Source organism: Streptomyces sp. NPDC058646 (assembly GCF_042716875.1).
GTDB lineage: Bacteria > Actinomycetota > Actinomycetes > Streptomycetales > Streptomycetaceae > Streptomyces.
Window position 1 is genome coordinate 53,617 of record NZ_JBHXRK010000018.1, and the last position, 55,861, is coordinate 109,477.

Below are 55,861 nucleotides of genomic sequence, written 5' to 3' on the forward strand. Positions count from 1 at the left end.
CGCCCCGTGCGCCCGGCGAGGCGGTCCACGTCGCCCTCGGCGCTGGACGGGACGTGGTTCCAGACGTGGTCCCAGACCGGCATCTGCGCCGGTCTCCGCCCCCATCGACGTCCGAGGCATGGGGGCCCGTACGGGCGGAAAGACGTTTCACCATGGGGACACCGGAATCGCGGCGGCCGGTCACCGAGGGCCGGTTCCGTCATCGCGGGGCCGAGCTCGTGTACGACGACACCGGCACGGGACCCCTGGCGGTGTACGCGCACGGCGGCTTCGTCAGCCAGGCCGTCGAGCAGCGCATGGGCCTGTTCGACTGGGCGCCTGTCCTGCGGGCGGGTCGTCGGCTGGTCCGCTACGACGCACGCGCGCACGGCCGCTCCACCGGCCGGCCCGTGGACGCGGACTACACCTACGCATCGCTTGCCGACGACCTGCTGAGCCTACTCGACCACCTGGACACCACGGATCCCGTCGACGGGATCGGGGCATCGATGGGCTGCGGTACGTGCCTCCACGCCGCCGCCCGGGCGCCGGACCGTTTCTCCCGGCTGGTGCTGCTCCTTCCGCCGACCGCATGGGGGACCAGGGAGGCGTACGCCCGGGCCAACCGCGCTGCTGCCGCCACCATCGAACGGGAGGGGGCCGGGACCTGGCTCGCCGCCCGGGGTGACCCGCACCGGCCGGCGGTCGTCGCCGACGTCCCTGCGTTCCCGCCCACGCCCCCGGAGTCCGTCCTGCCGTCCGTCCTGCACGGCCTGGCCCGCTCCGACCTGCCCCCACCTGCCGCACTCGCCGCGCTGCGGTGCCCGACCCTGATCCTGACCTGGGTGGACGACCCGGGCCACCCGGTGTCGACCGCGGAAGCTCTGGCCGACTGCCTGCCCGAGGCCGAACTCCACCTCTCCCGTACCCGCGCCGACGTGCGGACCTGGGGAGTGCGTATCGCGGACTTCCTCACGGCCCCCCGCCTCCGGCCCCGCCACGACCTCTGACGCAGGCCGGTCGCCGCAGCGCGGGGTGACCCGTCCGGCCAGGTTCGAGGACGGGTGGCCGGGTGGCCTCCTCAGACGGGCAGTGGTGCGCGGACCGCGCGGGTGACGGTTGCGGCCCCGGCTGCCAGGGTCGCGGAGGCGGCGAGGACCGGGTTCACGCAGGAGGGGACCAGGTCGCCATCGGAGGTGCAGGGGTTCGACAGTCGCATGCGTAGAGGCCGCTCTGCCGGACGATCTCGCCGGGCTTCCACCGTTCCCGTCCGTGTGCAGGACTGGTGTCTATCCGTGCTGGTGCCGGGACACTCCAGGGCCTGTGGGCGCCCGCGCGCGGGACGGTCCTGGGGTACGCGTCAGCAGCCCGAAGGCCTCCGCGTCGATCACGGCCGCCCCGCCCGGGTCGTTGTTGAAGTAGGCGAAGACGTCCGCGTCCGCGGGCCAGGTGTCCGCGATCCGGGCCGCCCAGCTCCGAAGTGCCGTGGGCCCGTAGCGGGGGGCGGGCCGCGCCCGTCCTTCGTGGAACCGTACGTATCCCCAGTCGGCGGTGCGCCACAGCGGCGTCACGGGCCTCGATCCGCGGTCGGCCCAGCACAGCGCCGCGCCCCGGTCGGCAAGGACCGAGCGCACAGCCTCCGTCCACCAGGACGGGTGCCGTGGTTCGACGGCGACGCGTGTGCCCTCGGGGAAGCAGGCCAGGCAGGCGTCGAGAGCGGCCGGATCGGCCCGAAGGGTGGGCGGCAGCTGGAGCAGCACGGGTCCGAGCCGGTCCCCGAGGGACGCGGCGTGCGTCATGAGGCGCTCGACCGGCTCGGCGGGTTCGCGCAGTCGCTTGATGTGCGTCAGGAAGCGGCTCGCCTTCACCGCCATGACGAAGCCGGGCGGCGTGCGGGCGCGCCAGCGGGCGAACGTTTCGGGCGAGGGAAGCCGATAGAAGGCGTTGTTGCTCTCCACCGTGCAGAAGTGCTGCGTGTACTCCTCCAGCCACAGCCTCTGCGGCCGGTCGGACGGATAGAGGACGCCCGACCAGTCCCGGTACTGCCACCCGGAGGTGCCCACGAACACGGCCATACCGTCCGCCTGCCCTGAGCACAGCCCGGCACACCTCGCGCCGTACGCAGTGAGCACGGGGAGGAGGCATCGCGGTCGGTCGCCTGGCCCCGATTGCCGCGCGAGCCGTACCGCGAACGCCCGGTTCGGCGTCACGGCGTCGGGCAGAAGCCGACTGCCGTCCCGTGGCCCCGGCTACGGGACGGACCAGGGCACATGAACCGGATCCGTCCAGGGTTCGGAGGGGTGGCGGCCATGGCCGCGAGCGCGAGAGCCGCCCCGGCCGCAACCGTGACCGCAGGCCTGGGGTAGGGCGCGACTCCCTGTCTGCCCTGCGCTCGCGCGGCGGGCGACTGCCAGGAGTGCCCACGGTTCGGGGACGCCGCGCAGACCGTCTTCGGGCGAGGGCCCGGCCCGTCTCTGCCAGCTCCTACATCGGCTAGTGGTGACTCACCGTAACGGGCGAGCGCGGTGCGGTGCGCCAGAGAGGACGATGGCGTGGGACGCGCCGCCTGTCACGCGGCTGTGACAGTCGACGGACGGTCTCGTGAAGCTCGGAGGTCAGTCTCTTAACCAGAGGGCAAAACGGACATCACATCCCAGACCCTCTTAAATTACCTACCCCGTTGTCTCTTGACTGGAGTCCTTCTCATGGTCCGCACTTCTCGGAAGCAGCGTTTCGCGATGGTCGCCGTTTCGGCCGCGATAGTCGGCGGAGGTGTCCTGCTCCCCACCAGTGCATTTGCCGCCCAGGCCGCGCCGCAGACCGTCGAGCAGGCGCAGAGCGGTCACGACAAGCACAAGCACCAGAACAAGAAGGACCACCATAAGGACAAGGGCAAGAAGCACCACGGCAAGAAGGACAAGAAGCACGGCAAGAAGAACAAGGTCCGCGACGTGGAGAACATGCCGGGCTGCAAGTTCTACCAGGGCAAGGTCTACTGCGAGCACAAGCCCGACAAGCCCGCGCCGGCCCCGGAAAAGCCCGCCCCGGCCCCGGCGAAGTAGCCTCTCCAGCGCGGTCCCGCCGAGCCCAGGCGCTCCCGGCGGAGGTGTCTGCAGCGCCTCGTATCGAAGCGGAAGCACATCGTCATGCAGCTGATCAGCCCCTGCGGGCGCTCGGGGCCCGCAGGGGCTCTCGGCGCCTGTCGGGGCCGTGCCGCCCCCCCGGCATCGCGCCTCTTCGCGGGGCCGAGAGAATCCGCAGGCGAAGCTCTAGGCTGGCGCACCGTGAAGGATGAGTCGAACGAACAAGCGACGTACAGCAGCGGGCCGGAGTTCATCCCGCGCCACGAGGCGCTCCGGCACGCCTTCGCAGGGGACATCGCCTATCTGCGCCGGGTGGGTTCACAGCTCACCACCCGATACGCAACCGCTGCGAGGGCAGCCCAGGTCCACGGCAGCGACCTCTCCTACCTCCACCGACTCCTCGCCACGACCCCCGGCCGAGACAGCGTCGAACTGCTCCTCCAGCTCCTCTCCGAACAGGAAGCCGCCGTCGGGGCGACGGAACTCCAACTGCCGCTCATGGCCACGATGCTCGCCCAGCACCAACCGGCCGCGATCCTCGTGCAGACGGCTTTCGCGGACATCCCTGAGGGTGACCGGCTCGGTGAGCTGCGCACCTGCCTGTTCCACGAGTTGCTGTTGCGCGGCGTGGATCCGGACGAGTACCCCGCCCTGCGTCCCCCCTCGCGGCTGCATACCCTGGCGTGGCTCCCCGACCGCCGCCGTGGGCTGGAGACCGCCCCCGACTTCACGAGCCACTCCGCGAACGGCTCGGCCGGTGGTGTGAAGACCGGCCTGCCCGCCCACGGCCGCCTGGACCCGCCGACGCCCCGTTCGGACGCGGCATCATCGATGCGGAACTCCGTCTCCGTGGACGAGCACAACCTCATCGTCGCCGCCGTCGAGGGGAACTGGAGCTACGCCGAGGCCTGGGTCTTCCGACCGGACCAACCCATAGCCCCCGACCGGGTGCCCGCCCTGCTCCCCGCCCTGCCGATGGACTGCGTCGCAGGCCTGGGCCCCTCCGGCCGCTACGAGATAGCCTCCCGCCCCACAGGTGACATCTGGTCCCTGCTGTTCGCCACCGCGTCGATCGGTGGCTTCTACGGGCGTGGCAGGTACGGGGCATGGGGCCGGCTCCAGGCGTGGCGTTCGCTGGCGGGCCTGTGCGGCGCCCCGATGGGCGCGAGTGCAGCGGAGGTGGAACTCCGCGCCGAGCAAAGCACCTGGTTCCATTTCGAGTCCGACGCGGAGTGGTTCCACCACGACGGCGGCAGCAACTACGGCATCGCAGCCCTCTCCCCGGACGGCCGCCGCCTCGCCGTCCTTGCGGCCACGGATACCGACTGAAGGCTGTTGCAGCAGGTCCGTCTTGGGCAGGCCGGAGTGGTGTGTGACCTGCTGTTTCGTCCTGCCAGGGCGAGGTTGTGCATGCTGGCGACGCCTTGGACGGCGTGGTGGAGGCCGTCGCCCTTCGGGCGGCAGTCGCGGAGGAACTTACCGCCCTTCATGCGGGCGAAGGTGTGCTCGACGCGGCCCTGCCCCGGCGGTGTTCGGTGTTTTCCTCTTCCTGGCCCCGCAGGGGGGCGTTTGGCTTGTCTGCGGTGCGGGACGAGCTGTGGTCGCGGACCGGGATCAAAGTTCCGTCCACGATCCGGAGGTGTTCGACATCGGTGGCGGGCCGCGGTGCCGGGTCCAGCGCGAGGAGTGGACTGAGCCGCTGAACAATCCGGCAGACGGTGGGCGGGGGAGATGTCGAAGGCCGGGGCGAGCTGGCGCATCGTGAGGTTCGGTAGTACACGGCCACCAGCAGCACCCGATCCGGCAGCGGCAGGCGCCACGGACGGCCGCCCCCGGGACCGCTTCCGCCCCGCTCCCGCACCGCCTTCACCAGCTTCTCGAACCGGCCCGCCCGTAAACCGGTGAACGTCTCCACCTGCAACGACTCAGCCCGCAACACCCCACCCATACAAGAGGAATGCCCCGTTCCAGACGTTCTGCAAGACTTTCGCTTGTTCTTTGACCTCCAGTTGCTGCGGAGTGCTTGCCGGTGGGGAAAACGCGGTGCGTGCTGGCGCCACGCTAGGCAGACTCGCGGACATGACTGAGAAGATCACCCGCATCAACCCCGAGCAGCTGCATGAGACGCCCGGCTACCACCACATCACGGTAGTAGAGGCAGGGCGTACGGCTTACCTGGCGGGACAGTGCCCGCTTGATCGGAACGGTGACCTCGTCGGTGCCGGTTCCCTCGAGACGCAGGTCGACCAGGTGGTCGCGAACGCGCTCACTGCCCTGGCAGCGGCGAGTGCCCAGCCGCAGCACGTGGTGCGGTCAGTGATCTACGTGCGGAGCGACGAGAGGGGCATGCTCGGCGCCGCATGGCGTCGGCTCACCGAGTCTGCCCTGGGGCCGGCGTTCACCACCGCCAGCACGCTCCTGGGCGTTGCCCAGCTGGGCTTTACCGGACAGCTCGTCGAGGTGGATCTCACCGTGGCGCTGCCCGACTGACTTCGAACGGCGTATCGAACTGGGTAGCGGGTTCGGGCAGGCCTGCACAGGTCTTGACGGCGCCGTCCTGAGCCGGGGTAGACGCCCGCGGCGGCAGGAGTCACCCCGCGAACAGGCCATGGCGACGTACCACAGGCCGCGCCGCTAGGCTCCGGTCGTGATCAGTTGCTCCCCGTCGGCAGGCCCTGCCGACGCCCACCTGTCAGCCGTCGACGATCTGATCGCCCGGCCGTTCCCGGAGCAGCCGGTTCGGCGGGGGAGGGCGGGCAGGTGGGGAGGGCCGGGGTACCACCTGGGCGTGCTGCGGGAGAGCCAGGACTTCTGGGAGGACCGGAGCGAGGAGGTCGTGGAGGCGGCCGAGCGGGAACTCGAAGCCGATCTTGCTGCGCTGGCGGAGATCCTGACTTCCCGGTGGGGCCACCCCGAGACGGTCGAACTGTGGCCTTACCTCGGCTCCGAGGGCCCGGACCCGCAGCACTCGGCTCCCGAGCCGCTCCTCTTCCTGTGCAACGTCGCGGGGAACATGCAGGTGTGGCGGCCGCCGGATTCCGATCGGTGGCTTGCCCTGGCGATCGGTCAGGCCGACCCGGAGTTCCCCTTGCAACTCCTCGCTGCCGTGGGCGTCGCATCCGCCCTTGAGCGCTGACGGCCGGCCGACCGTCCGGGGACCCTGGTGGATGCCATGACCTGCTGCAACCGCGAGCGTCCAGCCTGGCCGGCTTCAGCACCGCGGGCTCCGCAGAGGCGGCTCCGCCCCGCCCCACGAGAAGGCATACGGCTCCGTGCCACCCGAGTACGTGCAAGCGATACCGGCACCGGGCAGGCCGAACTCCTCTCGCAGCCACCCGTCCATGACGAGGGCGGCAACCTCCGGCCGGTAGTGGGCCAAGGGGAAGTCGAGCGAGACGATCTCGAGGTCCAGGCCCCGCGGATACCTCGCGCACAGCTCCTCGGAGCGGAGCGCGACGACGAAGGAGAGCCAGGCCAGGTCCTCCCAGTACAGGCCCGAATCCGGAAGCAGGAGGCGTACTCCTCGGTGGATCCGTACGCAAGGAACCGCTGCCTTGCCCGGAGGCAGGGCCCGGGCCGAGAGATCTGCGGCGAGGCCGCCCAGCGGGCTCCTGAGTCGATACCTGGACGTTCGGATCATTCTTTGCTCAGCTCGCCTGCTTGAGAGCGGGTCGGGTCGCCTGAACGGTGAGTCCGCCCGCAGATCGGCCGGGGGCCACATCCGCCGTCGAACCGCTCACCGACGGGTGCCGCGGGGCCCGAAGACACGAGTGACCCGATGATCCATCCGGGTCCCGAAGTCCGACGCCGAGGTGATTCCTGAAGCCGCCAGGCAACCGGTGTCGTCAAGGCCGGCGATGAAGTCGACGTCGGCCCGGCCGCCGCGGAACAGCACAACCGACAGCACGGCTTCCGCCGGGCCGGATATGACCACGCCGACCGAGTCCGGATCGTGAACCCGCGTCCTGGTGGTTTCCAGCTGCTGAGGCCAGGAAGCCTTGGCATCCCTCCAGGTTGCCGGGCCCACCTCAAGGCCGGCCGACGTCCAGCCCAGGGTCCGCTCGGCCAGAACGACAGCCACCTCATCAAGATCAACGACTCTGTCCACCAGGGGATCATCCCTCAGACCCGAGCGCCTGTTCCTCGTGGCCATCACGGGTCTAAGCTCGGCAGATGACCTTGGAATGGGAACAGGTAATCGTTCACTCGGTGGATCCGGCGGCCCTGGGGCAGTGGTGGGCCACGGCTCTCGGCTGGGTCGTGGTCCACTCCTCCGATGACGAGTTCGAGATCCGCCCGGCGCCGGACCGCCTGCCGGGGTTGGACTTCGTCCGGATCGATGAGAGCAAGAAGGTCAAGAGCCGGCTGCATCTCGATTTCAGGCCCGATGACCAGGAGGCCGAGGTAGCTCGCCTGGTGGCTCATGGCGCGGAGCGTGTCGACATCGGCCAGGGCGACCAATCATGGGTCGTGCTGGCCGACCCCGAAGGTAACGAGTTCTGTGTCCTGGGCCAGCGGCGTCCGTAGGCCGACCCCTGCGGCGGGTCGATGACGAGGCGTTCGGAGGGCGCGGGCCCCTGACTCTGCGCCGTAGGGGTTGCGCAGGGGTGTTGCAGGTTGTTGCCGGACAGGCCGACGTGCGGCACTCGGCCACATCGGGTGTGGCCGAGCGCCGTAGCCGGTCCCTGAGTGATCCGGTCGGTCGCGTCGTCGCGTCGTCGCGTCGTAGCACCGGGGTGGCCGGTCGTCGGGTCCGGTGGGTGTCGATCGGCCGGGGGTGTTCTCCGGGGTGCGTCGGCCGGGGTGGGCCGTGGCTCCGACCTTCTATCTCCAACCGTCGTTGTTCCTAGAATGGCCGTGTGAAGGACATCGATGCGATCGCGGTGCTGCAGGATCCGGTGCGGCGCCGTCTGTACGAGTACGTGGCGGCGCAGGGTCGTGAGGTCGGCCGCAACGAGGCCGCCGAGGCGGCCGGGGTGGCGCGCACGCTCGCTGCGCACCATCTGGACCGGCTGACCGAGGCCGGCCTGCTGGAGGTCGGTAGCCGCCGCCTGACGGGCCGTTCGGGGCCCGGTGCGGGCCGTCCCGCGAAGGTGTACACGCGGGCGCGGGCCGAGCGGTCGGTGTCGCTGCCCGCCCGCGACTACCGCACCGCCGCCGAGCTGCTCGCCGAGGCCGCCGAAGTGGCCGGGCTGGATGCCGGGCTCCGCGCGGCCGCGCGCCGCCGGGGTGAGGCCCTGCGCGGTTCCGCGGTGCCCTGCGGCGGCCTCGATGAGGCCATGGAGATGCTGGCCGCCCGCGGCTACGAACCGCACCTGGAAGGCGCGGAGGGTGTGGAAGGCGCGGCGGGCGCAGAGGACTCCGAGTGCGACGAGGGCGACGAGGGCGGCGAAGGCCTTCAGGGCGCCGGTGGCGCCGAGGGGGAGGCCGGGGCGGCCGCAGGCGTCGTCCGTATGCGCAACTGCCCCTTCCATGCCGTTGCGGAACGCTTTCCTCCGCTCGTCTGCGGAATGAATCTCGCCCTGCTGGAGGGGCTGTTCGGAGCGGACGGCCCTGTGCGCGCTCGCATGGACGCGCGGCCGGGGGAGTGTTGCGTGGTGGTCGAGCTTTCTAAAAACAATATTGATTGACATAGAAAACCGGGGCGTGCTGGGATGAGGCCATGACCCCACCCGTGCATGCCAGTCACCTCGCCCAGCTCAACGTCGCCACGCTCCTCCACCCCCTCGACGATCCGCGCATCGCGCCGTTCGTGGAGATGCTCGATCCGGTCAACGCCGCCGCCGACTGCACACCCGGCTTCGTATGGCGGCTCGTGGAGGACGGGGAGGGCGACGCCACCGGACTGCGTCCGGCCGGCGAGGACGTCATCGTCAACCTCTCGGTCTGGGAGACCCAGGAGGCCTTGTGGGACTTCGCCTACCGCAGCGGGCACCTGGAGGTGATGCGGCGGCGCCGTGACTGGTTCGCACGGCACGTGAAGGCGCACCTGGTGCTGTGGTGGGTTCCCGCCGGGCACATCCCGACCGTCGGCGAGGCCCTGGAGCGGCTGGCGGACCTGCAGGTGCACGGGCCGTCCCCGCGGGCGTTCACCTTCGCCTCCTCCTACACGGCCGCCGAGGCCGCCGAGCACCTCCGGACCGTGCCGCCGGCGCAGCCTGAGCACGCCGCCGGGTGCGCGCGGCCGACGCCGGCAGGGGAATCGGCGGCGGTCTGACGTAGGGCTCCCTACCCGGTGCTGACCGCCGACGGTCGGGAAGCGGCGTCCGCAGGGATCGCACGGCGAGCGTCGATCGCCGCAGCGAGCAGGCACTCGCATCGCCCGCCGTCCCCGCCGCGCAAGCCCTCCCGGGTCGTACTCGCCGATCCCTGAGGCATCCAGGTGCGGTGTCATGAGACGCAGACGTTCACGGCAGGGCGTGTCCCTCGGATCTCGGGATCCCGCCGGGTGAGCGCGCGTCCTCCGGTGCCGGGCGCGGCGGGTCCGCCAGGATCCGCAAGAGCTGGTCGAACGCCGGGGCACCGCCTCCGTACGGGTTTCCAGGTCCGGGATAGGGTGCCGCCGGTAGACGTACACGGGCGGGGCGGGGCGGGACATGACACTGCGGGACGGGGATCCGCGGGCGATCGGCGGGTATGTCCTGATCGCCCGGCTGGGGTCCGGCGGGATGGGGACGGTGTACTCGGGGCGCGCCGCCTCGGGCCGACTCGTCGCGGTGAAGCTCGTGCACCAGCAGTTCGCCGACGACCCGGAGTTCCGGACCCGGTTCCGGCAGGAGGTGGCGGCCGCACGGCGGGTCAGCGGGGCCTTCACCGCTGCCGTGGTGGATGCCGACCCGGACGCGGAGCGGCCCTGGATGGCAACCCAGCTGGTGCCGGGGCGGACGTTGGGCGCACGGGTGAAGGCGGACGGGCCGCTGCGCGGGAGCGAGCTGCGGGTGCTCGCACTGGGACTGGTGGAGGCCCTGCGCGAGCTGCACACCACCGGGGTGATCCACCGCGATCTGAAGCCGGACAACGTACTGCTGACGGACGACGGGCCGCGGGTCATCGACTTCGGGATCTCGCGGGCGGCGGGGCAGCAGACCCTGACCTCGACCGGGCAGATCCTGGGGACGCCGCCGTACATGTCGCCGGAGCAACTGACGGCTCCGGCCCGGGTGCGGCCGTCGTCCGACGTGTTCTCGCTGGGGTCGGTGCTGGTGTTTGCGGCGACCGGGCGGGGCCCTTCGACGCGGAATCGCACTACATGACGGCCTACCGCCTGGTGTCGGACGCGCCGGACATCGGGGAGCTGGCCGATTCCCTGCGGGCCGTGGTCGGCAGGTGCCTGGACAAGGAGGCCGACGCCAGACCGGGGCCGGACGAGCTGCTGGCCGCGCTGGCGCAGATCCCGGTGGCCGACTGGCAGACCCCGATCCGTGAGGGCGACGGCCGGGACGGGGACCCGGACCGGCCGGCCGAGTCCGACACCGGCCCGTGGGCCGGCGCGGCCGGTTCCGCCGGTGCCCCTCCGGCGGAGTCCGGACCCGAAGGGGATCCGCCGCCCGGCACCGGTCGCCCGGCCGCATCAGCGGCTGATGCCCCGCCGCGCGGAGACGCCGAGGCGGGGCCCGAGGGCGCGGAGCGGCCGGCCGGGGGCGCGGGCGGGTCGCTCACCCGACCGTCCGGGCCGCCCACCGGGCCGGTCCGCGAGGCGCCGGCCGTACGCCGCCGCAGGCCCCGGAGGCGCACCCTCCTCGCAGGGGCGCTCGCGGCTTCGCTGCTGGCCGGCGGCGGGATGTACCTGCGGTTCTCCCCGGCGGACGACGGCCCGCGGGACGACGCGAAGGCCCCCGGGGCGTCCGCCGGTCCCTCCGGGACCCCCGCCGGCGCTGCCGGGCCTCCGGTCACCGGGACCCTTGCCCCGTACGTGGCCACAGACGGCGGCAGTCCGGCCGGCAGCCGTGCCTACGCGGACACGCCCGCCCGGCGCCCCGCCGGCTGGCGGGCCTGGAACGGCGGGAAGGACATGGGGTCCTGCGTGTACGCGGACTCCTCGCTGGTGTGTACGGCGCCCGGCCCCGAGGGCAGTTCGGGCGACGTGCTCAGCCGGTTCGACGCGGCGACCGGCGAGATGCTGTGGGGGCAGCTGCTGGAGGACTTCACCGACGGACAGAGCCCGCTGGTGACCCCCGGAGCGGTCGCCGGTACCCATACCGTGATCGTGCTCGGCCGTGCCGGCTTCACCGCCATGGACCTCGCCGACGGCGCCGCCCGGTGGGAGTTCCCGACCCAGGACAAGCTGCGCCGGCCGGTGCTGGACGCGGCCGGCAGCCGGGTGTTCGCGGTGAACGCGTCCGGCACGGTCACCGCCCTGGAGACCCGGTACGGCAAACTCCTGTGGCAGCAGGCGGTGTCCGGGTCCGAGGACGGATACCCGGCGCTGCGGGTGGCCGCCGACCGCGTGTACGTACAGGGGCGGACCCAGAACGCCGACATGGGCTTCCAGAGCTTCGTGACCGCCCTCGACGGGGCCACCGGGAAGAAGCTCCCCTTCGGGACTCCCCAGGACGGCACCCGGTTCGCGATGCCGGGGTCGTGCGAGTCCCGCGGACTGACGCTGGCCCAGGACGCCTCCGACACCACCGTCTTCCTGTGCAACAAGGAGAACGGGGCCGGCGTGCTGCGCGGTGATCCGGCGAGGCGGCGGAGCACGGACATCCCGTACGCCGGCACGACCCTGTCCGGCCCGGCCGCAGCCGGGGGCAGGGTGTACCTGATGGCGACCGCGTCGGAGGGCGAACCGGCCTTCATGGAACTCGACCAGCAGACCGGCGGAGCCGTGTGGCGGGTACCGCTGGGGGAGGACTGCACCGACCCGGAACGCCCGGAGGCGTCGAACGCGGTCGTGGTGACCGACGGGCTCGCGTACGTGCGGTGCCGGACCTCGGGGGTGGTGATCGACCTGGCCTCCCACAAGGAGACCCGCCGGTTCACCGTCCCTGGTGGCGTCCGCCCCGGCCCGGACGGCCCGTCCGGCTTCCTGGTGGTGGGCGGAGTGGTCTTCACCCCCACGGCCAAGGGCTGGTCCGCCGTCGAGCCCGCCCCGGCCCACTGACCTGATCCGGTGCCCGCGAGGTGCCGGGCCCGCGCTGCCCGGCACCGCACCTCGGGGCGAAGTCGCGGCGTAGTCGGGGCACCCCGGTGGGTCCGTACAGGGGAGCCCCCTCCGCCCGGCGGTGCACGGCACCGGTCCACGCGGGCCCGGCCGACAAGGTCCGAAAGGGACGGCCTGGCGCCGGGCAGTGGAAATCTCGTGCGGCACGGGGGTGTGATGACCGCAGCTGAGAGAGCGTCACAGCCTTGCGGCGCCAGCGCCTTGGCGGGACCGCTTCCCTATGGGCTCAGCGCCTCCCGCCGAACTCCCAGTCGTGCACCTCGATGTCGGCGTACCGGTCCGGGGTCAGTACGGCGCGTGCCGCGTCGGGGTCCGGCGCCCGGACCAACGCCGCCGTGCCCAGCCAGGTGGCTCCGTCGTCGGACAGCAGCGGTCCGTACGCGATCAGTTCGTCCCGGTCGGGCGGCACCGCGGTGTCGGCGGCCTGCCCGGTGCCGAAGCCGAGCACCAGGTAGCGCTTGCCACCGGTCGGGCCGCCGGGAAAGTCCCACATGGTGCGTCCCAGCAGGTTGCGCCACCGCCGCACCAGCACGTCCCGGTAGGCACCGGCCTGGTAGTTCGGCTCGTCGAAGGCGAACGTGCGGGCCGCGGCGGGATCGGGCAGGTCGACGATGTGCACACTGCCGGTGAGGGTGCCGTCGTCGGCGAAGGTCGGGCCCCTGGCGATCATCTCCTTCGCGTACCCGTCCATGTATGACCAATGCTCTTCCAGCAGTTCGTGACGCAGCGGCAGGGAGCCGGGCCGATCGCGGTGGTAACAGAGGAATTCCATGCCTCAGGATCCCTTCACGGAGGCAGCCAGGTCGAGCGGTTCGGCGCAGTTCGTCCAGGAACCCCGAACCGACTCGGCACCGCGCCCGCCGCGAGGCATCGCCACGCACCCGAAAATCGGTGGAGACGCTCGCCCGCGTGCCGATACCGTGCTCCCGCCCGCAGTCGCCCTGTCAAGGACGTGCCGTTGTACACCAAGTGAGACCCCCCGAGCGCTGAACCGTCGCGCGTCGCACTTGTGCGCCGTGCTCCTTTTCGCTGCGGTCTTCTCACTGGAACCGGTGTATTTCTGTGTCCGAAACCTGGGTGGTCGTGCCCACCTGCCTGCCGATCGTTCTCCGCCGTTGCCACGGATGTGCCTCCGGGCGTTTCCGGGCTCACGGCAAATTCCGCGTCAACGCGCACCACAAGCTCCTCGACGCCTGGCTCCTCGCACTCTGCACCGGGTGCGGGGACACCACAAGGCTCACTGTCCTGGAGCGGGTGAACGTGCGATCCGTACGACCCGCGCTCTTGAACCGGCTGCACGCCAACGACCCCGGCCTGGCAGCCGAACTGCTCCGGGATCCGGTCGTACGGCGCCGCAATCACATCGCCCTGGACTGGGACGACGCCTGGCGCCTCGACAGCGGCGTGCCGGGCCGGCCGCGTCAGCCGGAGGGCGAGGCGACCGAGGTGTCGGTCCGCTTCGCGGCGCGGATTCCCGTGCGGCCCGTGCGGCTGATCGCCGAAGGGTTCGGCCTTTCGCGAGCCGAGGTCGAGAGACTGCTCGCCGAGGGGAACCTCGTGTCGACAGTCCGCCTGAGCGGCAAGCTCTCGGGCGACTTCACCTTCACGCTCAAGCGCTGATTCCCCTTGGCCCGGGGTCTGTCCGGCGGTATCCGCTCCGCCGGACAGACCCCCTGCACCCTTCCCGGCGGAACGTCGGGGAGCCCCTGAGATCCTGCCCCTGCGGGAAACGGAGACCAGCAGCCTCGCTGTCCGTTCGGCAGCTCCCTCGGCTGCGTCTGACGCGGCCTGACGTCTGACCCGAATCGGCGCGGAAGACGGACGCCAGAGGGTCCTCACCCTCGGTCCACCAGACACCCAGCCCCTGGCGGGCCAGCACCAGCCCGTGCCCTCCCGGCGGAATCCCCAGTCGTACGGCCCGCCCATGGCAGAGGGGAGGCAACACCTCGTCTCGCCGGGGGTGACCGCGTGAGAACTCCAACAGCATCAGCGACCCCGCCGGGCGACGCGGAGGCTGCCGTCCGAGGACTGCCGCCTTCCCTCAGGGGTGATCCCCCGTCTTCTTCAGCGCATACGTCCACTCGTGCGGGCACAGGGCACAGGGCTCAGCCGGCAACCGGCGGCCGGTGTCCGGCAGCCGGCACAGCCCGTACGGCTCCGACGAACGGGGATACCTAACCGGCGGCAGCCGGTCCGGCGGCCTGTTCCAGCGCTTCCAGGACGGTGTCCCGGAACAGGGTGGCCTTGTAACCGGTCTGCGGCAGCGGCCGGCAGCGGGGGAGCACCGCCGCGGCGGCTGCGGCGAGGTGCCCGGCGGTGGCTTCGCGGCCGATCAAGGCGGCCTCCACCTCCGTCAGCCGCAGCGGGACCCGCGCCACTCCACCCGCCGCGACGGCGGCGTGCGTGACGGTGGCGCCGTCGAGCGCGAGCCGGACCGTGGCCTCGACCAGGGGCCATTCGGCGTAGGCCCGGCTGGTGGCCCGGTGGTAGGCGGCGCGCTCGCCGGGCCAGGGCGCGGGCAGGCGGACCGCCGTGAGGATGCGCTCCGGCGGCAGCAGGTGGTCGGCGTGGAAGAGCCGGTCGCCGTCCCCGTACAAATCGGCCACCCCGCGCGGGGCTTCGCCGTGGATCTCGGCCTCGGCATCGTGGATGAGCAGCGCCGTCGCGAGGGTGGAGGGGTGCGGGGTGATGCACGGGCCGTCGCCGCAGACCACGCCGAAGTGGTGGTCCCCCTCGCGCGCGGGGCAGCCGGTGCCGCCCTTCTGGAGGCAGCTGACGTGCGGATTGCGGTAGTACCAACAGCGGTTGCGCTGCAGCAGGTTGCCACCCAGGGTGCCTGCGGCGCGGATCTGCGGAGTGGCCGCGGCCGCGGCGGACAGCGCGAGCGCCGGCCAGCCGGCGCGCACCTGTGGGTCGGTGGCCAGCGCGGCGAGGGTGGTGAGGGCGCCGATCCGCAGGCCGCCACCGGGCAGTGGCGCGCAGCCGTGCAGGTCGCCGGCGCCGCCGAGGTCGGTGAACGGTCCGGGGGAGATGCCGCTGCGCTGCCGGGCGGTGGTGTCGGTGCCGCCGGCGCGCAGCTCCCCGCCGCCGGCCAGGACGGCGGCCGAGAGGTCGGCCAGGGTGGGCCCGGTGCTCATGTGCCCAGTCCTTCCAGGAGCCGGTCGGGGCGGATGGGCATGTCGTACGGGCGCCAGCCGGTCGCGTCGTGGACCGCGTTGGCCAGGCACGCCGCGGTGGGCAAGGTCGCGATCTCGCCGAGACCGACACCGCCCCCGGGGACGTGCTCGAAACCCTCCTGATGGAAATGGACGGTGATCTCGGGGGTGTCGCCGATGCCGGGGATGCGGTAGTCCTCCAAGTTCTCGGTCAGTACCCGACCGGTGACCGGGTCGGTGCGCCGCTCCTCGAACAGGGCGTAGCCGACCCCTTGGATGACGGCACCCTCGCACTGGCTCCGCGCCAGCCGGTCCTCGTGGATGCGGCCCGCGGCGACACCGCTCCACACGCGCAGCGGACGGATCCGGCCGAGGCGCGTGTCCACCTCCACCTCGGCGACCTGCACCGATCCGGTGAACCCACGGCCGATGGCGACCCCACCCAGGGTGAAGGGGGTCGCGAAGCCCCTGCGGTCGCGGGGGCGCCGGCCGGTCACCCGTACGCCGTGCGCCGAGTCCAGCCGGGCGGCGACCTCACCGCCGCCGAGCGCATCGCGCAGCCGGACGGCGGCGTCCGCGGCGGCCGGCACGATCGAAGGCGTCGTACGGCTGCCGCCGGAGGTGGGGCCGTGGACGGTGTCGCTGTGGCCGACCTCGGCGCGTACCCGGGCCTCCGGCACGCCCAGACCCGCGGCGACGGCCCGGCGCAGCACGGTCCGCGAGCCCGTGCCCATGTCCTGTACGGCGCAGCGGGCGACGACGGTCCCGTCCTCGACGGTGAGCTCCACCTCGGTGACCGGATCGAGGAAGTACAGCCAGTTGGCCGCCGCGACGCCCACGCCCCGGCGGAACCGTCCGGTGCCGCCGCGGGGGCCGTCCGACCAGACCGGCAGGGCCGCGGCCCAGTCGTACAGGGCGTGCCGCTTGGGGTTTCCGTCCCAGCGGCGGCGCAGGGCGATCGGGTCCTGGCCGAGCCGGTGTGCCATCTCGTCGACGGCCTGTTCCAGGGCCCAGCACATCGTGGGCCCGCCCGGGCCGCGGAAGGGGGCGCCCGGAGGCTTGTGGGTCACCGTGTCGAAGTCGCGGAGCCGGCGCGGGGCCTTCCCGTACACGAACCGGGCCAGGGCTGCGACGGTGCCGCCCACCGCGACCCCGCCGTCGGTGTCCGCGTCCATGGCCAGTGCGCTCAGCCGGCCCTCCGCGTCCGCGGCCATCGCCAGTCGGATCCGGGTGCCGGGCCGGTAGCCGCCGTCGACGAGCTCCTCGTCCCGGTCCAGCACCACCCGCACGGGAGCGCCGTGCAGCCGGGCCAACTCCACCGCGGCGACGACATCGGAGGTCAGCCCCATCTTGCAGCCGAAACCACCCCCTACGTGGACCGCCCTCGCCACGACCTGTCCGGCCGGCACACCGAAGCGTTCGGCGGCGAGCTGGGCCACCTGCTTCACCGACTGCGTGGACACCTCGAGGTGGAGGGTGCCGTCGACCCACTGGGCGAGGCAGGCGTGCGGTTCCAGCGGGGTGTGCGTCTGCGCGGCGGTGGTGAACACGCCCTCCACCACCCGCTCGGGGTTCCGGGCCCGGGAATCGAGGATGCGGCGCACGGCCGTGGCGGGGCGCTTGCTCATGGCGGACGGGCCCCGCAGGTTGCCGCGCCAGCGCGCCGGTACCAGCTGGGGGGTCTCGCCGGACCCCGGTGCCCGCTTGCGCGCGGCCTTGTCCTCGTAGACCAACGGGCCCTCGCCGGCCCGGACCCGGCCCGCGTCCAGGGCCGCTTCCAGCACCTCGTAGTCCACCCTGACCCGTGCCGCGGCCTCCCGCGCGGCCGCCCGGTCCGGCGCCGCGACCGCGGCCACCGGCTGCCCGACGTACCGCACCACGCCGTCGGGGGGCAGCAGCGGCACCAGGGGATGCTCTCCCGCCTCCAGCGAGCGTACGTGCGCGTGTGCGTGCGGCGAGCGGATGATCACACCCTCCAGCAGCCCCTCGGGGCGCAGGTCCGTGGTGTACCGGGCCGATCCGTCGACCTTCTCCGGGGCCTCGGCGCGCGGGACCCCCGGCGCCTCCCCACCGGTCGGCATCGTGTCGTAGTCGCCTGCGCAGGCGGCGGCCACCGCGCGGAGGATTCCCTCGTACGCGCCGCACCGGCACAGGTGGCCCGCCAGCGCGTCCGCGATCTGCTCCCGCCCGGGGCGGCTGCGGCCGTGCCCGGCCCGCCACCGCTCGAAGAACGCCGCCGCCTCGACCACGAACCCCGGGGTGCAGTAGCCGCACTGGAGAGCGTCCTCGCCGGCGAAGGCACGCGTCACCGGGTGGCCGGACAGGCCCTCCACCGTCGTGACCCGTCGGCCTGCCAGCGAGACCGCTGGCGTCAGGCAGGACACCCGGGGCTCACCGTCGACCTGGATCGTGCACGCCCCGCACACCCCGCCCGAGCAGACCAGCTTCGTTCCGGTCAGCCCCAGCCGGTCACGCACCACCTCCACGGCCGCCGGGTCGTCGTCCACGTCCACCGCGCGCCGGGCGCCATTGACCTCGAACTCCACGAGACGTACTCCTCAGCCGTGGGGGCGACCGTCGGGCCCGATGCTCACCCTGCACGCTCCTCTATATCCCGCTCACGGCTTCGGCGCAGTTCGGCACGCGCGCCGCCGGCCCGCCGTGGCCGAATGCGCCCCGGGCCCCATGTGCAGCGATCTGCCGTCTGCCGGACGGTGCCTCGCGTGTGCGGGGCCGGAACAGTGCTGGGGTGTTTCTGTCATGTACGACATCGTGATGAGGGGCGGCTGCCGGGGCCGTGACCGCGGCCGGGCCCCGACCCAGGGGAGGGGGTCGGGGCCCGACGGTCACCGCGCGGTCTGCCGCGGAGTCAGTGGCGGAAGGTGTCCTTGACGTCTTCCTTGGCCTGACGGGCCTTGCCCTTGGCCTGGTCGGCGTGGCCTTCGGCGGTCATGCGTTCGTTGCCCACCGCGCGGCCGGCGGTCTCCTTCAGCTTGCCCTTGGCCTGCTCGGCATGGGCCTTGCTCTTCTCCGTACCCGACATGGGGACCTCCTCGTGAAGTACCGGATTGGTCGTCATCGCTCTCTTGCTCCGAGCCGTCGTCCGTAAACCCACCGCTCCCGGCCGGCCGGTTGTTGCCGGGCTCTGCTGTGCCGTGCCGGTGACGCCTTGGCGCCATCCCGCCCGACTGCCGGGGGAGGCATGAAGTCGTCCCCGTAGCGGTGGAAGGCGTCGAGCCAGACCAACCCGGCCACGACCTTCGGGTACAGCTGCGCGAACCGGTGCGCGGCAACGGGGTCGCTGCAGCCCGTGCCGCCGCGGTCGTGCGCCACGGCGGTGGTGAACCGCGAAACCTCCTCCGATCGGCGGCGCGAGCCGAGCCGAGGAAGTGCTGTTGCCCGTCATGAACCCCGGCCAACCTGACGCAGGGGCAGGGTCAACCCCTCGCCGACGAACGGTGAGGCCGGATGTCCCGCCTCCACGGGTGCTTCCCGGGTGACTCCGCGGACCTGGTGGTGCACAGCCGACCCGACGCGGCGACCGGCCGCGACGCCGGCAACTGGAAGCGGGCACCGACCGGGTTCGCCGACTCTGTGTCGTTCTCGATCCCGCACCCTCCGGGCATTCCCTGGGTACCGGAGGCCGACTCGGCGGACGGCATGCGGACGTTCTTCGAACTGCTCCAGACCCATGTGCAAGCCAAGGAGTTCGATCTCGTCCGCCAGGTCATCGCCGAGGGGGAGGACGACGACAGAAGATCCGGCTCCTGTGCACGTAACCATGCGCCGGGGTTTCGCCGGGCAGCGTCGGCCCGCTGCCCGCTGCCCGCTGCCCGCTGCGACGGCGGGGATCTCAAGCGAAAGTGACCGTGATGCGCGCGCGGTGTCCGGTGTCAAGACACGAATTTCCGAGACGTGACATGCGGTCCTTCGATCATGCCTAGTGGACTCCACACCTCACCTCGGAATGACGGCTTGGGAGAGACGAATGGCGACGACGAATTCTGAGACCGGCGCGGTCGCATGTGCACGGAAAATTACCCGAGGCTGCGCCTGCGCGCTCAGGGACACGTGCGGATCGCGTACGTCGAGCCTGCGAGAGGTGAAGCGCTGGGCGGCCGCTGAGCGAATACCGGACGAATTCGACGGTATAGCGCTGGCCCGGTCCGTGACGGAACACGTGCGGCGGACGGGGAAGCATTTCCTGCCCGAGCGGACACTCGTCAGGTTGAGCGACATCAGACAGCGGCATACGGCGAACCGCCCGTTTCTCCGTGCCTTTCTCGACTGCGTCCTCGACAAGTACGAGGGGCGTTTCTGGAACCGCACCTACCTCGCCCTGCCGGTCCTGGAGCTCCTCACGGACGACCAGCAGGACGTGCTGAGCGCGGACCGGTTGTCGACCCTGTTGATGGCCGACGTGGTGCGGTTCGAGATCGGGGTGGCGGCCGGGTCGTCCCAAGGGGCCAACCACGGCGGGCCGGATCCCGAGACGCTGAGCACGCGGGTGCGGCATGCCCTGCGACTCGTGGTGACGGGGCTCGGCCGGTCGGAGGCCGGCGATCTTCCGTCACGGCTGGCGCACACGTCCCGGTCCCGCCTGGAAGACCTCGTCGATCACCTGCCCCGGCCGCCGGCGACGGACTCAGGCCGATGGTTCGACGTCAGCGTCCAGCCCGTCTACGTCGTGCATGACGAGTATTTCTTCATCCGCGTCCTCCAGACCCACGAAATGCATTTCGCCGCGATAGCGGCAGCCGTGAAGCAAGTCATCGGGGCGCTGCGCGCGGGGCGGGCAGAAGAATCTGCGGAGCTGCTGGACCACGTGGTCTCGATGTTCGAACGGGCCGCCATGCTCTTCCGTGTCGTGGCCACGATGAGGGCCGAGCAATTCTCTGTTTTCCGGCAGTACACCCAGGGTGCCAGCGCCATTCAGTCCGAACAGTACAAGCGTTTCGAGAGCCTGTGCGGTGTTCCGCCCGCGCCGCGCCTGGAGTCGGCTGCTTTCGCGAGCGTGCCCGCCGTGCAAGTCGAAGTGGAGGACCCCGGCCACGACACCGTCACGCGGGCTTATCTCGACCTCCGGAAGGAGGGTCGTTTCGGCCGGGCGGAATGGAACCGCCTGGACGCGGCGATCAGCCGCCTGGAGGGCGGGCACCAGCGGTGGAAGACGGCCCATCGCGGCCTCGCCGCTCGCATGCTCGGCGACGCGCATGGCTCGGGCTACACCGATGGCGTTCCCTACCTGACGGAATGCCTGGGGAACCGGCTCTTCTGGCAACTGGGTACCAGTAGCTGAGCAGTGAACCTCCGTCAGTGCGGCCGGGCTGACGGGGTCCGTCGGGGACCACGGCCCGGGGCGTCCCGCCACGCCGCTCGAACCGGCGGAGCCGCCCCGCTCTGCCGGGGCGGTGCCGGCCCGCCATCCCCATGCTCGCGGGGCCGTCGCGTCACAGAACGGTCACACCACCCACACAACGGCTCCATCGCGGCGAATATGGCGCGATGCGCACACGCCACTCCGCAGCTCTGCTCGCGGCCGCCGCCCTCGCCCTCACCGCCTGCAACCCGCAGAGCGCGCCCACCCCCGACAGGCCCGTCGGCGGCCCGCACGCGGCAGCGGCATCCACACCCCCGCCCGCACCCGCGAGCAGTGGGCCCGCCGGGAAGGCCGCGACCCTCCCCAATCTGGTCGGCAAGGGCCTTCAGGCGGCTCAGGACGAGGCGCAGACTGCCGGGTTCTTCACTTTGAAGTCCCACGATGCGCTGGGCCGGGACCGGCTCCAGGCACTCGACCGGAACTGGAAGGTGTGCTCGCAGACCCCCGCCGCCGGCGCGGGCATCGACACCGGCACCACCGTCGACTTCGGCGCGGTCAAGCTCGAAGAGACCTGTCCTGCGGCTGAGGCGCCGGTTCCGAAGCCGGCCGGGGACACCATGCCCCACTTCATCGGCCAGGGCATGAAAGCCGTCCGTGGCGCGCTGCCCGCAGACGCCGGCATCACCGTGAAGGACGCGGTGCAGAGCCGCATGGTCCTGCAGGAGTCGAACTGGAAGGTGTGCACGCAGGACCCGAAGGCCGGAGTGGCACTGACCGGCCAGCCCCTCGCCTTCACCGTCGCCAAGACCGAAGAGACCTGCCCCTGAAGACTTCCCGCGGACAGCGGCTCGGGCACCGCATGCCGGCGTACATCTGAACGTGCTCAGCCAGATGCGGCTGGGCACGCACAGCGCTGCGGCGCCCACCCGTTCCCGTTCTGGACCGATTCTCCCGGACGGTCTCCCGGGGATCCCCCAGGGCCGGGGCGACGAAGAGTCCTGCTGCTCCCTCACGTACGCCTCCTCTCAGCCCTGGCCCTGGAGGCGCCGGCACACGCTGAGGAGCAGATGCACATCGGCGATGTTCCCCGGTGTGGCCGAGTCGCCTCGGCCGCACCGGGCAATATCGCAGGCGGTGGGTTACAGCTCCCTCACGCAGTCTTCGAACTCGGGGAGGGAGACGAGACCGTCGCCGTCGACGTCGGTCATGCGGAACAGATGCTCCAGGGACTCGCCACTGAGGCTCTGCCCCGTCAGCCGGCCTATGGCGCCGCCGAATTCGTGTACGTCGAGCAACCAGTCGTCGTCGGTGTCGAACGCCTCGAACACCGTGCGTACCCCCGGCCGCGCATCGGCGTCGCCCATGCGGTCACCCCCTGTCGCTACTTCCATCTGCCGTTGTCGGACGACACCCGGTTGCCCGTCCCCGCGGGCGTCAAACGGGCGGGTGGCGGGGGCCTGGCCGTACTCAGGTGTACGTGACGGTGACCTGTTGGAAGCCCAGGGAGCGGAGAAGGCCCTCCAGCATGGCGGTGGTGTTCTTCTCGGCGCGTTGGGTGAGGCCGCTGTCCCGGGCGGCGTCCGCGATGTTCTGGACGGCGAGCTTCTGGACGGCCTGTTCGCTCGCGGGGTTGTCGGAGAAGAAGTCGCCCAGCCGGTCCAGCAGCCCGCGCTCCTTCGAGACGGCGTAGGAGCGGCCGGGGTCGAGAGCGGGCTCGCCTAGAGTCGCGTGCGGAAGGCGCAGCTCGGCCTTGGAGCGGTCCGCGTCGACGGTCACGTTCTGCTCGCCGAGGCGCCCGAAGTCGACGTACGCGCCGACCGTGCCCGCGCCGACGTACAAGGTGCGGGTGCCGCGGACGGCGTCGGGCAGCAGTTTGGCGTCCTTCTCCAGGTCCACCACGACCTGGAAGTTGCCGACGGCCCCTTCGTAGCGGTTCATGTCCTGGATCGACTTCAGGACGGCGGGGCCGGTCCGGTCGCGGGTCTCGTCGCCGAAGAGTCCGCCCAGGCTGGGGAACAGGCTGAGGCGGCCGGCGATGACGAGGACGGCGGCCAGTGCGACGAGGACGGCTGCGATCGACATCAGCCGACGGGAGGACGGTCCTCCCGACTTCCTTGTCTCTTCGGGGGATCCAGCGGAAGTCTGCATGCCCTCCGGATGCCCCGTGAGCGCCCGGTTACCCACATGCGGGCCCGCCTGGCCGTCGTCGGCGTCCGTTCCCCGGTGCCGACCCCCGACGGCGGTGTCCTCGTCGGGGGTCGGAGCGTCCGGCAGTCACAGCTTCACCTGCAGAGCATTGCAACGACCGGCCTTAGCGGTCGTTGCGTTAGACGGCAGGATCGTTGCAACGATTCATCGGCTGTGGCCTGGAGTTATGTGCTCACGGGCCACTTTTCTGTTGCTAGATAAGTAAAGGCAACGTAGCGTTTCCTCTGTAAGAAACAACGGCGCAAAGGAGTGCATCATGCAGAAGTTCGCCACCCCCGCCGCGGTCTCCGTCGTCCTGGACGTACCCGCGGGTCTCGTCCGGTTCATCGCCGGCGACCGCGCCGACACGACGGTAGGCGTCCTGCCCGTGGACGCATCCAACGACCGCGACGTCAAGGCCGCGGAGCAGATCGAGGTCGTCTTCGGCGACGGCGTCCTGAGGATCGCGGCCCAGGAGCCGAGCAGCCGGATCCTGGGATCTCGCGGCGCCGTCGAGGTCACCGTCCAGCTGCCCGCCGGCTCCCGGGTCGAGGCGAAGGCAGCCGGCGCCGAACTCAGCAGCGTCGGACGGCTCGGCGACGTCGCCTTCGAGGGCGCGCACGGCACCGTCACGCTCGAAGAGACCGCGAGTGCCCGCCTCAGCCTCCTCGCCGGCGACATCTCCATCGGCCGCCTGGGCGGCCGCGCGGAGATCAGCACCCAGAAGGGCGACCTCCACGTCACCGAGGCCCGGCGCGGCACGCTCACCCTGCGCACCGAACACGGCGAGATCTCGGTCGGCGTCACCCGTGGAGTCTCAGCCTCCCTGGACGCCGCCACCCACCACGGCCGGATCCACAACGCCCTGCAGAACACCCAGGGCGCCGCCCCCGACCTCGACATCCACGCCACCACCGCCCACGGCGACATCACCGCCCGCAGCCTCTGAAGCCTCCGCCGAGGCACCTCCACCGACGCCGGCACCCGACACCCGCCACCGACTCCGAGGACGGACCACCGAAGTGAGCACGACTCAGAACTACCAGGCCGCCGAACAGCTCCTGCGCCGCATCGCCCGCCCCGGCGAGCTCGTCGTCGGCGACAAGGTCAGGCCGCAGTGGATCGACGGAGGCACCCGTTTCTGGTACGCGGTCAGCAACGGCGCCGGCAGGCGCTTCGTGCTGGTCGACCCGGCCGCCGGAACCCGCGAACCCGCCTTCGACCACGTCCGCCTCGCCGCCGCGCTGTCCGCCGCCTCCGGACAGGACGTCGATCCCGAGGCCTTGCCGTTCACGGCGACAGAACCGGCGGCCCACGCGGTCGAGTTCCACGCCCTCGGCGCGTACTGGCGCTGCCACCTGGACGGTTACCGCTGCGAGCGGGCCGAGTTCACTCCGCCGGGCAGCCCGCTGGAGGTGGTGTCCCCGGACAACACGGTCGCCGTGTCCCGGCGGGGCCACGACCTCTGGGCGCGCTCGCTCGCCGACGGCCGCGAGTGGGCGCTGACCACCGACGGCGAGCCCGACCACCAGTACGGTCCCGGCCCCGACGCGACGAGCAACGCCACCCTGCTGCGGAAGATCGGGCTGCCCCACCTGCCGCCCGCGGTGGCCTGGTCGCCCGACTCGACGAAGGTGCTGGCGCACCGGACCGATGAGCGCGCCGTCCGGCAGACCCACCTCGTGGAGGCCCGCCCCGCAGACGGAGGCGCTCCCCGCACGCACACCCAGCGGTTCGCCTACCCGGGGGACGAGCAGGTTCCGCACGCCGAGCTGGTCGTACTGGACGTCGCCGGGGGCACGGTGGTCCGCGCGCAGGCCGAGCCGCTGCTCATGCAGCACGTGTCGCCGATCACGCTGCAGTGGGCGTGGTGGGCTCCCGACGGCTCGGCCGTGTACTACCTCGACCGGCCCCGCGACCTGCGTACCCTCACCCTGCACCGGCTGGACCCGGCCACCGGCGAGGTCACCACCGTGCTCAGCGAGACCGGGAGCACCCGCGTCGACCCCAACCAGTGGCTGTACGAACCGCCGATCGTGAGGGTGCTGGCCGATGAGGTGCTCTGGTATTCGCAGCGGGACGGCTGGGGCCACCTCTACCGGTACGACCTGCGCACCGGAGAGCTGCTCGGCCAGGTCACCTCCGGTGCGTGGGCGGTGCGGCAGATCCTGCGCGTCGACGAGGCCGAGCGGGTGGTGTACTTCACGGCCTCCGGACTGGTCGAGGGGGATCCGTACCGGCGCACGGTGTGCCGGGCCGGCCTGGACGGCACCGGCTTCGTGAAGGTCACGGACGACGACCTGGACCACACCCTCACCCTGCCGGCGCATCAGGAGTACTTCATCGACTCGGCGTCCACCGTCGACACCCCGCCGGTGACCCGGGTCCGCGACTGGACCGGTCGCGTCCTGGTCGAGCTGGAGCGCGCCGACATCGGCAAGCTCACCGCCACCGGCTGGACGCCGCCGGAGCGGTTCCGCGTCAAGGCGGCCGACGGGGTGACGGACATCTACGGGGTGCTGTACCTGCCCCGGGGCTTCGACCCCGCGCTGCGCTACCCGGTGGTGGACAACGTCTACCCGGGGCCGCAGGTCAACCGGGTCGCCCCGTCCTTCGACCCGGGCGGGCTGGGTCTCGACGCGGAACCCCTCGCGGCGCTGGGCTTCGTGGTGGTGGCGCTGGACGGCCGCGGCACCCCGGGGCGGAGCAAGTCCTTCCATGACGCTTCGTACGGGCGCCTGGCCGATGCGGGCTGCCTGGCCGACCACGTCGCCGCCCTGCGGCAACTGGCCCTGACCCGACCGTGGCTGGATCTGGACCGGGTGGGCGTGTTCGGCCACTCCGGAGGCGGTTTCGCGGCAGCGCGAGCCATGCTCGACTTTCCCGAGATGTTCAGCGCCGGGGTCGCTCTCTCCGGCTCGCACGACGCCCGCCACTTCAACCTGGGCTTCGTGGAGACCTTCGACGGCGCGGACAACCCCGAGGCCTGGGCCCGTACCTCCAACCTGGACCTCGCCGACCGCCTCGAGGGCAAGCTGCTGCTCGTCCACGGCGACATGGACGACCAGGTCCACCCAGTCCAGACGCTGCGGCTCGCCGACCGGCTCCTCGCCGCAGACAAGGACTTCGACCTGCTCATCGTGCCCGGCGCCGAACACACCTTCATCGACTGCCTGGCCTACGTGCGCAAGCACTGCTGGGACTTCCTGGTCCGGGAGCTGATGGGCCTCCAGCCTCCGGCCTACCACGTGGCCCCCGTCGCCATCGATCCCGAACTCCTCGGAGAGCTGTTCGCCTGAGCGCACCGCCCCAAGACACGGCCGAGGGCCGCCGCCCCGGTCAGGGTGGCGGCCCTTCGCGTCCCATCGGCGGGGTCTCGACCCGCTTTCGAGGCGGAGGCGGGCGCCGTCACCCGTCGGCAGCCCCGTCGGTGCGCGGCCCGAAGTGGTTCGCCCCGGCGTGCGGGGCCGCCGTTGCCGGGGGGTGGAAACAGGCGGTGATCGTCTTGCCGCCGTGGAAGGAGTGGGCGTCCCACGCGTCGGCGAGGGCGTCGATGATGGCAAGACCCCGTCCGGAGGTCGCCTCCCGGGAGGGCTCGCGCGGAGCGGGCAGGCACGGGTCGCTGTCGGCGACGCTGACGTGCAGGCATTGGCCGTCCCACGTCAGCACCAGGTGGGCGCTGCTATGGGCGTGCACGTGCGCGTTGGTGACCAGCTCCGACACCGCCAGCAGGACGGAATGGGCCGTATCGGGGGCGTCTCTCGTCCACCGCAGGGAGTCGAGGTGCTCGCCGGTCCACCGGCGGGCCTCGCGCACCCCCCGGTGGACGGGGAAGGTCTTGGCCCATCCCTTCGCACGCATGGACACCGCGCTCACCTCGTTTCCGCTCGGACGTGACGCCGGACCGGACGGCCCGGGACGCGGCTCAGAACCGGCTCGCCCGGTGTCGGGGGTGGTGTCCGCCCTTGCGGCCGACGAGCAGCAGGGCCAGCAGCATGGGCGCCACCAGGAGGATCATGGTCGTCATGGGAGTGCTCCTCTCCGAGCGGTCGGTCACCCCTGCGCGTGTGACCACTCAGAGCGGTCCGAAACCACCCGGCCTGTTCTGCCGCAAGGCCGGCGGGTCGGCCCGCCCTCCGACCTCTCCTCGCCCGGGTGTCTGCTGCACCATCTCCCGTCCGGCCAGCCGCCGTTCGGAGACCGCGGGGCACAGACGTTCCGTGACGCCCGGTCCATCGGCGTTTCACCCAGGAGGGGTCGTACGCGTCGAAGGCCGTGAGTTCGATGTCCTCGATCCACTTGCACGCAGAGACGTAGCCGTACGGGCCCGGGACGAGCATGCGGACGGGAAAGCCGTGGTCGAAGGGGAGCGGCTCATGATCCCGGCGACCTTGGCCTGCGCTCCGGCCGGAGCGGGGGAGGGCAGAGCAAGGCCGTTGCGCGAGGCGACGGCGCCCTGGCCGCGCTGCGCGGACAGCACGCGGCCCAGCGTCCCGGCTCCCGCGGCTCCCGCGGCGGCCGCGGCGGTGACCGTCGCTGCCGTCAGGAACCCGCGACGGCTCCAGCCGCCCCCGGTGCCCTCACCACCCGACGGCGACCCGGCCGGGGTGGCTCTGCCCGCCAGGACGAAGAGAACGGCGGCACCCGCCGGCGCCCCGGTCAGCGACGGCACCGCGTCCCCGGCGCCCGCCGAGTCGGGCCTGCTCAGAGCCGCAGCCGAGCCGAGGACCCCGAACAGCAGCACACCGGCCGCTGCCGCACGGCGGTACCGCAGCGCCGGAACACCGAGGACGATCGCGAACAGCGCCAGCAGGACGAGGATGCCGAACTGAAGGACGGCCTTGTCGTTCACCCCGAACGTGCGGATCGCGAAGTCCTTCACGGCGGCCGGGGTCCGGGCGATGACCGCGGCGCCGACCACCGTCACGGGCCCGGCCGCCGGCCGTACCAGGGCGGCGGCCAACCCGGCCACGGCCAGCGCGGTGAACGCGCCCGGTAGTCCGGCCAGTCCACCGCGGGCGGTGCGGGAGATGATGGTGCGGAAGCTGCTCACACCCCGAATTCGGCGGCACCCGGCCGCCGGATCGGTCTCCCGCCCGAACGCGTCGCATCTCCCTGCTCGCCAGAGCGCGGCGGTACGGGATGTCCGACCCCCTCACCCCCGCCGGCACGATTCCCCCGAAGGGGGCAATACCCGGATGCCGCGCTGACCGAATGTCCACCCATCCGCATGCACGTCCGCTACGAAGAACTTTTCAGACGCCCCACACGACTCTCTGACCGGACCGCTCACCCCGGCCGGCCCCGCTCTACCGACAAGGACCGCCATGCGATGGACACCCCGCCCCCGGCCGGCCGCCGTCGGCCACCCCTTCGCCTGGCCGCCCCAGCCGGAGCCCACCCGGTGAACCGACCGCTCCCGTTCGGCGCCCCCGGCCACACCGGCCGCGTCGACCTCGCCGAAGTCATGCAGCTGGTTGCGCACGGCGACAAACAGGCGTTCTCCGCCCTCTACGACGCCCTCGCGCCCACGGTCTTCGGGATCGTGATCAAAGTCGTACGCGACAGGGCCCAGTCGGAGGAGGTGGCCCAGGAGGTCATGATCGACCTGTGGCGCCAGGCCGCCCGTTACCGCCCCGACGCCGGCAGCGTCACCACCTGGGCGGCGACCATCGCCCACCGCCGGGCGGTGGACCGCGTCCGCTCCGCACAGGCAGCCGCCGACCGCGAACAGGCCCAGGCCGCCCGCGAGCACCGGACGGCGTTCGACGAGGTCGCGGAACAGGTCGAGACCCGACTGGAGAGCGAGCAGGTGCGCCGCTGCATGCGCGGCCTGACCGAACTCCAGCGGCAGGCCGTGACCCTGGCCTACTACCGGGGCCTCACCTACCGTGAAGTCGCCCAAGCGCTTCGCACGCCGCTTCCCACCATCAAGACACGCATGCGCGACGGGCTGATCCGGCTTCGCGACTGCATGGGGGTGACCACATGAAACACGACGCGTCCGATGTCCACGTCCTCGCTGCCGCGTACGCTCTGAACGCCCTGGAACCCGCCGAGCGCGAAGAGTTCGCCGCGCACCTCACCGGATGCGACGCCTGCCGACAGGAAGTAGCAGACTTCGAAGCCACCGCCGGGCGCCTCGCGGCGGCCGCGGCACAGAACCCGCCCGCCCCGATGAAGCAGCGGACGATGGAGGCCGTCGACCACGTCCGCCAGCTCCCGCCCCGCGTCCCCGCAGCCGGCTCCCCGCTCGCCTTCCGCGGCATGCTGCGCCGCCGGGCCCTCCCCGTCGCCCTGGCCGCGAGCCTGGCCGCCGCCGCGTCATTCGCCGGACTCGCCGTCCGGCAGAACCAGGAGAACCGGCAGCTCGAACAGCGGGCCCGCCAGAGCGAACAGCGCCTCGACGCCGTCAGCACCGTCCTCGCCGCCCCGGACGCCCGCACCGTCCACGGGCGGGCCAGCAACGGAGCCCTCACCACCGTCGTCGCCTCCGGGCGGCAGAACAAGGCCGTCTTCACCGCCGCCGGCCTGCCCGCCCCGGCTCCCGGGAAGACGTACCAGCTGTGGCTGGACCACGACGGCACCATGCGCCCGGCCGGATTCATCCGCCAGGACGGCACCGTCCTCATCGCCGGCGACACCGCCGACGCCGGCGCCGTCGGCCTCACCCTCGAACCCGCCGGTGGATCACCCCAGCCCACCACCGCCCCCCTGCTCCTGATGGCCCTCCCCGCCTGAGCAGCACCCCGTGGCCCGGCCCGCCCTCGGCGCGTGAGCCGGCCGGGCCCGGGGGCGGACCGTAGGTGTTCTCCCCTATCCGTCCGGGGGTCCAGGATCAGGGGTGTGTCCGGGTCGGCCCGGTGCCGTGACGTCCCGCGGGCCTTGAGGATGAGCTCATGATCGATCGGGGACGACATTTCGCGCATCGCCTACTGGCTCCCGCAGTCTGGAGCACCGTGGTCCTGGCTGCGAGTGCCGCCTTGTGGGCACCTTCGGACACCGATCCCGAACTCAGTCCGTCTTCCCTGACCGTCAGCGACTTCGCCGCGCTGGACCGCGGGGGCCCGATCGAGACCACGATGTTCCTGCTGGGCGCAGTCTCGTTCGTCCTGCTGTGGGTGGCGAGAAGGCGGCTGCCGTCCGTCCGGGGCCTGCCGTCCGTCCTCCTGGCCTTCTGGGCCCTGGGGCTGGCAGTCGCCGCCGTGGTGCCCACGGACCCCCTGACAACGGACCTGAGCACACCGGCGTACGTGCACCGCTACGCCTCGGTCCTGGCCTTCGCGGCACTGCCGGCCGCCGGGCTGCTCCTGGCCCGCCGCCTCAGCGCCGACCCCCGTGCGGCACGGACGGCCCTGGGGCTGCGCCTCCTGTCGTGGGCCGCACTGTCGGGGGCCGTGGCGATGGCCTACGTGGCCGGGCCGGGCGGCAGAGAGTTCATAGGCTTCGCGGAACGGCTGCTGCTCGGCTGCGAAGTGGTCCTGCTCGGTGTGCTGGGACGGTACGTACAGCGGCACACGCCGCCCGCCCCCGACCGGCCTGGAGCGGCGACCTCCTGACGACGTGCCGACGTGCCGACGTGCCGACGTGCCGAGCAGGTGATGGACCCGCCCGGGGGGGCGTCCCACGTTCGGGCGGTCGTTCACCCCTGCCGTCGGCCTCGATGGCGGATCCCGCTCACGGTGCGCGCCACAGGTTGGCGAAGGCAGCGTTCTCGATGGTCCGCCTCTGGCGTACGGCCTCCAGCTCCATCACCGCGTCGTGGACGGCGGCCACCACGGTCGCCACCGCCTCGTCGTCGAAGCCCGGTTCGTCGTCGGGTCGTCCGCCGTCCATGCCCACGGTCGAGGCGAGGGCGGCCAGGACGGGTTCCTTCTCCGCCCAGCGTCCCGCCGCCCTGCGGCCGCTGGGCGTATCGGACGGTTCCAGGCGTTCCGAGCCGAAGGACAACCGGCCGCTCCGCTTCCGCGTCAGCTCGCCGTCCTCTTCCAGTGCGGCCTGGTAGGCGGCTGCGAGGTCTCGGCCCCGGCGCCACAGCCAGTCCTCGATCCGTTCGTAGGGCGGTTGCCGAGTGAGCTGTGCCGCAGCTTCGGCGAGGAGCTGATCGTCCGTCGCCGTCGGCCCGCCGGGCACGATGCGGTCGCCGTCCAGGGTGATGGCCCCCGAGCCGATGAGGTCGATCAGTTCGGCTCCCGAGAGCGCGAGCGACAGGTCGCCCTGTCCCACCGCCCCCTCCGGCTTCGGGTCCATGGCGATGATGAACAGGTCTTTCGCCGTGGTCATGAACGGCTCCCCTCGTGAGCATGGACAAAGGTGCGTCCCCACCGGTCCGACCTGCATCCGGAGCGGGCTCGGCGGCGAGGTGCCTGTCACGATCAGTATCGCCCCCGCCCGGCCGCCGAAGCCCTGCCGCACGGCGGAGTTCCTCCGAAGGCGCCGAAAGGGCGGGCCGTGGCAGCAGGCCAGGGCCGCTGTGCACTCCGGCGCCCGGGCTCCAACGAGACCTGCGACTGGTGAGGCGTGCGCACGCCCCGAGCCCGACATCACCGACACGGCCCGCGGGCCCGGGACGGTCTCCGTCCCGGGCCCGCGAACCTCATGCGGTTCCTGCTCAGTTGTAGGTGCCGGTGAGGGCGATCCCGGTACGGGCGCCGGTGACGCCGGCCAGGTTGATCGCGGCCGCGGCGTCCCAGCCGGCGCCGGCGTGGCGGATCGTGTGGAGGACCCGGCCGTCCGTGGTCACCAGCCCGACCTGGAGCTCGCCGTCGACGGCGGCCGCGGCAACGTCCGTGACCGTGACTCCGGAGACGACCGAGGACAGGTCGCGGAACGACTGCCAGTTCCCGGTGCCGAAGCGGATGCCGTGGTACTGCTTGGTGCCCCCGGCGGCAGTGGCGACCAGCTGGAGGTCGTTGCCGGTGCCGGCGACAGCCACGTCCTCGATGCCGGTCAGCCCGGCTTCGGCGGACGCGTCGCCCCAGGCCGAGAACGACCCGTCGGCCTTGCGGAGCGTGTGCTGGAGGGTCCCGCCGGCGACGGCGACGAACTGGACGTCGGTGCCGGTCCGGGCCACGGCCACCTTCGTGACGGGCGCCCCGCCCGGGTTGCCGAGGGAGACGAACGGCTTCCAGTTGCCGTCGGGGAAGCGGACGGTGTAGTGGACCACCCCGTCGGCGACGACCGCGACGTACAGGTCCCCGCCCACCGAAACCGCCGAAGCCTGGGTGATGTTGCCCGGGACACCGGCCGCCTGGGTGACGTCGCCGAAGCCCGCCCACGAGCGGTCGGTGAAGCGGATGGTGTGGTAGAGCTTGCTGTCGTTGCCCACGGCCAGCATGTGCGTGTCACCGTTGATCCCGGCCTCCGCTATCTCCTTGGCGCCCGAGGGGACCTCTCCGGAAGCGGTTTCGACGTTCCCGAAGCCGGTCCACTGGCGGTCGGCGGTCCGGATGCCGTGGAAGATCGACCCGCCGGACTGGACCGCCACCTGGGCCCGCCAGCCGGACTCGTCCGACGGCACTTCGGGGCTCTGTCCGCAGTTCTTGCTGGTCAGCGTCGACCCCATGCTGAACGGGACGCCGTTGAAGACGGACTGCTTGACCGAGCCGTTCAGCTTCTGCTCGTAGTGCAGGTGCGCCCCGGTCGAGTTCCCGGTGCTGCCGACGATGCCGATCTTCTGGCCGCGGGTGACCCGCTGTCCGACGGTGACGTCGTGGTCGTTCAGGTGGGCGTAGAGCGTGGTCGCGCCGTTGCCGTGGTCGATGACCACGTACTTGCCGTAGCTGGTGGTGAGGGACTTCACGACGCTGACGGTGCCGTCGGCGCTGGCCAGGACCGGCTGGTTGACCGTGCTGGCGCCCCGGGTCCAGTCGATCGCCACGGGGGACGGGCTGTGTCCGCTGTAGGTGCGCCCCGTCCACTGCTGGTCGCAGCTGAACGGCATCTGGTAGGCGGGGCCAGCCGCGTGGGAGGGCGTGGCGGCGAAGGCGACCAGACCGGAGGCGGCCAGGACCAGGCCGGTTGCGGAGGTCAGGACACGGCGGGAGAAGGTGACAGACATGGGGATTCCTCGGAAGTTCGTGTGTGTGGCGCGGCGTGTGCCGACGCGGGTGTGTTGAAGGCCGCGGTGCGGGTGAAGCCGACGCGGGTCAGTCGAAAGTCGTGGTGAGGGCGCGGCCGGTGCGGAGGCCGGTGACGCCGTCAGGTCGATGGAACCGGGGGAGTCCCAGGTGCCGTCGGTGTGGCAGATGGTGGGGAGGAGCCGGCCGTCGCGGGCGACGTGGCCGGATCGCAGCGGCCGTCACGCCGGTGACGCAGAGGACCGAACTGAGCGGGTCGAAGGACCGTCAGGTGTCCTTCGTGTCCCGTGACCCTGCTGCGTGGCGCCGCTCGCAGTGGCGACCGGCTGGACGTCACCGCTCGTACCGGCGATCGCGACGTCGCCCACACGGTGATCCAGGCCGCGGTGGACGGTGCACCCCGGGCCGTCCATGACGCGTCCGCCCTGCGGGCTGGTGCTGGAGCACGCCCTCCGCCACCGCGACCAGCTGTACCTCGTCGCCGGTCCGGGCCGGCGGGGCCGCTGGTGGTCCGTGCCGAGTCCGGCAGAGCGGCGGTCGTGCCGATCGCCACGGTGGCGGTGATCGAGGTGCACGAGGTGATCGTGGTCGTGCGACGACGTACGGGCATGGCAAACCCCCCTGGGTGACGAACGTGGATGTCCTGCGGACTGCGGTGGTGCGGGAACGAGTGGTGCGCGGTCAGCCGCACCGCCCGGTCTCCCCGGCCCCTGCAGGCCGTTGAGAAGAGCATGTCCGCTGGTCAGCGGCTGATCCAGAGGTTCCGGGTGGCTCGAAGCTGCCTGGCACCAAGCGGCCAGCCCGCGCCCGCCGACAGCTCCGAGCCGCCCCGTGCCCTGCCGGCGATCGCGCCCCCGCTCCCCGCGCCGGACATGGCCCGTCAGGTCGGCGGACCAGCAGGACGCACACCGCGGCAGCACCGACGCCGCGTCACGTCCGGCGAAGCGGCCGAGGCCCTTCACACCGACGGCACCACCAGCGTCATCAGCGACGCGAACGCACCCGTGGCCGTCCGGCTCTACGAAGACCCAGCTGCCCGGCCTGCGCCGAGTTCGAGCTCCGAGGGACGGGACGCCACCTGCGCCACAAGGCGCGGAAGGGCGAAGTCCAGCTCCAGTTCAGCTTGGGTTCGATTCTGGGACCCGGATCGGTGCGAGCGGCCAACGCCCTGCGCGCTTCCCTGGAACAGGACATGTTCCTGGACTTCCACGAGGCCCTCTGCCGGAAGTCCCTGACGTATCAGGACTTCGTGGTCTCTCCGCGGCCGACGCGGATGTCCTTGCAGTTGCGGAGGACCGCCGACATGCGAGGGGTGACTGCGTCCCGCCAGGGACGATAAGAAACGGCTAAATATCCCGTGCATGGTCGGCGGGTGCGGGGGCATTCGGTTCTCTGGAGGTTGATAACTATGGTTCCCCTGCTTCTCGTTCTCCTGCTCGCCCTGATTCTCTTCGGTGCGGGTTTCGCGGTGAAGATTCTTTGGTGGGTCGCTATCGCGGTCCTGGTGTTGTGGTTGATCGGTTTCGTCGCCCGGCCGAAGGGTGGTAGCGGCCGCTGGTACCGCTGGTAGCCGACCGCGGCATAACCAGAGGTCAGACGTGTATGGCGGTGGCCTGTCACTCCTCTCCGAAGGAGGGTGGCAGGCCACCGCCATGTCCGCGTGCGCGGAGACGGACTCCGGTGACGGGGATGTGTGAAGGAGGGAACTCGGGGCATGCGGGGCGTGCGGGGCATCCGGGCTTCATTTGGAACGCCCAGCCTGCCGCGCATGACGTACAGAATTTCCGAGGGCTGGCAGAGAATTCTCGTTCTCTCCGTACCTCGATTCGCCGAAGGAGTGGTTTTCGCGTGACTGAGCATGTGTGGAGTTACAAGGCGACCGCGAGCTACCTGCAGGACGCGGACCTGACGGGCTGCAAGGTCGAGGCGACCGACGGGAGCATCGGCAAGGTCGACAAGCACTCCGACGAAGTCGGTGACGCCTACCTGGTCGTGGACACGGGCGGCTGGATCTTCGGCAAGGAGGTCCTGCTTCCGGCGAGCACCGTCGTCAGCGTCGACCTGGAGGAGCGGAAGATCTTCGTCGACCTGACCAGGGGCCAGATCAAGGACGCCCCCGAGTTCCACCGCGACAAGCACCTCGGCGACGCCGGCTACCGGGACGAGCTGGGCACCCACTACGGCACCGGCGGCCCCTTCGGAGGCCGCCCCGCCTGACCCTCCCTCCGGCCGGTTCGGGCCTCGGCACCCTCCTCGGGTGCCGAGGCCCGAACCGGCTGCGTGCTCGGCATCCCGGGCCCCTGGCCCGTCGCTGTGGGCGGGTGCCACGTTTCCGCGGTGAAATGTTGCCCCCGCGCGGGTGAGTGTGGTGGCCGGCTCCTGTGGCCGTAAGGCCCGGCCCGCTACACACCTTGCGTGACCAGGAACCTGCTGCGGAGCGTGCCTGCGCTCCTCCTGGTATGCATGCCTCTCCTTCCGACCCCCGCGTCCGCGGTCGACGGCCCGCACCGGGCCGCCGGTCTCGACCCCGTCGTCTTCGTTCACGGCTGGAACTCCGACGGCTCCACCTGGGAGACCATGGCCGGCCGTTTCCGGGCCGACGGCTGGCCGGCCAGCCATCTCGATCAGTGGACCTACGACGCCACGCAGTCCAATGTCAGGACCGCAGAACAGCTCGCCGAGGAAATCGAGCGCGTCCTGGAATCCACCGGCGCCACGCAGGTTGACGTCGTCACCCACTCGATGGGCGCCCTCTCCTCCCGCCACTACCTCAAGAACCTCGGTGGTGCTGACAAGGTCGATGCGTGGGTCTCCCTGGCGGGACCCAACCACGGCACGGAAACCGCGCGCTGGTGCGGCCGCGCCCCTTGCGTGGAGATGCGACCCGGATCCGCTTTCCTGAAGGACCTCAATGCCGGTGACGAAACCCCCGGCGCCCCCCGCTACGCCACTTGGGGCTCACCGTGCGACAACCTCATCAACCCGAGGAGCAGTGTCGCCCTCTCCGGCGCCGTCAACAGCACCACCGCCTACCTGGGCCACAGTGAACTGACCACCGATCAGATGGTCTACGGCGAGGGCCGGGCACACGTGCGCTAGAAGCCGGGACCCGGCCGAGGGGTGCCGCATACGGGCGTCCCCGGCCGGGTCGCTCACAGGCCGGAGCCGCCGGTCGCGTGGATCACCTTGCCCGTGACCCAGCGTGCGTCGTCCGAGGCGAGGAAGGCGAGGTGAGCCGCGCCGCTGGAGATGCTGATGATCCGGCCGGCGCCGCGCAGGCAAGAACGGGGGTCGAGGAACATCGGAACGAAAACCGGCGCTAAGCCCGCCTGGCGCCGATGTGTGCTTTGACCTGGGCTTCTGTGAGGGATGAACCTTCGGCAGTCGTGTTGATCGACTGTTTGGAGGTCCGGGGTGCCGGTCGAGTTTTTGACGGATGGGCAGGCTGCCGCGTACGCGGCGTATCGCGGGGCGCCGTCCCGTACGGAGTTGGAGCGGTTCTTCTTCCTGGACGACGCGGACCGGGAGCTGATCGAGCCCAAGAGGCGGGCCCACAACCGCCTGGGGTTCGCGGCCCAGCTCACGACCGCGCGGTATCTCGGGGTGTTCCTGGACGATCCGGCGGACGTGCCGCCGGAGGTCGTGGAGTACCTCGCCGAGCAGCTCGGCATCGGCGATCCGTCGGTGCTGAAGGAGTACGGCGAGCGGGAGAACACCCGGCTGGAGCACGTGCGCGAGCTGCGGAGGGTCCTGGAGTACCGGGAGTTCGCCGAGGCGGAGGGCGAGCTGCGGGAGTGGGCGGACGCGCGGGCCTGGACGACGGGCGAGGGGCCGAAGGCGTTGTTCGACGCGGCGGCCGGGTGGCTGCGGGAGCGGCGGGTGCTGCTGCCGGGGGTGACGACGCTGACGAGGCTGGTGGCCTCGGTGCGGGAGGCAGCGAACCAGCGGCTGTGGGACAGCCTGTACGGGATGCTGAGCACCGGGCAGCGGGCGGTGCTGGACTCTTTGCTGACGGTGCCGCCCGGGAGCGGGTCTCGGAGCTGGACCGGCTGAGGCGCGGGCCGGTGCGGGTGTCGGGTCCGCAGATGAAGCGGGCGCTGGAGCGGGCGGAGGAGATCGCCGCGTTCGGGATGGGCGCCGTTGATGTGTCGCGGATACCGCCGCGGCGGCTGGCGGAGCTGTCCCGGTACGGGGTGGACGGCAAGGCGTCGCTGCTGCGCCGGCACTCCGACGCTCGCCGCCTGGCGACGCTGCTGGCCACCACCGTGTACCTCACGTCGCGGGCGGTGGACGACGCGCTGGACCTGCTGGAGGTGCTGATCGCGACGAAGCTGCTGGCCAGGGCGGAGCGCGAGAGCGCGAAGGAGAAGCTGAAGACCCTGCCGCGCGTGGAGCGGGCGTCGGCGAAGCTGGCGACCGCGTTCCAGGTCGTGTTCGACACCACAAGCGAGCAGGTCGACACCGACACCGGGGAGATCGCCCCGCCGAAGGTGGAGAGCCTGGAAGGGATGTGGGCGGCCATCGAGCAGGTGGTGCCCCGGCACGAGCTGGCCGCGGCGATCGCCGCGCTGTTCGAGCTGACCCCGCCGCTGGACTCGGATGCCGACGAGGCATGGCGGGCCATGCTAATCAACCGGTTCGGCACCGTCCGCCCGTTCTTGAAGCTGCTGGTCACCGTGGTGGACTTCGACGCCACCCCGGAGGGTGAGGCCGTACTGGGCGCGTTGCTGTCACTGCCGGAGCTGATGGGCCGCAAGAAGGTCGGCCCGGCCGAGATCGACGCTGGTCTACTCACCGGCTCCTGGCGACGCCTGGTCCTGGCGGCACCGCACCTGGAGCCGGGCACCGTGGACTGGAAGGCGTACACGTTCTGCGTGCTGGAGCACCTGCACCGGATGCTTCGCAGCAAGCAGGTCTTCGCGAAGAACTCCTCGAAGTGGGGTGACCCGCGGGCGAGCTGCTGGCCGGGCAGGCGTGGCAGCAGGCGCGGCCGACCGTGCTGGCCTCGCTGAACCTGCCCGGGGAGGCGGGCGGGCACCTGGCAGCGCGGGCCGCGCTGCTGGACGGCACCTACCGGGAGGTCGCCGCCCGGGTCCCGGACAACGCGCAGATCGTCTTCGACGACGACGGCCGCCTGCACTTCGCCGCCTTGGAGCCGGAGCCCGAACCGGCCTCCCTGCTGGAGCTGCGGGCCGCGGTGAACGCGATGCTGCCGAGGGTGGACCTGCCCGAGGTGCTGCTGGAGGTGTTCTCCTGGACCGGCGCCGACCAGGCGTTCACCTCGGTCACCGGCGGCGAGGCCCGCCTGAAGGACCTGAACGTCACGATCGCCGCGCTGCTGGTCGCCCACGGCTGCAACGTCGGCTACACCCCGGTCATGGGCGGCGCGGACCCGCTGAAGTACGGGCGGCTGTCCCACGTCGACCAGACGTACCTGCGGCTGGCAACGTACCGGGCCGCGAACGCGACCCTCATTGAGCACCAGGCGTCCATCCCGCTCGCCCAGACGTGGGGCGGGGGCCTGGTCGCCTCGGTGGACGGGATGCGGTTCGTCGTCCCCGTGCCGTCGGTGTACGCGCGGCCGAACCCGAAGTACTTCGGGCGCAGGGGCGGCGCGACCTGGCTCAACATGATCAACGACCAGCCGCCGGGCTCGGGGGGAAGGTCGTGGCCGGCACCCCGCGCGACTCCCTGTATGTGCTCGACGTCCTCTACGACCGCGACGGCGGCAAACGCCCGGAGATGATCGTCACCGACACCGCGAGCTACAGCGACATCGTCTTCGGCCTGCTCACCCTGGCTGGGGGTTCGCCTACGCACCGCAGCTCGCGGACCTGCCCGATCAGAAGATGTGGCGCGTCGATCGTACGGCCGACTACGGCGCCTTCCATGACGCGGCCCGCGGCCGGATCGACCTCGCCCGCATCGAGCGGCACTGGGAGGACATCCTGCGGATCATCGGCTCCATCCACACGGGAGCCGTCCGCGCCTACGACGTCATCCGGATGCTCTCCCGCGACGGACGCCCCACGCCGCTGGGCGACGCGATCGCCCACTACGGGCGGATCGCGAAGACCCTGCACATCCTGCGCCTGGCCGACGAGCCCGGCTACCGCAGGCAGATCAAGGTGCAGGCCAACCTCCAGGAAGGCCGCCACGCGCTGGCCCGGAAGATCTTCCACGGCCGCTCGGGGCAGCTCTACCAGCGCTACCAGGACGGCATGGAGGACCAGATCGGCGCGCTGGGCCTGGTCCTCAACGCGCTCGTGCTGTTCAACACCCGCTACATGGACGCCGCGCTCAACCAGCTCCGCAGCGACGGATTCGAGGTGCGCGACGAGGACGTCGCCCGGCTCTCCCCGTTCGTGCGCCACCACATCAACGTGCTGGGCCGGTACTCCTTCCAGCTCCCCGACCTGCCTGGCGGAATGCGCCCCCTGCGTGATCCGGACACCGCCGAGGATTGAGTCCCGCGCCGCTCTCGCCGGGCAGTCGGTGAACGTAACCGCCCCGGTGACAGGCTGACGCCATGGGCAGTGGCGTGTCCGAGGCATGTCGGGTCAGGTGCTGAGTGCGTGTCCGGTCGTTGAGTCGACGTGCTCTGGGATCTCGTCGTGGCGATCGCCCACAGTCGGTGTCCCGGTGGGCTCGAACATGAGGATTGCGGCGCCGGACGGGGCGCACGGCTTGTGCTCTGTGCCTCGGGGAACGGTGAAGACCGCCCCCTGCGGGAGCAGGACTGTGCGCTCCCCGTCGGGCTCGCGCAGGGAGATGTGCAGCTCGCCGTCGAGTACCAGGAAGAACTCGTCGGTGTCGTCGTGGACGTGCCAGATGTGTTCGCCCTCGACCTTGGCGATGCGGACGTCATAGTTGTTGACGCGCGTGACGATGCGGGGGCTCCACAAGGCATCGAATGAGGCCAGAGCCTGGCTGAGGGGGATGGGTTCGCTGCTCATGAGCTCATCCTGAGCCGTTTCGCATGGCCGCCGTGAGTGCTAGGAATTGCACATGGCGAAAGAATCCTCGCACGCAGCTCACGCGGCGGGCGTACACCGGGTCGTCGTGATCGTGGACGAGAACTCGAACCCCTTCGAGCTCGGCTGCGCGACCGAGGTCTTCGGTCTGCGCAGACCGGAGATCGGCCGTGATCTCTACGACTTCAGGCTCTGTTCCCCCGAGCCCCGCACCCTGATGCGAGACGGATTCTTCACGCTCACGGGAGTCGCCGACCTGGAAGCGGCCGAGGCGGCGGACACCTTGATCGTCCCCAACCGCCCGGACATCGAAGTGCCCCGCCGTCCCGCCGTGCTCGATGCCGTCCGCCGAGCACGCGCACGCGGTGCACGCCTGATCGGCTTCTGCAGCGGCGCCTTCACACTGGCCGAGGCCGGAGTCCTCGACGGGCGCCGGGCCACCGCGCACTGGCAGTGGGCGGATTCCTTCCGGGCCCGCTTCCCCTCTGTCCAGCTCGAAGCAGACGTGCTGTTCGTGGATGACGGTGACATCCTCACCGCGGCAGGGAGTGCAGCTGCGCTCGATCTTGGGCTGCATGTGGTCCGCCGCGACTACGGCGCGGAGGTCGCCAACTCTGTGAGCCGGCGGCTGGTCTTCGCGGCGCACCGGGACGGTGGGCAGCGGCAGTTCGTGGAGCGTCCCATGCCCGACCTGCCGGACGAGTCCTTGGCGCCTGTCCTGGCCTGGGCTCAGGAACGGTTGGACTCACCGCTCACTGTGTCTGGCCTTGCGGCGCGTGCGGCGGTCAGTCCGGCGACTCTGCATCGCCGCTTCCAGGCGCAACTGGGCACGACGCCGCTGGCGTGGCTGACGGGGGAACGGCTTGCTCTGGCGTGCCGGTTGATCGAGCGAGGTGAGTCCCGGTTCGAGGTGGTCGCGCGACGCAGCGGGCTTGGCACCGCTGCCAATCTGCGCACGCTGATGCGCCGCGCGACCGGCATCACACCGTCGGCATACAAGCGCCGGTTCGGGCCGGAGGCGAACTGACGGCAGGTATCCCCCGTGCGACGAACCACGTGTGCTTCATCGTCTGCTGTCGCCGGGGGGCGAGAAGGCTGGTCAGCTCCGAGATCGCCTCGGGGGAGGGCTTGAAGTAGCGACGGACGTTCTCCAACTTCTTGTGCCGCGACTTCGCCATCAGCATCAGCAGGGAGGCGCCTTGCTCGCCGAGGTGGGTGAGGGCGGAATGGCGGTACTCGTGCAGGTCCCAGCCGGTTCCCGGCCCGCGCACGGCGGTGTGCTCGTCGAGGAGGGCGCGGGCCTGCCCGTACGACAGCCGCGCCAGGCCGGTGTCAGGGCACACGTCGCGAGGGCTGACGACCTTCCCCGGGCCGGGGCGGCGGTGGGTCACGAACACCGGGCCGCGGGTCCGGCCGCGCAGCAGGCGGGGCAGGAGCCGGGCGGTACCGGCGTCCCAGTAGACGGTCTCCAGCACGAAGTCCTCGCGTGCCTGGCCCCGGCGGCGGGCCTTGCTCCGGGCGCCCTTGGCCCTGACCGGGCAGCGGCGTGCGGCGAGGTCCAGGTCTTCGATGTTCATGCCGAGGATCTCCTCCGCGCGGGCGGCGGTCTCGTAGAGCATCCGCCACAGCGTCTTCTCCCGCAGGTGGACCTCGCGCCGGGCGATGAGCCGGTCCACGGCCATCTTCGAGCGGGCCGGGGTCTCGGAGTCGGGCACCGCCAGCCGCTTTGTCCAGGCCGGGACCGCCGGGCCGTCGTAGCCGTACTCCGCGCACCAGCCCAGCCACGACAGCACCGCCGCCCGGCGGGCGTTCCAGGTGTTGACCGCTGCGGTGCCCCACAGCATTTCCAGGGCCTCGCCGATCTCGTCGTCCGCGACCGACCCGAGCGGGCGGGCCTCCCCGATCCGCTCGGCGGTCTTGCCGACGCCGGTCGCGTAGCTGCGGACCGTGTTCGGGTTGCGGAGCGAGTCGAGGAAGGCGTCGGCCGCCGCGCGGACGGTCAACGCCTTCCCGGCCGGCAGTTGCACGACAGTGGGCACCGCTTCCCCCTTGCCACGGATAACAGGGCCGCTTCACGTACGGCCCGGAGAACGTCACCGCAGGTGACGAATCAAGCTCCCGCAGATAATAGGGCGTTATCTGCGGGAAGACTTCAGACGGGTCCGGCCGCCGACGATCCGTCAGCCGCCCACCAGGGCCGATCGAGGCTTAGCGCCGGTTTTCGTTCCGATGTTCCGAGCGCCGCCAATTGCATCGGATGCGGTTTTCTCGCATCAGATGCGAGTCGCGGAAAGTGGTGAAGCAGTGAGGTTCAACGGTTCGATACCGGGTGCGGCCGGGCTGCACCTGGTTGACGGAGTCGCGTTGCTGCGGCCGGAAGAACAGGTCTTCGCGGCGATGCTGACCGGCTTCGCCAACCAACAGCTCGCACGGAATCTGGCCCGGACGACCGTCGAGGGCCGGGAGAACACGGTCAAGGCGTTCGCGGCCTACGTGATCGCCTACCCCTGGCTCTGGACGCCGGCGATGATCGATGAATGGCTCGGCGACCTGCGCTCACTGCGGGACCTGAAGCGCTCCACGATCCGCTCGTACTCCGAGGCCGTGCGGGCCTTCTGCCACTTCATCACCGATCCGCTCTACGAGTGGACAGCGACCTGCGAGGAACGGTTCGGCACGCACCCGGTCCAGGTGGTGCACGAGTGGAACACCGCGGTGCACGTCCAGGACAACGAGGCAGACGCGAAGAAGCGCGCGTTCACCAAGGCCGAGCTGCACGCCTTCTTCGCGCACTGCGACGACGAGGTCGCCCGTATCCGGGCCTTCGGCCGCAAGGGCTGGCTGCCCGCCTTCCGCGACGCCACGCTGTTCAAGACCGCCTACGCCTACGGGACACGGCGCAACGAGACGCGGATGCTCGACGCCGCCGACTTAGGCCGCAACCCGCACGGCGGCGAGTTCGGCCAGTACGGTCGCTGCCAGGTCCGGTTCGGCAAGGCCAAGAAGGGCTCCCCGCCCAAGCGCCGCGGCGTGCTGACCGTCTTCGACTGGACCCCGGACGTCCTGGACGAGTGGTTCACCGAGGTCCGCCCGCTGTTCGGCACCGACAACAACCCGGCGGCCTGGCCCTCCGAACGGGGCCTGCGGATCGGCTGCCAGCGGCTCAACTCCCGCTTCATCGCCTACCGCAAGGCCCTCGGCCTGGACGACGGACTCGACTTCCACTCCTTCCGCAGGTCCTACGTCACCCACTTGATCGAGGACGGCTGGGACCCGCGCTTCGTCCAGGAGCAGGTCGGCCACGAGCACGCCAGCACCACCTCGCTCTACACCTGCGTGTCCTCGGACTTCCGCACCCGCACCCTGCGGCGGCATCTGGACTCCACCATCGCTGCCGCCCTCCAGACCCAGCCCGGGAGGCAGGCATGAAACGCAAGGTCGGCTACACCTGGCGGCTGCGCGAGGTCATGGCCCAGCACCGGATCTTCACAGCCACCGAACTGGTGCCGCTGCTGCACGAACGCGGCATCGACCTGTCCGCCTCCCAGGTCCACCGCTTGGTCTCCGGCACTCCGGAACGCCTGTCGTTGCAGGTCATGGCCGCGCTTTGCGACATCCTGTCCTGCACCCCGGCCGACCTGGTGGCCACCACCGCAGAGAACGCCGGCGTCCGCAAGACCGCCACCGGCGACCTGCCCACCCCGATCGCGAACGTGGCGAAGCTGCGGCCCCGCGCCGCCCGGATCCTGCCCGACGCATGACCCGCCCCTACGCCACCGACGAACAGTACGAACGCTGGTACATGGCCGAGTGCTGCCGCTGCGGCCGCCGCAGACACAAGGCTGGCACGTGGCCGGACGGATACGTCTGCCGGACCTGTTCCGACCGCGCCGTCCGGACACGGGGCACCTGCCCGGGATGCGGCCAGGACCGTGCCCTCCCCGGACTCCGCCCCGGTGACGGGGCCGCGATCTGCACCACCTGCGCCGGCTTCTCGCAGACCTTCGACTGCTCACGCTGCGGCTTCGAGGGCAAGCTCCTGGGCGGACGGCTGTGTGAACGCTGCACCCTCACCGACCGCCTCACCGCACTCCTGGACGACGGAGACAGCCGCATCCGACCCACACTGGTCCCGCTGTTCGACCTGCTGGTGGCAATGGACAAGCCCAGAAGCGGCCTGGCCTGGCTGGAGATGCGCCGCGACCAGCCGGGCAGCGCCTCGCAGCTACTGCGGCGGCTCGGCCTCGGCGAGATCCCACTGACCCACGACGCCTTCCACGAGCTCCAGCCCTGGCGGGCCGCCGCTCACCTGGAAGAACTCCTGATGACGTGCGGAGCCCTGCCCTCGGTCGACAAGTACCTCTGCTCCTTCCAGCGCTGGCTTCCCGGCCACCTGACCGGCATCGCCGACCCCGAGCACGCCAAGACGATCCGGCTCTTCGCGACCTGGCACATCCTTCCCCGGCTGCGGACCCGCGCCGAGAGGAGCCACATCACACCCAGCATCCGCCGGTTCGCCGCCGAACAGGTCAAGCACGCGACCGCGCTCCTGCAATGGCTCGGCGAGCGAAACAGCACCCTCGCGTCATGCGGCCAGATCGACGTCGACGCCTGGTTCGCCGAGAACACCGAACACGCCCGCACCTGCCTGAGAGCCTTCCTCAACTGGGCCATGCAGAGCCGACGCTGCCGACGCTCCCTGTCCATCCCCAAGATGAAGGTCTCCCGCCGGGCCGCACTGAGCGAAGACGAGCGCCTCGATACCCTTGGCCGGCTGCTGACCGATACCGAGATACCGATGCGACTCCGTGTCGCCGGAGTCATCGTGCTCCTCTACGCGCAGCCCGCGAGCCGCATCGTCCGGCTCGGCGTTGACGACGTCATCCGCGACGGCGACACCGTGCTGCTGCGGCTCGGTGAGCCGGCCTCGCCCGTCCCTGATCCGGTCGCCGCCCTGCTGCTGGAGCACATCGCGAACCGCGACAACATGAACACCGCACCAACCCCGCGTCCCGCTGGCTTTTCCCGGGCCGCCGGGCGGGGCAGCCGACCCGCCCCGACCACCTGTCCGCGCTCTTGAACGAAGTCGGGGTCCCGACCGCGGCAGCCCGCGGCGCCGCGATCCGGCAGCAACTCCTCGAACTTCCTGCACCCGTCGTCGCGGACGCTCTCGGCTACCACGACAAGACCACCAGCCGGCTCCGCAACGAGACCGGCGGGACATGGAGCCGATACGCACCAGGAGATCACGAACCGGGCCGAACGCCCACAACCCATGCCGGGCACACGGGTGATCCGCCGCCACCCGTCCCCGGCGGATTACACGTTGCTCATTGGGCCTGAAAACATCTATCTGAAACCGGTCGGCGACCCGTAGTACTGGCTTCGCGGCCCACCGGCCGTCCACGATCTCAAGGAGCCATCACCCATGACTCGCTTTCGCACCCTGTGCATGGCCCTCACCGGCACCGCGGCGCTGTTCGCCCTGACCGCCGCGCCCGCGCACGCCGCCCCCGGCGACGTGTCCACCTCCTGTTCGAGCGTCCTCACCCCGAGCGGCTTCGTCGACGTCAGCTGGGGGTACAGCAGCAGCTGCGGCACGCAGAGCTTCAGCCCGAACATCAAGCAGATAAAGCAGCTCACCGGGCTGCCCGTCGGCACCGTGGTCCAGGCCTGCAGTTCCACCTACCAGCCCTTCGGCTGGGTTCAGACCGCCTCGTACTACAGCGGCAGCTGTGTCTCCTCCTCGGTCCCCAGCTTCAACAACAACGCCTGGACGCTCAAGCGCGTCTCCTGACCCGTCCGCCCCGACGCCGCGGTCGTGGAGTTCGCGGAGCAGGCGGTCGGCCGGCTGTTCCCCGGACGCCGGGCGGGGCAGCCCTTCCGTCCCGACCACCTGTCCGCACTCCTCAACGAGATCGGCGTCCCTGTGGCCGCCGCCCGCGGCGCCGCCATCCGACAACAACTCCTTGAGATGCCCGCTCCCGTCGTCGCGGACGCTCTCGGCTACCACAACAAGACCACCACCCGCCTGCTAAACGAGACCGGCGGAACCTGGAGCCGATACGCCCCTGGAGATCACACACGGTCACCGGCAGGCTGGGTTCCACGGAGAACTGGCGACAGTTGAATACGAGAGCCCACCAGTATCGACCCCCAGAACGTGGACGGGTCCGAGGTCCGGCTGCGAGAGGCGCAGCGGGCGGGGGAGATGCCCGCCGACGCCGCCCCCCGGGCCTTGGCCGACCACTTCGCCACCGTCCTCCAGGGGTTCTCGCAGCGAGCCCAGGGCGGGGCCCCCGCCCCCCCAGCTGGGCCGCGGCTGCCGAACCGGCACTGTCCGCCTGGCCGGCCGTGCAGCGGTGATCAGCCGCAGGCCTCGATGCGCGAGTGCGGGCCGGTGTGGGGTTTCCGGCGGGCTTCAGCCGGATTCGTATGCTTTGTCCATGGTGGCAGGTGCGGTGCAGTGGCCGGTCGAGCTGACGGACGGCGGGTGGGAGCAGCAGCCGCCGTCGACGGCCGGGGCGCCAGGGCTGTGGCTGGTGCGGGCACAGGCGTTCAAGGCGGTGGTGGCCAGGCTGGCGGATGCGGTGCTGGACGGGGCCGAGCGGCAGCGCGCGGCGGCCTTCCGGGTGCCCGGGGACAGGGACACGTATCTGGCGGGGCACGTGGCACTGCGGCTGCTGCTGGGCGCGTACCTCGGTATCCCGCCCGCCGATGTCCTGTTCCGGCGGCTGCCGTGTCCGTTGTGCGGGCAGCCGCACGGGCGCCCTGTGGTGGGCGGCGGCCCGGTGCACTTCTCGCTGTCCCACAGCGGCGGGCTGTGCCTGCTCGCGTTCGCGTGTACGCCGGTGGGTGTGGACATCGAGGCGGTGCCAGCCCTGGGGTCGGCGCAAGAAGTCGGAGGGTCTCTGCATCCGCGGGAGGTGTCGGAGCTGAGGGGGCTTCGCGACGAGGACCAGCCGACCGCTTTCGCCCGGGTATGGGTGCGTAAGGAGGCCTATCTGAAGGGGCTGGGGGTCGGGCTGGGGCGCTCCATGTCGCTGGACTACCTGGGAACGGCGCCCGACGCGGCGGCAAAGGTGCCGGGCTGGACGATCGGGGACGTGGCGGTGGATGACGGCTATGCCGCCGCGGTCGCCGTTCAGGCCGAGGCGGCCGCTCCTGAGCGGAGGGACCACGCGTAGCGGGGGCGGGTTCCGCGCCGGAAGGCCACCGGGCTCGGCTGCCCACCCGGCCCGGCCGGGCCCGGTCCGCCCCGGTCCGTACGGCGTGGCGGCCGGGTGCCGGTGGCCGTGGTGCGCTCGGGCGGGTCAGGCTGCCGGTGCCGGTGCCGGTGCCGGTGCCGGGGCGTGCGCGGGGGCGGGAATCGTCCCGGGCCGGAGTACGTCCTCGCCGTAGAAGTCCTGCACCCAGCCGGCCTGGTAGACGGTTTCGAGGTAGCGCTCGCCGAGGTCGGGGGCGATGGTCACCGCGGTCATCTCCTGTTCCTGCTGGGCCAGCCATCGGGTGGCGCCACTGACGACGGTGCCGGTGGAGCCGCCGAAGATGAAGCCGTGGCGGGCCAGCTGGTGGCACGTGCGAATCGTCTCCGCTTCGTTGACGTGTACCACGTCGTCGACGTAGGAGGTGTCGAGGAGCGGAGGGCGGATGCTGGTGCCGAGACCGGGGATCATGCGGCGACTGGGCGTATGCCCGAAGGTGGCGGAGCCCTCCGAGTCGATCGCGACGATGCGTACCGGGCGGTGCCAGGTGCGGAAGTAGCGGGCACACCCCATGAGGGTCCCGGTGGTGCCGGCCCCGATGAAGAGGACGTCAAGGTCGGGGAAGGCGCGGGCGATGGCCGGTGCGGTGGTGCGGTAGTGAGCCATCTGGTTGTTGGGGTTGGCGTACTGGTTGAGCCAGACGTAGCGGTCGTCGGAGGCGCACAAGGTGCGGACGTGATCGATGCGGGCGCCGAGCAGGCCGCCGGTGGGGGAGGGCTCGGTGACGACGTGGATCTCGCAGCCGAGGGCCTCCAGGAGCATCCGGGTCGCCAGGTTGCAGCGGGAGTCGGTCACGCACACGAACCGGTAGCCCTTGCTGGCTGCGATCATGCCCAGCGCCACGCCGAGGTTGCCGGAGGAGGATTCGACCAGGACGGATCCAGGGGTGAGCAGGCCGTCGCGTTCGGCGGCCTCGACCATTGCGGTTGCGGCTTTGAGTTTGATGGATCCCGCGAAGTTGAATCCTTCGCATTTGAGGAACAGCCGGTGCCCGGTGATCGCCTCGAGGTCGACGTAGAGGTCGTCCTGGTGGAATTCCTGGGGGGCGGATATGACCGGCATGGGCACCTCCTTGTCTGCACCACGGTGGCGTCTGGTGTCGCTGGCCTGTGTGGGGCGGTTGGGGGAAGACATCGCCTGCTGCCATGTCTTCGGGACACCTCCAGTACGCGGGCTGACCGCGGACGTGTCATGTCACCGAATGTCGGGACTTGACACCCGTCATGACCAGGGATAGCCGCACCGCGGGGACGGATGTCCCCGGTCGGCGGGCGTGAAACACAGGCGCAACCGGCACCGGCCGTCCCTACCGCCGCGCATTCATGCCGTCAAGACACGACATTCAGCGGCGTGACGGATATCTGCCCGCGAGGCCTACTGGAGGAGCGGCATCACGAACCCGCCTGTGAGGGCCCGAGGCCTTTCACCGACGGAAGACGCCGTCCGCACGCACGTGGCATCGCGAGGTCAGTCACCCGTTGCCGCGCGCCAAGTAAGCGAATCGATGCCGAAGGGCATCTCCCGACAGCGAAACGTATGCATTGAGGCGGATCAACCATGTTTTTGTTGTTTGCCGACCAGATGAGAGCCCACGGCCTTGCGGCCCGGGCTGCGCTGATCCCCGCCACGGGTCCGGTGCGCGGCCGGTGGGTGCCGGCCGCCGCTGCCCGCGGCGCCCGTGATGTCGCCGGGGAGCACTCATGCTAGGGAAATCCACCGATGCCTGGACGGCCGGCCCGTCCTCCACCTCGACGCTTTCCGGCAGCAGGCCCGAGGACGGGCCGCATGAAGCATCCGGCAGCCCCGCGGCCGAGACCGCGCGGCTCCTCGCGGAGGTGCTGGCCGAAGTCACGGGTGTGGACCACGTTCCGGGCGACAGCAACTTCTTCGATGAGCTGGGCGCCGATTCGATGGTGATGGCGGGGTTCTGCGCCCGGGTCAGGAAGCGGGCGGACCTGCTGCCCGTATCGATGAAGGACGTCTACCGGCATCCCACGATCAACAGCCTCGCCTCCGCACTCACGGACGCCGCACCCGGGACCCCCGCGTCCCCCCATGCCGCGCCCCCCGCTTCGACGCCCACAGCCCCGGCGCCCGTCCCTACGGGACCGGCATCGGCTGCGGCCCTGCTCACGGGGCCGTCTGCCCACCGGGCCGCTGTCCCGGAACCGGCACCGACGGCGGCGGCGGGCAGGACGGCGGCGCGGGCGGGCACAGGCCAGTACCTGCTGTGCGGAACGCTGCAGTTCCTGGCGTTCCTCGGCTACACCTACCTCGCCGCCCTGACCATGGTCCGAGGCTTCGAGTGGGTCAGCGACGGCACCGGTGTACTCGACGTCTACCTGCGATCCGTACTGGCGGGCAGCGGCGCCTTCGCCGGCCTGTGCATCGTGCCGATCGTGGCGAAGTGGACCCTGATCGGTCGTTTCACGCCCCGCGAGTTCCCCGTCTGGAGCCTCAGCTACGTGCGCTGGTGGCTGGTCAAGACCTTGATCCGTACGAGCCCCGTCCGCCTCTTCACCGGGTCGCCGCTGTACGTGGCCTATCTCAGGGCACTGGGCGCGAAGATCGGGAGCAACGTCGCGATCTTCTCCACGCACATCCCCGTCTGCACCGATCTGCTCACGATCGGTGACGGAACGGTCATCCGCAAGGATGCGCTGTTCTCCTGCTACCGGGCACACGCCGGTCTCATCCAGACCGGCCCCGTCACCCTCGGCAGCAACGTCCTCGTCAGCGAACAGACCGTCCTGGACATCAACACCTCGATGGGCGTCCAGGCCCAGCTCGGGCACGCCTCCAGCCTGCACGCCGGTCAGACCGTGCCCGACGGCGAGCGCTGGCACGGGTCACCGGCCGAGCCCACCCGTACGGACTTCCGCACGGTCGCTGCCCTCGACTGCTCCACCGCCAGGAAGGCCCGCTACGTCATCGGGCAGCTGCTCGCCCTGCTGCTGATGTACTTGCCGCTGGCCGCCGGCGGCGCCACCGCGCTGCTGGCTCCCCTGGCGCAACTGGCCACACCGGCCCAGGCCGGGACACCGGCGTTCACGAGCGGGACGTTCTACCTCGGTGCGCTGGCCGCATCCTTCGTACTGTTCTTCGGCGCCGCCTTCGCCGGGCTGGTCATCCAGGGCGCCGTACCGCGTCTGCTCTACCTGGCGGTCAAACCGGACACGGTCTATCCGCTCTACGGCCTCCACTACGGCCTGCAGCGAGCCATCGCGCTGCTGACCAACAGGAAGTTCTTCACAGCGCTGTTCGGGGACAGCTCCGCGATCGTCCACTACCTGCGCTACCTCGGCTACGACCTGTCCCGTGTCACACAGACCGGTTCGAACTTCGGCACCAAAGTCAAGCACGACAGCCCGTTCCTGAGTTCGGTGGGCAGCAAGACGATGGTCGCCGACGGCCTGTCGCTCATCAATGCGGAATTCTCCAACACGTCGTTCAGGCTGTCCCGGGTCTCGATCGGAGCCCACAGCTTCCTCGGCAACCGCATCGCCTATCCCTCGCGGGCCGTGACCGGTGACAACTGTCTGCTGGCGACGAAGGTGATGGTCCCGATCGACGGAGAGGTGCGCGAAGACGTGGGCTTGCTGGGCTCGCCGTCCTTCGCCATCCCCCGCACGGTGATGCGGGACACCCGGTTCCAGGACCTGGAGAGCGGCAGCGAGCTGCGCCGCCGGCTGGCCGCCAAGAACCGCCACAATGCCGTCACGGCAGGGCTGTACCTGATGGCGCGATGGATCCACGTCTTCGTCGTGGGTCTCGTCGCCCTGGCCGCCACGACCCTCTACCCCTCCCTGGGTGCGTCGGCGTTCGCGCTGGCCGGTGTCCTCACCCTGCTGTTCACCGTCGTCTACTTCGCGCTGATCGAGCGGGCCACCACCGGATTCAAGGCCCAGGAACCGCTGTACTGCTCGATCTACGAGCCGTCGTTCTGGCGGCACGAGCGCTTCTGGAAGATGGCGTCGGTCGACTACGCGCAGGTCTTCGACGGGACCCCGTTCAAGAACGTCGTCTGGCGGCTGCTGGGCGCGCGGATCGGCAAGCGGGTCTTCGACGACGGCTGCTCGCTCCCGGAGCGGACCCTCGTCACCATCGGGGACGACTGCACGCTGAACGCGGGCACGGTGGTCCAGTGCCACTCGCAGGAGGACGGCGCATTCAAGTCCGACCGCACCACGATCGGTGACGGCTGCACCCTCGGGGTCAACGCGTTCGTCCACTACGGCGTGACGCTGGCCGACCAGGTCCAGCTCGCCTGCGACTCCTTCCTCATGAAGGGCGAGCAGGTCCCGCCGGAGGCCCGGTGGGCAGGAAACCCGGCCCGGCAGCTGTCCGACACCACCCCGCCCCCCGCACTGCAGCCGGCCGGCGTGTCCGACGCCGCACCCCTGCAGCCCCACCCGCTCGGGGGCATCTGACACCCCACCACATCCACCAGCAGCACCACCCAGAAGCACCAGCACCAGCACCAGCACCGCACCTGACAGGAGAGACCCCCTCATGGCACTCAACGCATCCACCAGCACCAGGAGAGAGTTCTGGCACGGCGCCCTGGCCGCCGCGAGCGGCTTCGCGCCCCTTCCCCGCTGGACCCGGGTGCCGGTCGCCGGCGTGGCCGAGTACGAGACGCCGGTCCCGGCCGGCCTGGCGACGGCCTTGCGCCGGCTGGCAGACGACCTGGCAGTGCCGCTGGACTGTGTGCTGCTGACCGCCCACGCGAAGGTGCTGGCTGCGCTGAGCGGCGAGCAGGAGGTCATCACCGGTTACGTCGCAGCTGCCGGCGGCCCGCCGCTGCCGTGCAGGCTGACGGCCGTACCCGGCTCATGGCGGGCCCTGCTGCTGCACGCCCGCCAGGCCATCGCGCACCTGCTGGCCCACCAGGACTTCCCCGTCGATGAACTCAGGCACGAACTCGGCCTGGCCGAAACACCCTTCGAGACCGTGCTCGATCCCACCGGCATCGGCGCCGGCCTCCCCGACGCCGACGGAATATCGTCCCGGGACAGCACCACCCCGGCCTCAGACACGGCACTGTGGGTGGGCACGGCCCACCACCACGACGGACGCCTGACGCTCCGGCTGCGCTACCGCACCGACGTCCTCGACGCGGACTGCGCCGCCCGGATCGCCGGATACCACCTGACCGCGCTCGCCCTGATCACCGCTGACCCGGACGCCGATCACGCAGCCCGGAGCCTGGTGTCGGCCGAAGAGCTCCGCTTCCAGCTCCATGGCCTCGCCGGGCCGCTCCGAGAGCTGCCCGAGCACCGGGTGCACGAGCTGTTCGAGCAGCGCGTACGGCAGCACCCGGACGCCGTCGCCGCCCAGCACGGCAACCGGAAGTGGACCTACCAGGAGCTCAACGTCCGCGCCAACCGGCTGGCCCGCGCCCTGCGGGACCGAGGACTGCACCGGGAAGGGGTGGTCGCGGTGGCCATGGAGCGGAACCTGGACTGGCTGGCCGCCGTCCTGGCCGTCTTCAAAGCCGGCGGCGCGTACCTGCCCATCGAGCCGCACCTGCCGGCCGAACGCATCGAAGCGATGCTGGCGCGTGCGGGATGCAGGCTCGTGGTGACCCACCCGGCCGCCACCACCGCCCTCCGGTCGGCCCTCGCCCCCCGGCCCGAGGTCCAGGTGCTGTTCGTCGACGCCACCTTCGGCCAGGAGCATTCCGGGGCCGATCTCGGTATCGACGTCGCACCCGACCAGCTGGCCTACATCTACTTCACCTCCGGTTCGACGGGTGAGCCCAAGGGCGCGATGTGCGAACACGAGGGCATGCTCAACCACCTTTGCGCCAAGATCGACGACCTCGACATCGGCGAAGGACAGGTGGTCGCACAGACCGCGCCCCAGTGCTTCGACATCTCGCTGTGGCAACTGCTCGCCCCCCTGCTGGTCGGCGGGCGGACCCTGCTGATCGAGCAGGAAGCGATCCTCGACGCCGCACGGTTCGTCGACACCGTCGCCCGCGGCCAGGTCACCGTGCTGCAGGTCGTCCCCTCGTACCTCGACGTCGTCGTGTCCCACCTCGAACAGCATCCCCGGCCGCTGCCGGACCTGCGGTACGTGTCGGTCACCGGCGAGGCGCTGAAGAGGGAACTCGCCCAGCGCTGGTTCACCGTCCAGCCCCGCATCAGACTCGTCAACGCCTACGGGCTGACCGAGACCAGCGACGACACCAACCACGAGATCATGGACCGCACACCGGACACCGACCGGGTCCCGCTGGGCCGGCCCGTCAACAACGTGCACCTCTACGTCGTCGACGAGCACCTCCGCCCGGTACCGCTCGGGGCGCCCGGCACGATCGTCTTCTCCGGGGTCTGCGTCGGCCGCGGCTACGTCAACGATCCCGAGCGCACCCGGCCGGCCTACCTCGCCGATCCCCACCGTGAAGGCAGGCGCCTGTACCGCAGCGGCGATGTCGGCCGCTGGCGGCCCGACGGCAAGCTGGAATTCCTCGGCCGCAGCGACAACCAGGTCAAGATCCGCGGATTCCGCATCGAGACCGGCGAGATCGAAAACACCCTGCTACGAGCCCCCGGGGTCCGTGACAGCGCCGTGGTGGTCACCGAACGGCCCGACCACAGCACCCACCTGGTGGCGTTCTACACCGCCCCGCACCCGCTCGGAAGCAGCGTCCTGCTGGACCGCCTGGGCAGGTCACTGCCCGGGTACATGGTCCCCTCGGCCATCCACTGGCGGGAAAACCTCCCGCTGACCGCCAACAGCAAGATCGACCGGAAGGCCCTGACGGTCCTGGCCGCGCAACTCCATTCCGCCGAGGACGACGTGCAGGCCCCGCACACGCCCGCAGAACAGCGGCTGGCGGCCGCGTGGGCGAGCGCGCTCGGCATCCCGCAGGGCCGGATCGACCGGGGCGACAACTTCTTCGACCTGGGCGGCACCTCCCTGTCGGCCGTGAAACTCGCCATCACCCTGGACCGCGCCGTCTCCCCGGCCGACGTCACCCGCCACCCCGTCCTCACCGACCTGGCCCGGTTCCTGGACACCGCATCCCACCGGCGCCCCGGCGCACAGCCGGCCTCCCCCTGACCGCTGCCTCCCCCCCCCACCACCGAAAGGACGAAGACCATGTCGTTCACCAGCCCCGCCCCCCTCAGCCCCAGCCCCGTGCCCACTTCCGCGTCCACCCCCCGGGTCGACCTGCACCCCGGCAAGCCGCCGATCCTGCACGTCCCCACCCCCGCCCCGGCCGATCCGCCGGCCTGGGCAGCCGAACACCGCCCCGTCCTGGACGGCCTCGTCACCGAGCACGGCGCCGTGCTCGTCCGCGGGCTCGGCCTGAGCGACGCCGGGCAGGTGGGCGCCGTCTTCGGCCGGCTGACCACCGCCCTGATGACCGAGACCGAAGCCTTCGCCCCCCGCCAGACCTACACCCCCGGCCTGTACTCCTCCACGACGTGGCCTGCCAACCAGCCCATGTGCATGCACCACGAGCTCAGCTACACCCACAGGCCCCCCGGTCTGCTGCTCCTGGCCTGCCTGACGGCACCCACCACGGGCGGGGCCACCGCCCTCGCGGATTCCGCCACCGTCCTGGACGCACTGCCGCCGGAACTCGTCCAGCGGTTCGAACAGGACGGCTGGCTGCTCACCCGCACCTACAACGACGACATCGGCGCCTCCTGGACCGAGGCATTCGGCACCGACGACCGGGCGGCCGTCGAGAACCACTGCCGCGCCAACGCCATCGAGTTCGCCTGGCAGGACGACGGCGGCCTGCGCACCCGCCAGCGCCGCCCCGCCGTGGTGCGCCATCCGGCCACCGGCCGACGCTGCTGGTTCAATCAGATCGCGTTCCTCAACGAGTGGACCCTGGCGCCCGAGATCCGGGAGTACCTCGTCGACGTCTACGGCCCCGAGGCCCTGCCGTTCAACACCTGCTTCGGAAACGGCGACCCGATCGGCGAGGAGGTGGTCCAGTTGATCAACACGGTGTACGACGAGCACACGATCCGCGAGCCGTGGCAGTCCGGCGACCTGATGCTCATCGACAACGTCCGCACCGCCCACAGCAGGGAGCCGTACGAGCCGCCGCGCGATGTCCTCGTCGCCATGGCCGCACCCCACTCCCCGGCCGCCCTCCCGCCCACCCCGACCGCAGCCCCCGAGGGGAGCACCCGATGACCACCTCCCGTCCCACCCCCGCGCAGTCGCCGCAGTCCCCGGTATCCGCCCCGAACGCAGCACCACCGCCGATCACCGTGCCTCCGTTCGCCGTGATCCCCGGCGCCCAGGTCCAGCACACCCTCCAGGGCCAGGAACAGCGCGTCATGGAGCTGGTCGAGGCCACCTACCATCTCCATGCCGTCGGGCAGTCGGTGAACCCGCCGTCGTACTTCCTGCGCTTCCCCGACCGCCCGACCGCCCGCATCATCGCGCTGCCGGCCTCGATCGGGGGCGAGGCAGGGGTCGACGGCCTCAAGTGGATCTCCAGCTTCCCCGACAACGTTCCGGCCGGCATCCCCAGGGCCTCGGCCGTGCTGATCCTCAACGACCACGACACCGGCTACCCGTTCGCCTGCCTGGAAAGCTCCATCATCAGCGCCACCCGAACGGCCGCGATGGCCGCATCGGCGGCCAAGACGCTCAGCGAAGCCCGCGGGACACGACCGGCCCG

Annotated in this window: 49 protein-coding genes and 4 pseudogenes (2 of these 53 running past the window's edge); 33 read left to right on the forward strand and 20 right to left on the reverse strand. The window is 71.2% G+C overall.

Annotated features, from left to right (window positions below):
* Window positions 1–154, reverse strand: partial view of a hypothetical protein gene (locus ACFWUZ_RS22275; RefSeq protein ID WP_384375467.1) — the 5' portion only. It extends 215 nt beyond the left edge of the window; 154 of the gene's 369 nt are visible here — the first part of the coding sequence; it begins with the start codon at window positions 152–154; the stop codon falls past the left edge of the window.
* On the opposite strand from ACFWUZ_RS22275, the gene ACFWUZ_RS22280 reads away from it, so the two are divergent.
* Complete coding sequence (locus tag ACFWUZ_RS22280; RefSeq protein ID WP_384375470.1) at window positions 153–989, forward strand: alpha/beta fold hydrolase; 837 nt, start codon at window positions 153–155, stop codon at window positions 987–989. The two genes, ACFWUZ_RS22275 and ACFWUZ_RS22280, sit on opposite strands and share 2 nt — an antisense overlap.
* Window positions 990–1,060: 71 nt before the next feature.
* Here the strand turns inward: ACFWUZ_RS22280 and ACFWUZ_RS22285 are convergent, their stop codons facing one another.
* Window positions 1,061–1,198, reverse strand: coding sequence for a hypothetical protein (locus ACFWUZ_RS22285; RefSeq protein ID WP_384375473.1), 138 nt, complete (start codon window positions 1,196–1,198; stop codon window positions 1,061–1,063).
* A gap of 70 nt (window positions 1,199–1,268) precedes the next feature.
* Window positions 1,269–2,054, reverse strand: coding sequence for a DUF72 domain-containing protein (locus tag ACFWUZ_RS22290; RefSeq protein WP_384375476.1), 786 nt, complete (start codon window positions 2,052–2,054; stop codon window positions 1,269–1,271).
* 630 nt (window positions 2,055–2,684) lie between these two features.
* On the opposite strand from ACFWUZ_RS22290, the gene ACFWUZ_RS22295 reads away from it, so the two are divergent.
* A complete protein-coding gene (locus ACFWUZ_RS22295; protein WP_384375479.1) occupies window positions 2,685–3,041 on the forward strand; it encodes a hypothetical protein in 357 nt (118 codons plus the stop codon).
* Window positions 3,042–3,263: 222 nt separating this feature from the next.
* Entirely contained in the window at window positions 3,264–4,391 is a 1,128-nt protein-coding gene (locus tag ACFWUZ_RS22300; protein ID WP_384375482.1) for a DUF6183 family protein, read from the forward strand.
* 59 nt (window positions 4,392–4,450) lie between these two features.
* On the opposite strand, the pseudogene ACFWUZ_RS22305 reads toward ACFWUZ_RS22300, so the two are convergent.
* A pseudogene (locus ACFWUZ_RS22305) lies at window positions 4,451–5,010 on the reverse strand (transposase family protein); the annotation flags it as partial.
* A gap of 131 nt (window positions 5,011–5,141) precedes the next feature.
* Between ACFWUZ_RS22305 and ACFWUZ_RS22310 the strand changes: the two are divergent.
* Window positions 5,142–5,552, forward strand: a complete 411-nt coding sequence (locus ACFWUZ_RS22310; protein ID WP_384375485.1) for a RidA family protein — start codon at window positions 5,142–5,144, stop codon at window positions 5,550–5,552.
* A 298-nt stretch (window positions 5,553–5,850) separates the two neighbouring features.
* Window positions 5,851–6,198, forward strand: coding sequence for a hypothetical protein (locus ACFWUZ_RS22315; RefSeq protein ID WP_384375488.1), 348 nt, complete (start codon window positions 5,851–5,853; stop codon window positions 6,196–6,198).
* 75 nt (window positions 6,199–6,273) lie between these two features.
* On the opposite strand, the gene ACFWUZ_RS22320 is transcribed toward ACFWUZ_RS22315, so the two are convergent.
* On the reverse strand, window positions 6,274–6,702 hold the full coding sequence (locus ACFWUZ_RS22320; RefSeq protein WP_384375490.1) for a hypothetical protein: 429 nt from the start codon (window positions 6,700–6,702) through the stop codon (window positions 6,274–6,276).
* A 96-nt stretch (window positions 6,703–6,798) separates the two neighbouring features.
* Window positions 6,799–7,170 (reverse strand): hypothetical protein, encoded by a 372-nt coding sequence (locus ACFWUZ_RS22325; RefSeq protein ID WP_384375493.1) that lies wholly within the window; start codon window positions 7,168–7,170, stop codon window positions 6,799–6,801.
* 65 nt (window positions 7,171–7,235) lie between these two features.
* Between ACFWUZ_RS22325 and ACFWUZ_RS22330 the strand changes: the two genes are divergently transcribed.
* The 5 genes from ACFWUZ_RS22330 to ACFWUZ_RS22350 all read left to right on the forward strand — a co-directional run bounded on the left by ACFWUZ_RS22330 (window position 7,236) and on the right by ACFWUZ_RS22350 (window position 12,162).
* Complete coding sequence (locus tag ACFWUZ_RS22330; protein WP_384375496.1) at window positions 7,236–7,589, forward strand: VOC family protein; 354 nt, start codon at window positions 7,236–7,238, stop codon at window positions 7,587–7,589.
* Between the two features lie 332 nt (window positions 7,590–7,921).
* On the forward strand, window positions 7,922–8,692 hold the full coding sequence (locus ACFWUZ_RS22335) for a helix-turn-helix transcriptional regulator (protein ID WP_384375499.1): 771 nt from the start codon (window positions 7,922–7,924) through the stop codon (window positions 8,690–8,692).
* 32 nt (window positions 8,693–8,724) lie between these two features.
* Window positions 8,725–9,279, forward strand: a complete 555-nt coding sequence (locus ACFWUZ_RS22340; protein WP_384375502.1) for a DUF3291 domain-containing protein — start codon at window positions 8,725–8,727, stop codon at window positions 9,277–9,279.
* A 379-nt stretch (window positions 9,280–9,658) separates the two neighbouring features.
* A complete protein-coding gene (locus tag ACFWUZ_RS22345) occupies window positions 9,659–10,315 on the forward strand; it encodes a serine/threonine-protein kinase (RefSeq protein ID WP_384375505.1) in 657 nt (218 codons plus the stop codon).
* Window positions 10,312–12,162 carry a PQQ-binding-like beta-propeller repeat protein gene (locus ACFWUZ_RS22350; RefSeq protein ID WP_384375508.1) on the forward strand — a complete coding sequence of 617 codons (1,851 nt, stop codon included), beginning with the start codon at window positions 10,312–10,314 and terminating at the stop codon, window positions 12,160–12,162. Before ACFWUZ_RS22345 ends, ACFWUZ_RS22350 begins: the two co-directional genes overlap by 4 nt.
* Window positions 12,163–12,448: 286 nt before the next feature.
* Here the strand turns inward: ACFWUZ_RS22350 and ACFWUZ_RS22355 are convergent, their stop codons facing one another.
* Complete coding sequence (locus tag ACFWUZ_RS22355; RefSeq protein ID WP_384375511.1) at window positions 12,449–12,994, reverse strand: YciI family protein; 546 nt, start codon at window positions 12,992–12,994, stop codon at window positions 12,449–12,451.
* 290 nt (window positions 12,995–13,284) lie between these two features.
* Between ACFWUZ_RS22355 and ACFWUZ_RS22360 the strand changes: the two genes are divergently transcribed.
* On the forward strand, window positions 13,285–13,842 hold the full coding sequence (locus ACFWUZ_RS22360; protein ID WP_384375514.1) for a DUF1062 domain-containing protein: 558 nt from the start codon (window positions 13,285–13,287) through the stop codon (window positions 13,840–13,842).
* A gap of 554 nt (window positions 13,843–14,396) precedes the next feature.
* On the opposite strand, the gene ACFWUZ_RS22365 is transcribed toward ACFWUZ_RS22360, so the two are convergent.
* The 3 genes from ACFWUZ_RS22365 to ACFWUZ_RS22375 all read right to left on the reverse strand — a co-directional run bounded on the left by ACFWUZ_RS22365 (window position 14,397) and on the right by ACFWUZ_RS22375 (window position 18,420).
* Window positions 14,397–15,359 (reverse strand): FAD binding domain-containing protein, encoded by a 963-nt coding sequence (locus tag ACFWUZ_RS22365; RefSeq protein ID WP_384375517.1) that lies wholly within the window; start codon window positions 15,357–15,359, stop codon window positions 14,397–14,399.
* Complete coding sequence (locus ACFWUZ_RS22370; RefSeq protein WP_384375520.1) at window positions 15,356–17,923, reverse strand: molybdopterin-dependent oxidoreductase; 2,568 nt, start codon at window positions 17,921–17,923, stop codon at window positions 15,356–15,358. The genes ACFWUZ_RS22365 and ACFWUZ_RS22370 overlap by 4 nt, the downstream gene beginning before the upstream one ends.
* A 323-nt stretch (window positions 17,924–18,246) precedes the next feature.
* Complete coding sequence (locus tag ACFWUZ_RS22375; protein WP_384375523.1) at window positions 18,247–18,420, reverse strand: CsbD family protein; 174 nt, start codon at window positions 18,418–18,420, stop codon at window positions 18,247–18,249.
* A 425-nt stretch (window positions 18,421–18,845) separates the two neighbouring features.
* On the opposite strand from ACFWUZ_RS22375, the gene ACFWUZ_RS22380 reads away from it, so the two are divergent.
* From ACFWUZ_RS22380 to ACFWUZ_RS22390, 3 genes are all read left to right on the forward strand, one after another.
* Window positions 18,846–19,244 (forward strand): hypothetical protein, encoded by a 399-nt coding sequence (locus ACFWUZ_RS22380; protein WP_384375526.1) that lies wholly within the window; start codon window positions 18,846–18,848, stop codon window positions 19,242–19,244.
* Window positions 19,245–19,605: 361 nt separating this feature from the next.
* The gene (locus ACFWUZ_RS22385; protein WP_384375529.1) at window positions 19,606–20,676 is read left to right on the forward strand and encodes a tryptophan 2,3-dioxygenase family protein; all 1,071 of its coding nucleotides are present in this window, start codon (window positions 19,606–19,608) and stop codon (window positions 20,674–20,676) included.
* A 206-nt stretch (window positions 20,677–20,882) separates the two neighbouring features.
* Entirely contained in the window at window positions 20,883–21,524 is a 642-nt protein-coding gene (locus ACFWUZ_RS22390) for a hypothetical protein (protein ID WP_384375532.1), read from the forward strand.
* A 312-nt stretch (window positions 21,525–21,836) separates the two neighbouring features.
* On the opposite strand, the gene ACFWUZ_RS22395 is transcribed toward ACFWUZ_RS22390, so the two are convergent.
* Window positions 21,837–22,061, reverse strand: coding sequence for an EF-hand domain-containing protein (locus tag ACFWUZ_RS22395; protein WP_384375535.1), 225 nt, complete (start codon window positions 22,059–22,061; stop codon window positions 21,837–21,839).
* 103 nt (window positions 22,062–22,164) lie between these two features.
* Entirely contained in the window at window positions 22,165–22,779 is a 615-nt protein-coding gene (locus tag ACFWUZ_RS22400) for a DUF4230 domain-containing protein (protein ID WP_384375539.1), read from the reverse strand.
* Between the two features lie 382 nt (window positions 22,780–23,161).
* On the opposite strand from ACFWUZ_RS22400, the gene ACFWUZ_RS22405 reads away from it, so the two are divergent.
* Together ACFWUZ_RS22405 and ACFWUZ_RS22410 are read left to right on the forward strand one after the other, a co-directional pair.
* The gene (locus ACFWUZ_RS22405) at window positions 23,162–23,833 is read left to right on the forward strand and encodes a DUF4097 family beta strand repeat-containing protein (protein ID WP_384375542.1); all 672 of its coding nucleotides are present in this window, start codon (window positions 23,162–23,164) and stop codon (window positions 23,831–23,833) included.
* Between the two features lie 73 nt (window positions 23,834–23,906).
* On the forward strand, window positions 23,907–26,183 hold the full coding sequence (locus ACFWUZ_RS22410) for a DPP IV N-terminal domain-containing protein (protein ID WP_384375545.1): 2,277 nt from the start codon (window positions 23,907–23,909) through the stop codon (window positions 26,181–26,183).
* A gap of 109 nt (window positions 26,184–26,292) precedes the next feature.
* On the opposite strand, the gene ACFWUZ_RS22415 is transcribed toward ACFWUZ_RS22410, so the two are convergent.
* The gene (locus ACFWUZ_RS22415) at window positions 26,293–26,745 is read right to left on the reverse strand and encodes an ATP-binding protein (protein WP_384375548.1); all 453 of its coding nucleotides are present in this window, start codon (window positions 26,743–26,745) and stop codon (window positions 26,293–26,295) included.
* Between the two features lie 371 nt (window positions 26,746–27,116).
* Window positions 27,117–27,946 (reverse strand): annotated as a pseudogene (locus ACFWUZ_RS22420) (molybdopterin-dependent oxidoreductase); the annotation flags it as partial.
* A gap of 342 nt (window positions 27,947–28,288) precedes the next feature.
* Here ACFWUZ_RS22420 and sigK point away from each other — a divergent pair.
* From sigK to ACFWUZ_RS22435, 3 genes are all read left to right on the forward strand, one after another.
* The gene (gene sigK, locus ACFWUZ_RS22425; protein WP_384375551.1) at window positions 28,289–28,876 is read left to right on the forward strand and encodes an ECF RNA polymerase sigma factor SigK; all 588 of its coding nucleotides are present in this window, start codon (window positions 28,289–28,291) and stop codon (window positions 28,874–28,876) included.
* A complete protein-coding gene (locus tag ACFWUZ_RS22430; protein ID WP_384375553.1) occupies window positions 28,873–29,625 on the forward strand; it encodes an anti-sigma factor in 753 nt (250 codons plus the stop codon). Before sigK ends, ACFWUZ_RS22430 begins: the two co-directional genes overlap by 4 nt.
* Before the next feature lie 158 nt (window positions 29,626–29,783).
* Window positions 29,784–30,443, forward strand: coding sequence for a DUF998 domain-containing protein (locus ACFWUZ_RS22435; protein ID WP_384375556.1), 660 nt, complete (start codon window positions 29,784–29,786; stop codon window positions 30,441–30,443).
* A 118-nt stretch (window positions 30,444–30,561) separates the two neighbouring features.
* On the opposite strand, the gene ACFWUZ_RS22440 is transcribed toward ACFWUZ_RS22435, so the two are convergent.
* Together ACFWUZ_RS22440 and ACFWUZ_RS22445 are read right to left on the reverse strand one after the other, a co-directional pair.
* Complete coding sequence (locus tag ACFWUZ_RS22440; protein WP_384375559.1) at window positions 30,562–31,167, reverse strand: GPP34 family phosphoprotein; 606 nt, start codon at window positions 31,165–31,167, stop codon at window positions 30,562–30,564.
* A 328-nt stretch (window positions 31,168–31,495) separates the two neighbouring features.
* The gene (locus tag ACFWUZ_RS22445; RefSeq protein ID WP_384375562.1) at window positions 31,496–32,944 is read right to left on the reverse strand and encodes a peptidoglycan DD-metalloendopeptidase family protein; all 1,449 of its coding nucleotides are present in this window, start codon (window positions 32,942–32,944) and stop codon (window positions 31,496–31,498) included.
* Between the two features lie 1,427 nt (window positions 32,945–34,371).
* Between ACFWUZ_RS22445 and ACFWUZ_RS22450 the strand changes: the two genes are divergently transcribed.
* The 3 genes from ACFWUZ_RS22450 to ACFWUZ_RS22460 all read left to right on the forward strand — a co-directional run bounded on the left by ACFWUZ_RS22450 (window position 34,372) and on the right by ACFWUZ_RS22460 (window position 36,062).
* Entirely contained in the window at window positions 34,372–34,533 is a 162-nt protein-coding gene (locus ACFWUZ_RS22450; protein ID WP_037792689.1) for a hypothetical protein, read from the forward strand.
* A gap of 278 nt (window positions 34,534–34,811) precedes the next feature.
* Window positions 34,812–35,180: a PRC-barrel domain-containing protein gene (locus tag ACFWUZ_RS22455; RefSeq protein WP_384375565.1), complete on the forward strand. Its 369-nt coding sequence runs from the start codon at window positions 34,812–34,814 to the stop codon at window positions 35,178–35,180.
* 246 nt (window positions 35,181–35,426) lie between these two features.
* Complete coding sequence (locus ACFWUZ_RS22460) at window positions 35,427–36,062, forward strand: esterase/lipase family protein (protein WP_384375569.1); 636 nt, start codon at window positions 35,427–35,429, stop codon at window positions 36,060–36,062.
* Between the two features lie 53 nt (window positions 36,063–36,115).
* Here ACFWUZ_RS22460 and ACFWUZ_RS22465 read toward each other — a convergent pair whose 3' ends face one another.
* Window positions 36,116–36,265 (reverse strand): hypothetical protein, encoded by a 150-nt coding sequence (locus tag ACFWUZ_RS22465; protein WP_384375572.1) that lies wholly within the window; start codon window positions 36,263–36,265, stop codon window positions 36,116–36,118.
* Window positions 36,266–36,377: 112 nt separating this feature from the next.
* On the opposite strand from ACFWUZ_RS22465, the pseudogene ACFWUZ_RS22470 reads away from it, so the two are divergent.
* Window positions 36,378–39,430 (forward strand): annotated as a pseudogene (locus ACFWUZ_RS22470) (Tn3 family transposase).
* Window positions 39,431–39,523: 93 nt separating this feature from the next.
* Here the strand turns inward: ACFWUZ_RS22470 and ACFWUZ_RS22475 are convergent.
* Entirely contained in the window at window positions 39,524–39,919 is a 396-nt protein-coding gene (locus ACFWUZ_RS22475; RefSeq protein WP_362634596.1) for a cupin domain-containing protein, read from the reverse strand.
* Between the two features lie 52 nt (window positions 39,920–39,971).
* Between ACFWUZ_RS22475 and ACFWUZ_RS22480 the strand changes: the two genes are divergently transcribed.
* Window positions 39,972–40,964, forward strand: a complete 993-nt coding sequence (locus tag ACFWUZ_RS22480) for a helix-turn-helix domain-containing protein (protein ID WP_362634599.1) — start codon at window positions 39,972–39,974, stop codon at window positions 40,962–40,964.
* A gap of 36 nt (window positions 40,965–41,000) precedes the next feature.
* Here ACFWUZ_RS22480 and ACFWUZ_RS22485 read toward each other — a convergent pair.
* Window positions 41,001–41,976 (reverse strand): annotated as a pseudogene (locus ACFWUZ_RS22485) (tyrosine-type recombinase/integrase).
* A 325-nt stretch (window positions 41,977–42,301) separates the two neighbouring features.
* Between ACFWUZ_RS22485 and ACFWUZ_RS22490 the strand changes: the two are divergent.
* The 5 genes from ACFWUZ_RS22490 (at window position 42,302) to ACFWUZ_RS22510 (ending at window position 47,124) form a co-directional block, all read left to right on the forward strand.
* On the forward strand, window positions 42,302–43,366 hold the full coding sequence (locus tag ACFWUZ_RS22490; protein WP_384375577.1) for a tyrosine-type recombinase/integrase: 1,065 nt from the start codon (window positions 42,302–42,304) through the stop codon (window positions 43,364–43,366).
* Window positions 43,363–43,698, forward strand: a complete 336-nt coding sequence (locus ACFWUZ_RS22495) for a helix-turn-helix domain-containing protein (RefSeq protein ID WP_384375579.1) — start codon at window positions 43,363–43,365, stop codon at window positions 43,696–43,698. The genes ACFWUZ_RS22490 and ACFWUZ_RS22495 overlap by 4 nt, the downstream gene beginning before the upstream one ends.
* Window positions 43,695–45,017, forward strand: a complete 1,323-nt coding sequence (locus tag ACFWUZ_RS22500) for a hypothetical protein (RefSeq protein ID WP_384375582.1) — start codon at window positions 43,695–43,697, stop codon at window positions 45,015–45,017. Before ACFWUZ_RS22495 ends, ACFWUZ_RS22500 begins: the two co-directional genes overlap by 4 nt.
* 348 nt (window positions 45,018–45,365) lie before the next feature.
* Entirely contained in the window at window positions 45,366–45,734 is a 369-nt protein-coding gene (locus ACFWUZ_RS22505; protein WP_384375585.1) for a hypothetical protein, read from the forward strand.
* A gap of 649 nt (window positions 45,735–46,383) precedes the next feature.
* Complete coding sequence (locus ACFWUZ_RS22510) at window positions 46,384–47,124, forward strand: 4'-phosphopantetheinyl transferase family protein (RefSeq protein WP_384375588.1); 741 nt, start codon at window positions 46,384–46,386, stop codon at window positions 47,122–47,124.
* Window positions 47,125–47,250: 126 nt separating this feature from the next.
* Here the strand turns inward: ACFWUZ_RS22510 and sbnA are convergent, their stop codons facing one another.
* Window positions 47,251–48,264, reverse strand: a complete 1,014-nt coding sequence (gene sbnA / locus ACFWUZ_RS22515) for a 2,3-diaminopropionate biosynthesis protein SbnA (protein ID WP_384375591.1) — start codon at window positions 48,262–48,264, stop codon at window positions 47,251–47,253.
* A 638-nt stretch (window positions 48,265–48,902) separates the two neighbouring features.
* On the opposite strand from sbnA, the gene ACFWUZ_RS22520 reads away from it, so the two are divergent.
* From ACFWUZ_RS22520 to sbnB, 4 genes are all read left to right on the forward strand, one after another.
* Entirely contained in the window at window positions 48,903–51,632 is a 2,730-nt protein-coding gene (locus tag ACFWUZ_RS22520; protein WP_384375594.1) for a Pls/PosA family non-ribosomal peptide synthetase, read from the forward strand.
* Between the two features lie 82 nt (window positions 51,633–51,714).
* The gene (locus ACFWUZ_RS22525; protein ID WP_384375597.1) at window positions 51,715–54,273 is read left to right on the forward strand and encodes an amino acid adenylation domain-containing protein; all 2,559 of its coding nucleotides are present in this window, start codon (window positions 51,715–51,717) and stop codon (window positions 54,271–54,273) included.
* A gap of 39 nt (window positions 54,274–54,312) precedes the next feature.
* Window positions 54,313–55,368: a TauD/TfdA family dioxygenase gene (locus ACFWUZ_RS22530; protein ID WP_384375600.1), complete on the forward strand. Its 1,056-nt coding sequence runs from the start codon at window positions 54,313–54,315 to the stop codon at window positions 55,366–55,368.
* Window positions 55,365–55,861 carry the 5' end (the start) of a 2,3-diaminopropionate biosynthesis protein SbnB gene (gene sbnB / locus ACFWUZ_RS22535; RefSeq protein ID WP_384375603.1) on the forward strand. It continues 604 nt past the right edge of the window, so only the first 497 of its 1,101 coding nucleotides appear in the window; it begins with the start codon at window positions 55,365–55,367; its stop codon lies beyond the right edge, outside the window. The genes ACFWUZ_RS22530 and sbnB overlap by 4 nt, the downstream gene beginning before the upstream one ends.

Bases quoted from the DNA above. Each gene is read 5' to 3' on its own strand.
- ACFWUZ_RS22330 (WP_384375496.1), top strand. From the start codon at position 7,236: ATGACCTTGGAATGGGAACAGGTAATCGTTCACTCGGTGGATCCGGCG.
- ACFWUZ_RS22460 (WP_384375569.1), top strand. From the start codon at position 35,427: ATGCCTCTCCTTCCGACCCCCGCGTCCGCGGTCGACGGCCCGCACCGG.
- ACFWUZ_RS22285 (WP_384375473.1), bottom strand. From the start codon at position 1,198: ATGCGACTGTCGAACCCCTGCACCTCCGATGGCGACCTGGTCCCCTCC.
- ACFWUZ_RS22350 (WP_384375508.1), top strand. From the start codon at position 10,312: ATGACGGCCTACCGCCTGGTGTCGGACGCGCCGGACATCGGGGAGCTG.
- ACFWUZ_RS22320 (WP_384375490.1), bottom strand. From the start codon at position 6,702: ATGATCCGAACGTCCAGGTATCGACTCAGGAGCCCGCTGGGCGGCCTC.
- ACFWUZ_RS22405 (WP_384375542.1), top strand. From the start codon at position 23,162: ATGCAGAAGTTCGCCACCCCCGCCGCGGTCTCCGTCGTCCTGGACGTA.
- ACFWUZ_RS22445 (WP_384375562.1), bottom strand. From the start codon at position 32,944: ATGTCTGTCACCTTCTCCCGCCGTGTCCTGACCTCCGCAACCGGCCTG.
- ACFWUZ_RS22390 (WP_384375532.1), top strand. From the start codon at position 20,883: ATGCGCACACGCCACTCCGCAGCTCTGCTCGCGGCCGCCGCCCTCGCC.
- ACFWUZ_RS22430 (WP_384375553.1), top strand. From the start codon at position 28,873: ATGAAACACGACGCGTCCGATGTCCACGTCCTCGCTGCCGCGTACGCT.
- ACFWUZ_RS22440 (WP_384375559.1), bottom strand. From the start codon at position 31,167: ATGACCACGGCGAAAGACCTGTTCATCATCGCCATGGACCCGAAGCCG.
- ACFWUZ_RS22340 (WP_384375502.1), top strand. From the start codon at position 8,725: ATGACCCCACCCGTGCATGCCAGTCACCTCGCCCAGCTCAACGTCGCC.
- ACFWUZ_RS22365 (WP_384375517.1), bottom strand. From the start codon at position 15,359: ATGAGCACCGGGCCCACCCTGGCCGACCTCTCGGCCGCCGTCCTGGCC.
- ACFWUZ_RS22290 (WP_384375476.1), bottom strand. From the start codon at position 2,054: ATGGCCGTGTTCGTGGGCACCTCCGGGTGGCAGTACCGGGACTGGTCG.
- ACFWUZ_RS22450 (WP_037792689.1), top strand. From the start codon at position 34,372: ATGGTTCCCCTGCTTCTCGTTCTCCTGCTCGCCCTGATTCTCTTCGGT.
- ACFWUZ_RS22495 (WP_384375579.1), top strand. From the start codon at position 43,363: ATGAAACGCAAGGTCGGCTACACCTGGCGGCTGCGCGAGGTCATGGCC.
- ACFWUZ_RS22510 (WP_384375588.1), top strand. From the start codon at position 46,384: ATGGTGGCAGGTGCGGTGCAGTGGCCGGTCGAGCTGACGGACGGCGGG.
- ACFWUZ_RS22375 (WP_384375523.1), bottom strand. From the start codon at position 18,420: ATGTCGGGTACGGAGAAGAGCAAGGCCCATGCCGAGCAGGCCAAGGGC.
- ACFWUZ_RS22505 (WP_384375585.1), top strand. From the start codon at position 45,366: ATGACTCGCTTTCGCACCCTGTGCATGGCCCTCACCGGCACCGCGGCG.
- ACFWUZ_RS22280 (WP_384375470.1), top strand. From the start codon at position 153: ATGGGGACACCGGAATCGCGGCGGCCGGTCACCGAGGGCCGGTTCCGT.
- ACFWUZ_RS22415 (WP_384375548.1), bottom strand. From the start codon at position 26,745: ATGCGTGCGAAGGGATGGGCCAAGACCTTCCCCGTCCACCGGGGGGTG.
- ACFWUZ_RS22310 (WP_384375485.1), top strand. From the start codon at position 5,142: ATGACTGAGAAGATCACCCGCATCAACCCCGAGCAGCTGCATGAGACG.
- ACFWUZ_RS22380 (WP_384375526.1), top strand. From the start codon at position 18,846: ATGTCCCGCCTCCACGGGTGCTTCCCGGGTGACTCCGCGGACCTGGTG.
- ACFWUZ_RS22525 (WP_384375597.1), top strand. From the start codon at position 51,715: ATGGCACTCAACGCATCCACCAGCACCAGGAGAGAGTTCTGGCACGGC.
- ACFWUZ_RS22465 (WP_384375572.1), bottom strand. From the start codon at position 36,265: ATGTTCCTCGACCCCCGTTCTTGCCTGCGCGGCGCCGGCCGGATCATC.
- ACFWUZ_RS22435 (WP_384375556.1), top strand. From the start codon at position 29,784: ATGATCGATCGGGGACGACATTTCGCGCATCGCCTACTGGCTCCCGCA.
- sbnA (WP_384375591.1), bottom strand. From the start codon at position 48,264: ATGCCGGTCATATCCGCCCCCCAGGAATTCCACCAGGACGACCTCTAC.
- ACFWUZ_RS22345 (WP_384375505.1), top strand. From the start codon at position 9,659: ATGACACTGCGGGACGGGGATCCGCGGGCGATCGGCGGGTATGTCCTG.
- ACFWUZ_RS22395 (WP_384375535.1), bottom strand. From the start codon at position 22,061: ATGGGCGACGCCGATGCGCGGCCGGGGGTACGCACGGTGTTCGAGGCG.
- ACFWUZ_RS22355 (WP_384375511.1), bottom strand. From the start codon at position 12,994: ATGGAATTCCTCTGTTACCACCGCGATCGGCCCGGCTCCCTGCCGCTG.
- ACFWUZ_RS22500 (WP_384375582.1), top strand. From the start codon at position 43,695: ATGACCCGCCCCTACGCCACCGACGAACAGTACGAACGCTGGTACATG.
- ACFWUZ_RS22530 (WP_384375600.1), top strand. From the start codon at position 54,313: ATGTCGTTCACCAGCCCCGCCCCCCTCAGCCCCAGCCCCGTGCCCACT.
- ACFWUZ_RS22400 (WP_384375539.1), bottom strand. From the start codon at position 22,779: ATGTCGATCGCAGCCGTCCTCGTCGCACTGGCCGCCGTCCTCGTCATC.
- ACFWUZ_RS22480 (WP_362634599.1), top strand. From the start codon at position 39,972: ATGGCGAAAGAATCCTCGCACGCAGCTCACGCGGCGGGCGTACACCGG.
- ACFWUZ_RS22520 (WP_384375594.1), top strand. From the start codon at position 48,903: ATGCTAGGGAAATCCACCGATGCCTGGACGGCCGGCCCGTCCTCCACC.
- ACFWUZ_RS22475 (WP_362634596.1), bottom strand. From the start codon at position 39,919: ATGAGCAGCGAACCCATCCCCCTCAGCCAGGCTCTGGCCTCATTCGAT.
- ACFWUZ_RS22295 (WP_384375479.1), top strand. From the start codon at position 2,685: ATGGTCCGCACTTCTCGGAAGCAGCGTTTCGCGATGGTCGCCGTTTCG.